This is a genomic window from Nocardioides humi (assembly GCF_006494775.1).
Lineage (GTDB): Bacteria > Actinomycetota > Actinomycetes > Propionibacteriales > Nocardioidaceae > Nocardioides > Nocardioides humi.
The window spans coordinates 1,344,610-1,400,218 of record NZ_CP041146.1 but is presented as its reverse complement, the minus strand read 5'-3'; the positions used below and the strand labels follow the sequence as shown (position 1 = coordinate 1,400,218).

The following is a 55,609-nucleotide window of genomic DNA, read 5'->3' as shown; positions in this document are numbered from 1 at the left end:
GAGCACCCCGGCTCCACCCTCACCATCGAGCAGCAGGAGTGGGAGGGCCTCGTCGAGCGGCTGACCACCGCGCTGACCTCCGCCGACCAGACGCCCGACGTGGTCGAGGTCGGCAACACCCAGGCGGCGACCTTCACCACCGTCGGCGCGTTCAGCGACCTCACCGGCGACCTCGCCGACCTCGGCGGGGACGACCTGCTGCAGGGCTTCGTCGAGGCGGGCACGGCCGACGGCAAGACCTATGCCGTGCCGTACTACGCCGGCTCGACGTACGTCTTCTACCGCAAGGACCTGTTCGAGAAGGCCGGCATCACCGAGGTCCCCGCCACCATGGCCGACTTCGTCACGGCGGCCAAGAAGCTCAAGCAGGACAGCGGGCAGGGCGACTTCTCCGGCTACTGGCTGCCCGGCAAGGACTGGCGCGACGGCGCGGCCTTCCTGTGGGACGCCGGCGGCGACTTCGCCGAGCCCGACGGCGACGGCTGGAAGGCGACCCTGTCCACGCCGGACTCGATCAAGGGCCTCGAGGCCTTCCAGGACCTCTACACCTCCGCGTCCGGCGCGCCCGCCGACGCCAACGAGTCCGACCCGGTGACGCCGTTCTGCGCCGGCAAGATCGGCATGATGTCCCGCCCCGGCTGGGTCTACGGCATGCTCACCGACCCCGAGAGCGGCTGCCCCGACCTGGCCGAGCAGGTCGGCGTCTTCGCCCTCCCGGGCAGCGACGGCGAGCCCGCCCCGGTGCTCCTCGGCGGCTCGAACATCGCCGTGTCGGCCAAGTCGCCCAACCAGGATCTCGCGCACGACGTGGTCGCGCTGATGCTGAGCGAGGACTACCAGACCATCCTCGCCGAGAACGGCCTCACCCCGGCCCGGCAGTCGTACGCCGGCAAGCTCGGCGACGACGAGTTCGCCCAGGCGACCATCGAGGCCGCCTCGAACGCCAAGCTCACCCCGGCCGCGGCCAGCTGGGCCACCGTCGAGGGCAAGTTCGTGCTGGAGGACCTGTTCAGCCGGATCGCCCAGGGTGGCGATGTCACCAAGCTCGCGGCCGAGGCCGACCAGCAGATCGACTCCGAGTTGAACTGAGGGCGATGATCGACGGCGTCCGGCCGGACCTCCAGCCGGCCGGACGCCGTTCCCTGCCCGCCTGCCCCGATCCCCGGCCCGAGAGGAGGAGCCCGATGACCCGCCGCGCCGCCGTACGCCGCCAGGGCCTGCCGCTCGGCCTGGTGCTGCCCGCGGCTGCGCTGCTGGCGCTGGCCCTGGGCTATCCGCTCGTCCGGCAGGTGGTGCTGTCGCTGCAGGAGTTCGGGCTCGCCCAGCAGTTCGGGCAGCCGCCGGAGTGGATCGGGCTCGGCAACTACCGCGACCTGCTCACCGACAGCGGGCTGTGGGTCGTGGTGCTGCGGACCATCGCGTTCTGCTTCGTCAACGCCGGGCTGACCTTCGGGATCGGGCTCGGACTGGCGCTGCTGATGGCCCGGATGAGCCGCCCGGTGCGGATCCTCGCGCAGTGCGGGCTGCTGCTCGCGTGGGCGATGCCGGTGGTGGCGGCGATGACGGTGTGGCAGTTCCTCTTCGACACCGAGTACGGCGTCGTGAACTGGCTGCTGACCCAGGCCGGCGGCGACTTCCAGGGGCACGGCTGGCTGCTCGACCCGTGGTCGTTCTTCCTGGTGGCCACCATCGTCGTGGTCTGGATGAGCGTTCCGTTCGTGGTGTTCACCCTGTACGCCGCGCTCACCCAGGTCCCCGAGGACGTGCTGGAGGCGGCCGAGATCGACGGGGCGGGGCGGTGGCAGCGGTTCGTGCACGTCGTACTGCCGGCGATCCGGCCGGTGCTGCTCGTGGTGGTGCTGCTCCAGGTGATCTGGGACCTGCGGGTGTTCACGCAGATCTACACGCTCCAGAAGGCCGGCGGCGTCAGCAAGGACACCAACCTGCTCGGCACCTACATCTACACGCTCGGGATCAAGGGCGGCGACTTCGGCACGGCGGCCGCCGCCGCGATGTTCATGCTGGCGCTCACGGTGGTCCTCACCGCGCCGTACATCCGGCTGATGATCAAGCAGGAGGAGGACTGATGGCCCGTCGCACTCCCACTCCGGTGCGGATCGGCGCCGACCTGATCGGCATCGTGGTCCTGCTCGCCTGCGTGTTCCCGGTCTACTGGATGGTCAGCCGGTCCTTCCTGCCGCGCAACCGGATCAAGGGCGAGGAGCCGGTGCTGTTCCCGTGGCACGGCACCCTCGACAACTACCGCAAGATCCTCGGCAACGGCGGCTTCGGCGACGCGATGGTCACCAGCCTCAGCGTCACCCTGCTCACGGTGGTCGTGGCGCTCCTGTTCGCCTTCCTGGCGGCGGTGGCGGTGAGCCGGTTCCGGTCCCGCGGTCGGCGTACCTTCATCCTGACCCTGCTGCTCATCCAGATGATCCCGGCGGAGGCGCTGTTCATCAGCCAGTACAAGATGCTCGACGGGATGGGCCTGCTCAACTCGGTCATCGGCCTGACCCTCGTGTACGTCGCCGGCGTGCTGCCGTTCACCGTGTGGACCCTGCGCGGGTTCGTCGACGGGGTCCCGCGCGAGCTCGAGGAGGCGGCGATGATGGACGGCTGCTCGCGAACGGGGGCATTCTTCCGGGTCACCCTGCCGCTGCTCGCGCCGGGCCTGGTCGCCACCGGGGTCTTCGGATTCATCCAGGCGTGGAACGAGTTCACGCTCGCGGTGGTCGTGATGACCGACCCGGCCAGCAAGACGCTGCCGGTGTGGCTGGTGGCGTTCACCGACGCGCGCAGCCGAGGTGTCGACTGGGGCGCGATCATGGCGTCGTCGACGCTGATCACCATCCCGGTGATCGTGTTCTTCCTCCTCGTCCAGCGCCGGATGGTGACCGGCCTGACCGCGGGTGCGGTGAAGGGATGAGCCGGGACGCCGCAGCGCTGGCCCTGCAGGTGCAGCTCGCGTCCTTCGCGGGCCCGTCGCTGCCGCCTGCGTGGGCGGATCTGCTGGCGGAGGGACTGGGCGGGATCTGCCTGTTCGGCTCCAACCTGACCGGCTCGCTCGCCGACGCGGCGGCGCTCGTGGGGGAGATCCGGGCGGCCCGGCCGGACGCGCTGGTCGCCGCCGACGAGGAGGGCGGCGACGTCACGCGGCTCCATGCCTGGGAGGCCAGCCCGGTCCTGGGAGCCGGGGTGCTCGGCGCGGTGGACTCCGTGTCCCTGACCCGCCGGGTCGGTGCGGCGGTCGGGCGCGAGCTCGCCGCGGTCGGGATCGACCTCGACCTCGGCCCGGTCGCCGACGTCAACAGCGACCCGGACAACCCGGTGATCGGCACCCGCAGCTTCGGCTCCGACCCGGCGCTGGTGGCCCGGCACGTGGCCGCGTGGGTGGCCGGGCTGCAGTCGACGGGAGTGGCGGCCTGCGTGAAGCACTTCCCCGGCCACGGCGACACCGACCAGGACAGCCACCTGACCCTCCCCGTCGTGGGGGCGTCGATCGACGTGCTGCGGGCCCGTGAGCTGGTGCCCTTCGCGGCCGCGGTGGACGCCGGCGCGGCCGCGGTGATGACCTCGCACCTGATGGTCCCCTCCGTGGACCCCGCGCTCCCCGCCACGCTGTCGGCGCCGGTGCTGGCGCTGCTGCGCGACGAGCTGGGCTACGACGGCGCGGTCGTCAGCGACGCCCTCGACATGGCCGGCGCCTCCGCCGCGCGCGGCATCCCCGAGGCCGCCGTGCTCGCCCTCGCCGCCGGCTGCGACCTCCTCTGCACCGGCCCCGACAAGGACGCCGGCCTGGTCCGCCAGATCCAGACGGCGATCGTGGCCGCGGTGGACTCCGGCCGCCTCCCCCTCTCCCGCCTCACCACCGCCGCCGCCCGGGCCACCCTCCTCCACCAAGGTGTGGGAAAGGGGGGCGCGAGGTGTGAGGAATGGTCCCTCGAGGTGTCGGAGATGGTCGCGGCCGCGCGGCGGGCCTGCGTCGTCGAGGGGCCGCTGCCGGACCTGACGGGCGCCCGCGTCGTCAGCGTGGAGACCGAGGCGAATATCGCCGTCGGCCCGGGGCGCTGGGGATTGGTCGCCGATCTCACCGTGGGCGGTGGGGATCCGCTGCCGACCGGCTCGCTCGTCGTACAGGTCCGGGATGCGCACCGGCGCGCGGAGGTGACCGCGGCGATCGCCGCGCACCCCGGCCCGCTGGTCGTCGTCGAGTGGGGCTGGCCCGGCCCCGGACCGGGTGGGAGCGGGCGCCGCACGCGCGGATCTGCACGCGCGGCAATGGGCAGCCGTCGATCGCGGCGGTGACGGAGATCCTCGGAGAGGCGGGCTGGAGCAGGTGAGCGGCGTGCTCATGGGACTGGACATCGGGGCGACCAAGATCCTCGGCGTCGTCGCGTCGGCGGACGGCGAGGTGCTGGCGTCGCTGCGGGTGGCGAGCCCGACCGGTGGCGACCAGGTGGTCGCCGTGGCCGCCGAGGTGGTCGAGAAGCTGCGGGCGTCCGCGGGCGCGGAGGGCGGGGTGATCGGGGTCGGGATCCCGGGCCTGGTGGACGTCGTGCACGGGACGGTCCGGCACGCGGTGAACCTCGGCGTGGCCGACGGGTACCCGTTCAGCGACCGGCTCGCCGCCGCGACCGGCGCCCGGGTGGTGCTCGACAACGACGCCAACGCCGCCGCACTCGGGGCGGCGGCGGCGCTGGGGGTGGACGACCTCGGGTACCTCAGCCTCGGCACCGGCCTCGCCGCCGCGCTCGTCCTCGACGGCCGGCTGCGGCGCGGGTCCCGCAACGCCGCGGGGGAGATCGGGCACATCCCGGTCGACCCGGGCGGACCACGCTGCGAGTGCGGGCAGGTCGGCTGCCTGGAGACGGTGGCGTCGGGGTCCGCGGTCGCGGCGCTCTGGCCCGGCGACGGGCGGCCGGCGGCGCAGGCCCTCTTCGACGCGGCGGCCGCGGGCTCGGCCGAGGCGGTGGCAGTGCGGGACCGCTTCGCGGCGCGGGTCGCGGACGCCGTCCGGCTGGTGGCGCTGACCGTCGACCCGGCCGTCGTGGTCCTCGGCGGCGGGGTCGCGCAGGTGGGGGAGCGGCTGCGGGGCGCGGTCGCGCACGCGCTGGCCGAGCAGGCCGCGGCATCGCCCTTCCTCCGCTCGCTGGACCTGCCCGGCCGGCTGCGGCTGGCGCCGCTCGACGTACCGGTGGCGGCGCTGGGCGCGGCCCTGTTGGGGAGGGCGTCGTCGTGACCTCGCTGCGGGTGGTCGGGGGATCGGTGGACGTGGCGATCGCGGACGGTGTCGTGGTGGCCGGCGGCGCCGGGGACGCACCGGTGTACGACGCCAGCGGGCTGCACGTGCTGCCCGGACTCGTCGACCTGCAGGTCAACGGCGCGGCCGGCATCGACCTGACCCTCGAGCCGGAGCGGCTGTGGGAGGTGGCGGCGGCGCTGCCGGAGTACGGCGTGACGGCGTTCCTGCCGACGATCATCACCTCCGCGCCCGCGGCGCGGGTCTCGGCGCTGGCTGTGTTGGCGGCGGGCCCGCCGCCGGGCTGGGCGGGCGCCTGGCCGCTCGGCCTGCACTTCGAGGGGCCGATGATCGCGACCACGCGCAAGGGGGCGCACCCTGCCGACCGGCTGGTCCCGCCTTCCGGGGACCTGGTGGCGGGGTGGTCACGGGAGGCCGGCGTCGCGATGGTGACCATCGCGCCCGAGCTGCCGGGGGCGCTGGACGTCGTGTCGGCCCTGGTCGCCCGGGGCGTGGTCGTCGCGCTGGGTCACACCGAGGCGAGCGCCGAGCAGATGGCCGCCGCGGTCGACCGTGGCGCCCGGTCAGTGACGCACCTGGGCAATGCCATGCCCGCGCCGGCCGGCCGCGCCCCCGGGCCCGTGGCCGCCGCGCTGGCCGACCCCCGGCTGGTGGCCGGCGTGATCGCGGACGGCCACCACCTGCACCCCACGACGCTCGCGGCCTACGCCCGCGCACTCGGCCCCGACCGGCTGCTCGCGGTGACCGACTGCACCGCCGCACTCGGCATGCCGGACGGCCCGGCGCGGCTGGGGGACCAGCGCGTCGTCGTACGGGAGGGGACGGTGCGACTCGAGGACGGCACCCTCGCCGGCTCAGCGGCGTCCCTGCCGCAGTGCCTGCGGGTGCTGCGGTCCGCGACCGGCTGGTCGCTCGCCGAGGTGGTCGGCTGCGGTACGTCGGTCGCCGCCGATCTCGTCGGCGACTCCTCCCGCGGGCGGCTGGTCCTCGGCGCGCGCGGCGACCTGACCCTCGTGGACGACGGCCTGAACGTGGTCGCGACCGTCGTCGGCGGCCGGGTGCTCCACCAGTCGCAGGGAGGTGGGCGCTGATGGAGGTCGTGCCGCTCGACTCGGTCGAGGAGGTGGCAGCGCTGGGGGCGGACGTGATCGAGGCGGCCGTCCGCGCGCGGGCGGGTGCTGCCGTGCTCGGGTTGGCGACGGGGTCGACCCCGCTGCCGGCGTACCGGGAGCTGATCCGGCGTCATGCGGCGGGCTCGGGGCCTTCGTATGCCGGGGTGCGGTGCTTCACCCTCGACGAGTACGTCGGCCTGTCGCCCGGTCACCCCGAGAGCTACCGCGCCACCATCGCCCGCGAGCTCACCGATCCGCTCGGCATTCCCGCCGACCGCGTGCACGGCCCCGACCCCTCGCCGACCGGTCTGGCGACGGCGGGGGAGCGCTACGAGGAGGCGCTCGTCGCGGCTGGCGGGGTCGACGTCCAGGTGCTCGGGATCGGCTCCGACGGCCACCTCGCGTTCAACGAGCCCGGCTCCTCCCTCGCCTCGCTGACCCGGATCAAGACGCTCACCGAGGAGACCCGGCGCGACAACGCCCGGTTCTTCGGATCGGTCGACGAGGTGCCGCGGCACGTGCTCACCCAGGGCCTCGGCACCATCCTCCGCGCCCGGCACCTGCTGCTGCTCGCCACCGGTGCCGGCAAGGCCGCCGCGCTGGCCGCCGCCGTCGAGGGGCCGCTCACCGCCTCCTGCCCGGCGTCGGTCCTGCAGCTGCACCCGCACGTCACGGTCCTGTGCGACCCGGCCGCCGCCGACGGGCTGGCGCGGCGGGACCACTACCGGGAGGTGTACGACGCCAAGCCGGCCTGGCAGGGACTGTGAGCCGCGGCTCGGGCCGCGAGGTCGGCGGTTGTGTCGTGGCCCGCTGGCAGACTCCGCACCATGGAAGACGCACCGGAACTGAACCGCGAGTTGACCCGGCTGCTGTGCGAGGCGGGGGAGCTCTTCGGCTTCGGCGTGCAGCGGGAGTATGCCGTGCCGGGTGGCCGCATCGACGTCGTCTGGGTCGTCGACGTGCCGATCTGGTCACAGCCTTTGCCGGTTATCGGCTTCGAGGTCGAGTCATCGTGGCGCACTCGCAAGCACGTTAAGGGCGACCTGCTCAACCTGACCGATGCCGGGGTCAGCCTGGGAGTGATCGTGTTGGCCGGCGAGAGCGAGAAGGATGTCGGCCTCCGGAAGTTCGCCCAGACGCTCGTGGATCGCCCAGGTCCGCCGGTCGTGATCTGGACCCGTGAGGACGTCTATGCGCTTGCGGCGCGCAGCAGCTCGCCTGCACTCCCCGCCGGCGCCTTGTCGTGGGCGGGAGATCCGGACGGCGGCCGGGTGCCGTCGGCGTCCGGTGCAGGGCCGACTGTCATGCATGCCGGCAAGTACGCGCCCCTCTGGCGGTGGCTGAAGAGGCAGGACGCGGGCGAGGTCTTTGCGACCTTCGCCGAGGTCGAGGCCGTGCTCGGCTTCGCCTTGCCGAACTCGTCGATGGTGCACGTCGCCCATTGGCACAGCTACGAGGGAAGCGCCGTGGCGAGGGCGATCATCGATGCCGGCTGGAAGGCATCGCAGGTCGATCTCACTGGCAGGACGGTCGTCTTCCATCGTGCCTGAGTGACTGCGCCGCCGCGTCAGTCCGCCAGGTCGACGACCACCGGCGCGTGATCCGACGGCGCACCGCTGAACACCGACGGGTCGCGCTCCTCGCGGTCGATGAACGCGCCGGTGACCCGCTCGGCGAAGGACGCGGACCCGAGGACGAAGTCGATCTTCAGCCCGCGGTCGCGCTCGAACCGCTGGCGGTAGTAGTCCCAGTAGGTGTACGACGGCGCGTGCGTGCGCGTCACCTCGGTCCAGCCGCCGTCGAGGAACGCCTGGAAGGCGGCGCGCTCGGCGGGGGTGACGTGGGTGGAGTTCTTGAACTGGGCGATGTCGAAGACGTCGTCGTCGGTGGGGCAGATGTTCCAGTCGCCGACGAGGGCGGTGGGGACGTCCAGCCAGGACTCCGCGGCCGAGCGCAGGCGGGAGAGCCAGTCGAGCTTGTAGACGTAGTGGGGGTCGTCGGGCTTGCGGCCGTTGGGGACGTACAGGCTCCACACCCGCACCCCTCCGCAGGTGGCGCCGAGGGCGCGGGCCTCGACCTCGGCGGCGTCGCCGAAGCCGGGCTGGCCGGGGAAGCCGGCGGTGACGTCCTCGAGTCCCACCCGGCTGATCAGGGCGACGCCGTTCCACTGGTTGAGGCCGTGGGCGGCGACGTCGTACCCGCGTGCCTGCAGCCCCATCAGCGGCAGTTGGTCCTCGCGGGCCTTGGTCTCCTGGACGGCGAGCACGTCGATGTCGTGCCGGTCGAGGAAGGCTTCGACGCGGTCGATCCGCGTGCGGAGGGAGTTGACGTTCCAGGTGGCCAGTCGCACGCCGCAAGCCTAGGCTCAGGCGATGGACCGCGTACGGCGGGTTGCCGGACCGGCAGTCGTCGTCGCCGTGATCCTCGGCGCCCTGGCAGTCGGCGCGGCCGCCGGCGGGTTCCCCGACCTCCACGTCTACCGGTACGGCGGCGACGCGGTGCTCCACCAAGAGCGGCTCTACGCGACCGACGACCCGGTGACCGGCTATCCCTTCACGTTCCCGTGGTGTCCCGACCACCGCGCGGAGCTGGTGGAGAGCCGGGCGATCGGCGACGTCGCGCTGCTGCGGTACGCGTTGTCGGAGCGGTTCGAGGGCTGATCTGCTCGGCTTGCAGCTCCCTCGGCCGGGGTCTTCTTTACCGCTGACGTGATGGGGCGCCGCAGTGGTCGGCTGGGATCCGCTGCTGGCGCCCGCCGACCCGGCGCATCAGTGCGTGCTCGCTGGCGCTCGCCGCCCGGATCCGCCGGGTCGGCTACGGCGCCTCGCTGCGCGGGCGCTCAGGGGGTGCTGTGCTGCATGGGTCGGTGGACGGGCTTGGTCTGATGGGGTGGGTGCCGCGGTGGTCGACGCGGAACCGGAACCCGTTCGGGCTGGTCCACTCGTAGGTCGCCAGTGCGGTGATGTCGTAGCGCCACCGGGAGTGCGTCTTGGCACGATGATGCCGTCGACATAGGGCGACCTCGTTGCAGGGGCAGGTCGGTCCGCCCTCGCCGTGGGGCCGGGCATGATCGATGTCGCACTTCGCAGCGGGTCTCGTGCAGTGGGGGAAGCGGCAGGTGTGGTCGCGCAGGATCACGCGTGCCCGATGTCTGTCGGGGATCTCGTAGGAGTCGACCGGCACGTGGTCGGCGAGGTCGATCACCGGCCGCACGATGATCGTGGACGCCGATTTGAGCCAGTCGCGGATCTGCTCACTCGCGACCGGGCACCGGCCCTCCTCCCACCTGCCGACCGGATTCGCGAATGGTCCTGCTCCGGTGAGGGTGGTGTCGGTGATGTGGACGTTGAGCACTGCCTTGCGTCCGGGCGAGCCCTCCAGGTCGAGGGTGAGATCGGCCCGGGCGATCTCGCCGAGGGCGATCGAGCGGCGCACGTCCAGCGACTGCTCGTTGCCGAGGTCGCCCAGCAGGGACGCGCGGCGGGCGATCGCCTGATCGAGGTCGTGTCCGTCGGCGGCGTCCATCACGCCGGAGAGGTGGACCATGCCGTTGGTGTCGGGGTCCCCGACCTCCACATACCGCTGATCGCTCGCGACCTGTCGCTCGGTCTCGGCCTTCTCGGGGTCGTGTCGGACGATGGCCTCGGCGATGAGCCGGTCGAGCTGGGCCCAGCCGACGCCGGAGGCGTTGAAGAGTTGCCGGTCCACGAACGCGGCGGCGTCGGCGTTGAGGCTGTGGGTGAGGTCTGCGATCTTCTCGGCCCGCCACGGGGTCAGCCGCCCGGCGACCACGGCTGCGTAGACCTGCGGGAGTCGCCAGGCGCACTCGATGATCCGCCCGACATACGCCCGTCCGCCGTCGGGGGAGCGGCCGAGCACGGCGACGAGCTCCATGAGCGCGAACTCCGACACCAGCGGCGCACTCGCGCCGGCGATCGGGACGCCGGTGTCGAGGTATCCGTCGGTGATGGTCGCAGCGCCTTCCGGTGAGGTCACGATGTTGGCGCTGGCCCACGCGACGATCGCCTCCCACTCCCGGATCTGGGAGGCCTGACGGCCCTCGACCTCGGCACGGATCGCGGACAGCACGCCAGCCGTGGTGGCTGTCGAGCGGGGCGTGGTTCCGAGATCCATGACTGGATTCTCTCACCCGGCTCCGACACAACGAAACGAGGAACCCCGCCTGTGGACAGGCGAAAATCAATCGACGAAGTGGGCGAGACGACGGCTCGAGGCGCCGTCCCGACGGAAGTAGCGAGGCTAGTCCTCGACCGGCCGGGTGGCGCTGAGCAGCCCTTCCAGCGCGCCGACCAGGCGCTCGCGGTCGTACTTCTCCGGCTGGTCGAGCACGAGCCGGCCGAAGTGCTCGGCGGTGATCATCACCAGGTGGGCGAGGACGTCGACGTCGACGTACGGTCCGCCGCGCCGCTCGATGCCGACCTGCAGCGCGTCGGCGATGTAGCCGCGGATCAGCTCGCGGGTCGACTCGATCCGGTCCCGCACGATGGCCGGGGCGTTCCGGGTCATGCCGAGGACCGGACGCCACACCTCCGGCTCCTTCTGTACGACGTCGATGAGCCCGCCGGCCGCCTGGATGATCCACTCGTCGACGTCCCCCTCGAGGCCGCCGTCCGGCATCAGGCGCAGCGCGGAGGCCAGCGCCCGGCGCTGGGTCCGGTCGAGGAGTGCGTGGAGGAGGGGCTCGAGGCCGTCGTACGCGTTGTAGACGACCGGTCGGGTCACGCCGGCCTCGCGCGCGATCGCCTCGATGGAGACCTTCTCGTAGCCGTCGCGGACCAGGACGCGCAGTGCGGCGTCGAGGAGGTGCTCGCGGCGCTGCTCGACCGGCAGCCGCTTCGCGTAGCGCCGCTTCGGAGGAGCAGTGACCTCTTTCACCCGCTTGACAATATTCCACTGGTGTAAAGTTCGTGAACCTACGCATGTGTAGCAATCAGATGAGGAGAGCCCGATGTTGGGTGTGCAGAGCCGCAGGAAGATGCTCGCCAGCTACGAGCCGATGGCCGACTACGGCTTCCTCGGACCGGACTCGGTCTCGTGGAGGGTGTGGTCGCACCCGACGTCGTACGTCCTCGGGTTCGCGCGAGCCGTCACGATCGAGCACTTCGACCCGAACCTCGCCGCCGCGGTCGTGCAGTCCGGCGGCGTGAAGTACCGGCCGTCGACCCGCTACGGCCGTACCCTGCGCTACTTCGCCATGCAGCTCTTCGGCGGTGCCGAGCAGACGGCCAGGGCCGCCGACGTGCTGGTCAAGGTGCACTCGAAGGCGGTCGGCCACGACCCCGTCACCGGCAGCACGTACGACGCCAACAGCTCCTCGTCGCAGCTGTGGATCCACGTGACCGCGTGGCACTCGATCCTCAAGTGCTACGAGATGTTCGGCCCCGGCAAGCTCACCGAGGACGAGGAGAGCCGGTTCTGGACCGAGTGCGCCGAGATCGCGAAGCTGCAGACGATCGACCCGGCCGAGGTGCCGACGAGTCGCGCCGAGGTGCACCGGTACTTCGAGGAGTGGCGCCCGCGCCTGGCCGCCTCCGAGGCCGCGCAGGACATGATCCACTTCATCATGCCGCTCAGCGTGGCGCTGCCGCCGAGCATGCCGGGCTGGCAGAGGAGACTGCTCGGGCCGGCGATGTGGATCATGAGCAAGGGCGTCGTCTCGACGTACCCGAAGTACATGCGGGACATGGCGAACCTCCGCCAGAGCCGAGCGATCGACCTCGTCGCGCTGGTCGGCAACAAGGCGCTGCACGCGTTCTTCGAGCGCTCGATGAACGCTCGCCTGGCCCTCTTCAACCTGCTCGCGCCGCAGGCCGTGGAGATCGCCGCGCCGGCGATCCTCGGCATTCCGCCGAAGAGCGACCGGGTCTGGGGCGTGCGCGAGGCGCAGGCGCACTTCGGCTTCGACGTCCCGGCCGAGGCGCACCACGACGTCCGCGAGAAGCAGCGCGACCGGGTCTTCAACCAGGGCGTGGAGCCCTCGGACGAGGGGCTGGAGGAGTCGCAGCAGCACATCGGGTCGATGGACCCGCACCGCGCGGCCATGCCGGCCTGAGCGGCTCTACCGAGACCTTCCGCAGGGTCCGTGGTTCACCTTCGTGCAACCGCGGGCCTTGCTCCTTTCTGAGCCGCAGGATCTCTTGTCGCAGGCGGGGTGGCGGCGTTTCGATGAGCGCGAACCATCCCTTCCATCGAAAGGTTCTTGCATGTTCTCCTCTCGGGTCCACAAGATCTCCGCCGGGGTCGCGTGCCTCGTCGCCGCCCTCGCGGGCGCGGCGGTGTCGACGTCCGCGGGTGCCGACAGCACCGCGGACGTGCCGACGTTCAGCCAGTTCGAGGCCGCGACGTACGTCGACGTCGACGGCGCCTATGTCGTCAACGGCGACGAGGTGATCAGCACCAGGGCCGAGCTGCGGGCGTTCTACGACCGCATGGTCGGCAAGCGCGGCAAGGCCGGCAAGGACACCAGCCTCGTCGTCAACACCACCGACGGCCGCGACGACAAGTGGAGCGCCGCGCAGGCGCTCAGCCTCACCTACTGCGTCAGCACGCGGTTCGGCTCGCGGCACGCCGACGTCGTCGCCGCGATGAGCGCCGGCGCCGGCCTGTGGGAGAGCGCCAGCTCGCGGATCGACTTCGTCTACGTGCCCGCCCAGGACGGCGCGTGCACCACGGCCAACAGCAGCGTGCTGTTCTCCGTCGAGCCGGTCGTGACGTCGCAGTACATCGCGCGCGCCTTCTTCCCCAGCACCCCCGAGAGCCAGCGCAACGTGCTCGTCGCCGACTCCATCTGGAGCTCCGGCAGCTGGGAGCCCGGCGACATCCTCGGCCACGAGCTCGGTCACGCGCTCGGGTTCCGCCACGAGCACACCCGCCCGGAGGCGGGCACCTGCTTCGAGGACAGCAGCTGGCGACCCCTGACGCCGTACGACGCGGCGTCGATCATGCACTACCCCCAGTGCAACGGCAGCTCGGCCGACCTGGAGTTCCAGGCCTCCGACGCGGCCGGCGTACGGGCCCTGTACGGCTCCTGAGCCGTCGCTGGTGAGCGCTCGGTGAGCGGCGAGGGGGCCCGGCGGTGATTCGGGCCCCTTCGTCGTACCGCCCTAGACTCAGCGCCCGTGGCACTCACCATCGGCATCGTCGGTCTCCCCAACGCGGGCAAGTCGACGCTCTTCAACGCGCTGACCAAGAACGACGTCCTCGCGGCGAACTACCCGTTCGCCACCATCGAGCCCAATGTCGGCGTCGTGGGCGTGCCCGACCCGCGCCTCGCGAGGCTCGCCGAGATCTTCGGCTCCGAGCGCCAGCTGCCCGCGACCGTGGAGTTCGTCGACATCGCCGGCATCGTTCGCGGCGCCTCGCAGGGCGAGGGCCTCGGCAACAAGTTCCTCGCCCACATCCGCGAGTCCGCCGCCATCTGCCAGGTGACCCGCGTCTTCCGCGACGAGGACGTCACCCACGTCGACGGCGAGGTCAACCCGGGCTCGGACATCGCGACCATCCAGACCGAGCTGATCCTCGCGGACCTGGAGACGGTCGAGAAGGCCGTCGTACGGCTGGAGAAGGAGGCGCGCAAGGTCAAGGACCTCGCCGCCAACCTGGAGGCCGCGCGTGCGGCGAAGGAGGCGCTGGAGGCGGGTACGCCGATCATCGCCACCTCCATCGACCGCGCCCTGCTGCGCGAGCTGTCGCTGCTCACCGCCAAGCCGTTCATCTACGTCTTCAACTGCGACGCCGACGAGCTCCAGGACGAGTCCTTGAAGGACAGGATGCGCGAGCTCGTGGCTCCCGCCGAGGCGATCTTCCTCGACGCCAAGTTCGAGGCCGAGCTGATCGAGCTCGACGACGAGGAGGCCGCGGAGTTCCTGGCGGAGGCCGGCGTGACCGAGCCCGGCCTCGAGGTCCTCGCCCGGGTCGGCTTCGACACCCTCGGTCTCCAGACCTATCTCACCGCCGGCCCCAAGGAGTCCCGCGCCTGGACCATCCCCAAGGGCGCCACCGCCCCGAGGCCGCCGGCGTCATCCACACCGACTTCCAGAAGGGCTTCATCAAGGCCGAGGTCGTCTCGTTCGACGATCTCGTCGCCGCGGGGTCCATGGCCAAGGCCAAGGAGGCCGGCCGGGTGCGGATGGAGGGCAAGGACTACGTCATGGCCGACGGGGACGTCGTGGAGTTCCGTCACAATAAGACATCTTGATCGTCTCGGCCCGACGCTCCTGAGTCGCCATTGCCAGCGGACAGAGCCCCGCGGGGTGGTGGGCTTTGAGGTGATCCTCGGTGCCTACGAGTCGCTGCCCTCGATGGCGGCGACGGGGTCAGTATCGCTGGTCTCGTAGAGCTTCGCCATCGAGCCTTCAGACAGGTAGCGGCGATCGGCGGCGATCCACTCGTCGTGCATGTCGATCAGCACGGCTCCGACCAGCCTGATGACCGCAGCGGGGTTGGGGAAGATCCCCACGACGCGGGAGCGGCGCTTGATCTCCTTGTTGACCCGCTCGAGCGGGTTGGTCGACCAGATCTTGCGCCAGTGCTCGCGCGGGAACGCGGTGAAGGCGAGGACCTCGGTCTTCGCGTCGTCCATGTAGGGACCGATCTTGGGCCACCTGAGGGCGAACTCCTCACGGGTGCGGTCCCAGGCCGCGTCGATGTCGGCTGGCTTGGCTTGGGCGAAGATCATCCGGAACGCTGCGGCGACGTAGTCGGCCTGACCCTTGGGGACGTGGGCGAGGAGGTTGCGGGCGAAGTGGACACGACACCGTTGGTGCGCGACGCCCTGGAACGCTCGGGACAGGGCTGCGACTAGCCCGGAGTGCTGGTCGCTGATCACCAGTTGTACCCCGCCCAGACCTCGCTGCTTGAGGCTGAGCAGGAACGCTCGCCAGAACGTCTCGTCCTCGCTGTCGCCGACGTCCAGTCCGAGGATCTCCCTGTCCCCACGGGCGGTAACGCCGGTCGCGACGACCACGGCCATGGACACGACTTGGCCACCCTTGCCGGGCTTGTTGCGGACGTGGAGGTAGGTCGCGTCGAGGTAGATGTAGGGGAACTCGACGTGGTCCAGGGTGCGGGTGCGGAACGCGCCGACGGTCTCGTCGAGGTTGGCGCAGATCCTGGAGACCTCGGACTTGGAGATCCCGGAGCCGCCCATCGCTTCGACCAGGTCGTCGACGCTGCGCGTGGAGATGCCGTGGACGTAGCACTCCATCACCACCGCGTAGAGCGCCTGGTCGATGCGGCGGCGGGGTTCGAGGATGATCGGGAAGAACGATCCCTTGCGGAGCTTGGGGATCCGCAGCTCGACGTCGCCGGCCTTGGTGGTCAACGGCCGCGTCCGGTGGCCGTTGCGCTCGTTGGTGCGGTCCTCGGTGCGCTCGTAGGGCGCGGCGCCGATCCGTTCGGTCGCTTCGAGTTCGATCAGCTCCTGGAGCGCGACACGGACCGATTCACGGATCAGGTCGACACCATCACCGGCACGAAACGCGTCGAGGATCTCGGACAGGGCAGACTGGGGCAAGGCCATCGGAGGGACTCCTTCTTCAGTGTGTTCTTGGTCGTTCACACCGAAGATCCCGCCGATGGCCGCCTACGTGCTGACGCCTCGCCGCTGGTCCCTCAAACCCCACCACTCCCGGGGACTCTTACTTGCCAGCGCCTGCGGTACCCGAGGTGGCCGCTTGGCAGCCCGTCCCCACTCGCACCGTCAAGTCTGCGCGCCAGCACCTAACGAACGCCTCGTCTCTCCACTGCCGGAATCGCGAACGACATGCTGGGACACAGCATGTTGCTTCCTTTGCTCAGTGACGTCTACACATGCATAGGGCGACTCAGTTGCACCTATCCTTCAGCGCATGCGAGTCGGCGTATACGTGGATGGCTACAACCTCTACTACGGAGGTCGGTCCCAGTGTGGACGCGGCACAGCAGGGTGGCGGTGGATCGACGTGCGATCGCTCGTGGCTGACGTCATCGCGAGGCAAGGTCAGTGGCCCAACGCATCGATCGAGCGGATCGTCTACTGCACGGCACGTGTGGATGCAGTTACCAACCCATCCGCGCATCAGGATCAGGACGTCTACCTGAAGGCACTCCTGGCAACGAACTCCGTGGACCACATCGAGTACGGCAACTACGTCGCCAGGGTTAAGAACGGCCTGCTTGCCACCCAAGATCCGGCGACTCGTCGGCCAGTGCTGACTACCTCGAACTGGCCGGTGATGGTCCGAGACGCGAGCGGACGGAAAGTGCCCGACGCTGAGTTCATGGTCAGCTACTTGCACCTTGAGGAGAAGGGCAGTGATGTCAACGTTGCTTCGCACCTGATCTTCGATGTGACATCCGGAGTCGTTGACGCGGCGGTGGTCGTGTCGAACGACAGCGACTTGGCGTTCCCGATTAAGGAAGTACGCAACCGTGTCCCTGTTGGTCTGATCAACCCCCGTGATGGCTACACCGCAGGTGACCTCACTGGAAAAAAGTCCGACGGAGTCGGCAACCACTGGTGGTGGAAGCTGAAGCCGCCCACCTACCTGTCGAACCAGTTGCCAGACCCGGCCGGAACGTACACGAAGCCACGGGGTTGGTGACGTAGCAGACACGCACAGATGTGGGTGTACTTGGACGCGTGTGCGTAGGCGCGCTACTCTTCACTCAGTTACTCACCCGGCCCCTCGTGGGCCGGGTCTTTTTTTGGGCTTGCGCCACCGGGTAGGCTCATCCGGCGGTACGCAAGCCGGACATGGTCCGGCCGCCGGATGAGCCTACCCGGTGGCGCAGACCCGGCCCACGAGGTCGGGAAGAGTCGGACCCTGAGTTCCTTCTTCCCGAAGTGTCGGAGCTTGTCGGTGCTCGCTGCGAGAATCGTAGACGTGGATACCGAGTGGGCAATCGAGCAGTGCCGGGAGTGGCTTCGGCTACAGGAGCGCGTGCCGATTCCCGACGATGAGCGCGAACCGCACGGGCCGAAGACACGTGCCCGAGGCACGAAGGAAGAGCGCAACCGCGTTGGGAACCGGGTCCGCCTTGTTGCCGACACTGTCTGGGAGAAGTGGAACAACGGCTACCGCTGGACCCTGGAAGCCGGAGACGTGCGCTCGCTCATCTTCGAGCTAGAGGAAGGCTACGAGGTCCGAGAGCGTCTGGGCTTGTTGTCGCCCGGCCCGGCCCTGGCGGCTGACACGCTCCATCCGTGGGTCTGGGACGCTGCCCGACCGCACTGGGAGAGCGACAACCATGACGCCGCTGTCTGGGCTGCCGCGATCAACGTCAACACCCAGTTGAAAGCGAAGGCTGAGCGTCCTGACCTCGGAGAGACGAAGTTGGTGCAGGAGGTGTTCGGCACATCACCCCCCGAGCCCGGGAAGGTGCGTCTGCGTCTGTGCGACGAGTCGAACCCGGACTTGTTCAAGGACCGGCACATCGGAGCGATCATGCTCGGGCAGGGTCTGTTTTCTGGTGTTCGGAACCCACTGAACCACGTAGGTGCGGACGACCTGACCGAACAAGAGGCGTTGGAGACGCTGGCGGCATGGAGCCTGTTCGCGCGATGGGTGACACAGGCCGAAGTGGTGAGAGGCGAAGAGCCTTCGTAGGCCGGTGAAGGTCAAGGGCAGTGCGCCATCTGCACGACACATCGAGTAGCCCCGACCTTCGAGACTGCCGACGCGAACATCGTGGAGTTCCGCTTCAACGTGTGACCGCGTGCTAGCGTGAACGGCGTGGCGATCAGACGCGCCACCTACTGCGCTTCCAGGCGAGTGATCGCCTGAATCATTGCGGAGAGACCTGAGCAGATCAGGACATGTCCGAGTGGGGTGCTGCGCCTTCCGGCGCGCCGGTCTCACTGACGAAAGGACATGATCGTGGCCACCAAGGACGACAGGAACCTCCAGCAGGTCCTCGACAAGATCGCGGGCATGGACGAGCCGGCACGGGCCGTCATGCAGCGCATGCACGACGTGATCGTCGCCGCGGCGCCCGAGCTCAAGCCGCGCATCTGGTACGGGATGCCCGGCTATGCCACGTCGGCGAGCAGCCCGGTCCTCGTGTTCTTCCGCAACGACGAGCGGATGAGCCTCGGCGTGAGCGAGAAGGCCAGGCTCGAGCCGGCCGGGGGCAGGGACGGGCTGCTGATCCCCGCGGCGTGGTACGTCGAGGAGCTGGACGAGGTCACCGAGCAGCGGGTCGCGGAGATCGTCCGCGGCGCGATCGAGGCGCGATCGAGTAGTCGGGCGTGATCGAATCGAGCCCGGGGCGGTGACCGCGCGCGTGGTCGTCATCGATCTCGACGGCGTGCTCCGGTACTGGGATCCCGAGATCGTCGCCGGTGCGGAGCGTCGTCACGGCCTTCCGGCGGGAAGCCTGGCGGCGGTCGCCTTCCGGGACGCCGATCTGCTGCGCGAGGCGGTCACCGGACGGGTGGCCGACGAGCAGTGGCGCGCCGAGATCGGTCGGCGACTGGCTGCCCGCCACGGATCGGCCGCGGAGCTGGTGGTCCGCGACTGGTCGGAGCCGGCCGGCGCGGTGGTGCCGGAGGTCCTCGAGATCGTGAGGGAGCTGAGGAGCCGAGGCGCCACGGTCGCCCTGCTGACCAACGCCACCACCCGCCTGGCCGCCGACCTCCGACGCCTGCGACTGGAGGAGGAGCTGGACGTCGTCGTCGGTACGGCGGCCCTGGGCGTCGCGAAGCCGGACCCGGCAGCGTTCCTCGCCGCCTGCCGGGCGGCGGGCGCGCAGCCGCGCGAGTGCGTGTTCGTCGACGACACGCCCAGCAACGTCGATGCGGCCGCCGCGCTGGGCATGCGCTCCCACCGGTTCGTCGACGCGGACACGCTGCGCGCATTCCTGGCCGGCGGGGCGGGGGATCAGTCGACCCGCTGGAGGTCGACCGCGCGCACGGTCGGGAGCAGCATGAGGGGCTCCACGAATTGGAGCAGGTCCTCCTGCTGGGGACTCGCCCGCCGGGTGAAGACCACCTCGACCACGTCGTCCGGGTGCCCTGCCTCGTGCGTGATGCCGCGGCGTACCTCCTCGACCTCCCCGGTGAGAGTCATCAGCTCGGACCAGAAGGGCTGCGGGACCAGCTGCCCGTGGGCGGTGACGGACAGCCGCATGCGCACGGTGCGCGCCCGCGTACGCCGATCGTTGAGCGCGGTGAGTGCGGTCAGCGCGACGATCACGATGGCCTCGGCGGCCAGGGTCTCCACGATGAGTCCGGCGCCGATGCACACCCCCAGTGCGCCGCTGATCCACAGCGTCGCGGCGGTCGTCAGGCCGCGCGTGGAGGTGCCGTCCTGCAAGATCGCGCCGGCGCCGATGAACCCGATGCCGGAGGCGACCTGGGCCGCGATGCGCGCCGGGTCCCAAGGGGTCACGCGGTCGATGTCGAGGAATCCGTAGGCACCGCCCAGCGTGAAGAGGCAGGCACCCACCGCGACGAGCAGATGGGTGCGCGCCCCGGCGGGATGCGCCCCGCGCTGTCGCTCGAGGCCCAGCGCGAGTCCGGCGGCCGCCGCGACCCCCAGGCGCATGACCATCTCCCACGACTCCACCTGCGACCACCTTCCGCGTACTGCGTGTGAACGATGAGGAAACTTGCCGCCCGCCTCTTGACGCGGGCGCTCCTTCAAGCAACTCTTCTTGCCTAAGAGTGCATCAAAGGCAAGATTCCTTGCAAGAGTGGAGACGGTATGACGGCGAGCGAGGCAGTCGGCGAGAACCTCCCGGACGACGCGGCATCCGCGGCAGCGGAGGCGACCGCGGTGGAGCGGATCCGTGGCGTCCTGGCGACCCTGCGGCGCAGTGATGCGCGGGTGGCGACGGTCCTGCTGGAGCGCGGCGAGAGGGTCGGGGTGCTGAGCGTCAGCGATGTGGCCGAGCTCGCGGGCACCTCGGAGTCCACGGTCGTGCGAGCGTGTCAGCGCATGGGCTTCCGCGGCTACCACGACGCGAAGCGCCAGCTCGTCGCGACGGCTGCCGCACCGGGGTCGCCCGACGACTTCGACCAGGTCGTGCCGGCGGACGAGAGCGGCGACGTGCTGGAGAAGGTCGTCAGCTCCAGCGCCGGCGTCCTGCGCGGCAGCCTCTCCACCCTCGACCGAGCCGCCTTCGCCGCAACCAGCCGCGCGCTGCGTCAGGCACGTCGGATCCTTCTGATCGGCGTCGGACCGTCCAGCCCGATCGCCCAGGACGCCGCCTACCGGCTGCGGTTGCTCGGTCTCACCGTCGACGCACCCGTCGACAGCCTCACCCAGCACCTGTCGGCCGGCCTGTTGTCCGCCGGTGACGTCGCGCTGGTGATCAGCCACACCGGTGCGACGCGCGAGACGCTCGCCAGTGCCCAGACCGCCGCCGACCGCGGTGCCGACGTCGTCGCGATCACCAGCTTCGCCCGCTCCCCCCTGACCCAGCTCGCCACCCACGCGCTCGTCACCGGTGGCGAGGGGACCGGGGTCCGCGTCGAGGCGATGGCGAGCCGGCTCGCCCACCTGGCCATCGTCGACGCCCTCTTCGTCGACCTGTCCGTCCATGCGGACCCGGCCACCCTCGCGCACATCGAGCGCGGCCACGACATCGCCACCGAGCATCAGCTCTGACGGTCCACCGACCACGAACCACCCACCCGTCTCGGATCCAGCTACCCGAGGGAGCAACCACATGTCCATCAGCATCCACCTGCGCGCACGGTCGGCTCGACGAGCCCCGGCCGCGGCAGCGGCCGCCCTCGTGGGCGTCGCCGCCCTCGCCGCCTGCGGCGACCCCGACAGCGCGTCCGGCGGTGACTGCGGCTACGCGTTCGTGTTCGAGCAGCCGACCGCCAGCAACACCGCGCAGCAGACGATCCAGCGCGGTCTCGAACTGGCCGAGAAGGACGAGGGCGTCGACATCGACATCGTCGACGGCACCGGCCTGGCCCAGGTCGCCGACAATCTCCGGGCCGCCGCCGACAAGGGTTGCTACGAGGCGATCGGTACGGCGTTCTTCGCCGTCGGCGAGATCGTCACCGAGGTCGCTCGCGACTATCCGGACCAGAAGTTCTTCATCCTCAGCGGCGCGGCCGAGGGCGACAACGTCTACAACTACAGCCCGGCCAACGAGCAGGGCACCTACGTCGCCGGCGCCATGTCCGCGGCGATGAGCGAGTCGGGCGTCCTCGGCGTGGTCCTGGGCGACGACTCGCCGCCCCTCAAGCGGTTCAGCGCCGGCTTCAAGGCAGGCGCCCAGTCGGTCGATCCCTCGGTCGAGGTCCTCGAGAACGCGGTGGGCAGCTTCTCCGACGCGGCGAAGGCCGCTGCCGTCGCCCGCTCCCAGACCACCCGGGGCGCCGACGTCATCTACTCGGCCGCCGGGTCGAACCTCGAGGTGTACTTCCAGGCCGACGACAAGGGCTATCAGGTCGTGGCCAGCGACCTGTCCGACTATGCGGCGGCCAAGGACCGTGATCCCGCCGTGGCGTTCATCGCCGCGGAGGCGGCCGACGAGGAGGCCCGGTTCGCCATCGCGCAGTTCGTCGAAGGTACGGCGACGGCCGGGTCCAACGAGCTCGGCCTCGCCGACGGCGTCTTCTCGATCCCGTACATCACCGACGACGGCACCGACGACTACCAGCTGCCCGCCCATGTCGTCGAGGCGGGCAAGAAGGCCTACGACGACGTCGTCAGCGGCAAGGTCGACGTCCCGAGCGCATGACATCGCAGCGCCACACCACGCAGCGGCCCGGCTCGACCGTGGTCCGGTGCCGGGCCGTCGCCCGACGGTTCGGCAGCGTCCCTGCCCTGACCCGTGCCGACCTCGCCGTCGACGAGGGCGAGATCCTCGCCCTCGTCGGTGAGAACGGCGCCGGGAAGAGCACGCTCATGCGCATCATCGCGGGGGAGATCGCCGCCGACGCCGGGGAGGTGAGCGTCGACACCGCCGTCGGCCTGGTCAGACAGCAGCTCTCGACCGTGCCGGGCCTGACCGTCATCGAGCAGATCGCTCTCGCTGCTCCGGCGGGAGGTCGGGTCGACTGGCGGCGACTCAGGCGTGAGGTCACCGAGCTCATGGACTCCACCGGCCTGGAGGTGCCGCTGGACACGCAGGCCGACCGGCTGCCGGTCTCCCTCCAGCAGCGCGTGGAGATCCTCTCGGTCATCCACCGCGGCGCCCGCTGCCTGCTGCTCGACGAGCCGACGACGTACCTGACACCGCATGAGGTCGACGGCCTCTTCGAGATGATCCGGGGGCTGACCCCCACCGGCGTGAGCGCGGTGTTCATCAGCCACAAGCTGCGTGAGGTCGCTGCCTTCTGCGATCGGGTCAGCGTCCTGGCACGCGGCGAGACGGTTGCGACCTTCGACGAGCCCCCGTTCGACCTCGCCGAGCTCGGCCGCGCCATGACCTCCAAGACCGCCGCGGTCGACCCGGGGCGAGGGCGGTCGCACCGCGGGGATCGCGGCCGGGCACGCGGCGATCACGACGGCACCCGCCACAACCGGATGAGGCTGCGCGCCGGCTCCGCACTCGCCGTCGCCGAGGGTGAGATCGTCGGCATCGCGGGGGTCGCCGGCAACGGGCAGGACGAGCTCGTCGCCACGCTCACCGGGCTGCGACGCCACGGCGCGTTCGCGCCGGTGCTGCTCGACGGGCGTGACGTCACCTCCCTCTCGCCGTGGCGCCGCCGCCGGAAGGGCGTGCGTCTGGTCCCGAGCAACGTGAAGCAGGCCGCGGTCGCAGCCGAGGCCACGCTGGCCGACAACCTGCTCACGGCCCGGGTCGACCCTCGCTACACCCGTCGCGGTGGCTGGCTCGAACGATCCGAGGTCGATGAGCGCACCGACGACTGTCTGAGGGACTACGGCGTCGTCGCGACCGGGCACGACCAGTTGGCCGGGGAGCTCAGCGGTGGCAACCTCCAGAAGTTCGTCGTGGCCCGCGAGCTCGCCCACGACGCGAGCGTGCTGATCGCCCATGAGCCGACGCGGGGCGTCGACTTCGCGGCGGCGGCCCAGATCCGGCGCCGTCTCGACCGGTTCGCGGAAGGGGGAGGCGGCGTGGTGCTGCTCACCAGCGACCTCGACGAGCTCCTCGAGCTCAGCGACCGCGTCCACGTGCTCTACAACGGCGACCTGAGCCAGTCCTTTCCCGCAGAAGAGCTCAGCGTGGGCAGATTGGGCGAGCTGCTGGGCGGCATCGATCGAGGAGCGACAGCCTGATGTCTCCGCTGAACTTCGCCCGCGCCATCACCTCGGTCACCCTCTCGGGCCTGGTGCTGGTCGGCCTGCTGGTCGTCCTCCTGCAAGGCCCTGCGGCGGTCGTGCCGGCGCTCGACGCGTTCCTCACCGGCGTCGTCGGAGGACCGACCGCGATCGGCGCCACCGTCGGGAAGCTGACGCCCATCCTGTTCATCGCCGTCGCCGCGACCGTTGCCTTCAGGGCGGGGCTGTTCGACGTCGGCCAGATCGGTCAGTACGTCTTCGGGGCGGCGGCTGCGGGCATCGTCGCCCCGGCCTGTCCCGGGCCCGGCCTGCTGGTCATCGTCGTGACGATGGCGGCAGGCGTCGCGGCAGGCGCCGCATGGTCGGTGGTCACGCATGCCCTGACCCGGCTCACCGGGCTCGACCTGATCGTGCTGAGCCTGGTCGCCAACTACCTCGCTGACGGGCTCGCCCGTCTGCTGGTCCGCACGACCTTCCAGGACCCCGACGCCTTCAGCGTCATCGCCACGCGTCAGGTCCCCGAACATGCGTGGCTGCCGCTCGTCCTGCAGCGCACCAGCTTCCACGTCGGCATCTTCGTCGCGCTCGCGGCGTTCATCGTCGTGGCGGTCGTTTACCGCCGCCACCAGTGGGGTCACCGCACGCGGATGTTCGGGCTGAACCCGGTCGCCGCCGAGCTCAACGGGGTCAGCCCGACCGTCTTCGAGCGACAGGTGCTCTCGGTCTCGGGCGGCATCTGCGGTCTCGCCGGCGCGGTCCAGGTCCTCGGCGTCTTCCACCGCTACCAGGACGGCGCCTTCGGTGGTTCGGCCTCGATCGCCTGGAGCGGCCTCACCGCGGCCATCCTCGTCACCTCCGGCGTCGTCGCCGTGCTGCCGATGGCCACGATGCTGGCGGTCCTCTCCACCGGCTTCGTCGGCATCCAGCGGGACCTCGGTGTCAGCGCCGGTCTCGGCTCCCTGCTGCAGGGCGTCGTCATCATCGCCGCCGCGGTCGCGCTCCGAGCGCGCTCGGAGCCGACCCGTCCCCGTCGTCGTCCCCAGGAGACCTCTCGTGACTGACCTGCTGCTCGGCGCCGATCTGTGGACCTCCACCCTGCGTGGGGGAGCAGCCCTCCTCTTCGTCGCCCTCGGCGTCTACCTGCCGTACCGGGCGGGAGCGCTGAACCTCGGCGCCGAAGGCATCATGCTCGCCGGCTGCTACGGAGCGATCCTGGTCGCCGCCAAGACCGGCGGCAGCCCGTGGGTCGGCGTGCTGGCGGGCATGGCCACCGGAGCGGCTCTCGCCGGTCTCCTGGCCCTCCTGGCGCTCGGCCTTCGCGCGAACCTCTACGTCATCGGCATCGCGCTCAACTTCGCGGTCAGCGGGGGCACGGCCGTCCTCACCGGCATCCTGTACGGAACGGCCGGCACCATCACGACTCCCTCGCTCAGCCCCCTGCCCCACGTCGGCGCACACTGGGACCAGGGACTGCCGTGGCTGGGTCAGCTCCTCGGCTCCCAGACCGTGCTGGTCTATGTGGCCATCGGGGCCGCCGTGGCGACGACGTGGTGGATCAACAACTGGCGGTCCGGCGTCGTCCTGAGAGCGACCGGCACTCGCCCGGATGTCGTCCAGGCGCAGGGGTTCGACGTGCGCCGTACCCAAGCGATCGCACTGATCGTCGGAGGCGCTCTCATCGGTCTCGGCGGTGCGCAGCTCGCGTTGTCCGGCACTGCGCAGTTCACCCCGGACATGACCTCGGGCCGCGGCTTCGTCGCTCTGACGCTCATCTTCGTGGCCGGCAGCCGCTGCGGTCTGCTCATCCCGCTCGCGTTCGCCTTCGCCGCCTTCGACGCGGTCGGCGTCAATCTCCAGGCGCTCCACCTGCCCACGGAGCTGTCGGCCGTCGTCCCGTACGCCGCCGTGATCGTCCTCCTCGTCCTCGTGGCTCGCGGCCAGGAGCTCCTCCGACGCCGCCGGCCGGCGGCGACCCCGACGGCAGGAGGTCCCGACGAGCCGCCCCAGCCGCCCCAGCCGTCGCTGACCGCGGACCTGTCGATCTCCTCCCAGGAGGCGGATCGCCTGTGACCCGATCGACCGCCCGGCAGTCCGTCCCGACGTCGCTGCCCGTCCGTCGCCCCGGGACCGCCCTGCGGATCCTGGCGACCAACGACCTCCTCGCGACGTTCGAGCCGTTGGCGACCACCTACGGCCGCACCGGCTGCATCCCGTACCTCGAGCAGCTGCTCGACCGGGAACGCCTGGACGGTCCGGTGCTGTGGCTCGACGGCGGGGACCTCAGCGGGGGAGCGGCGCGTGGCCTGCTCCGCGACGACTGGCCGCCGGCGTTCGCGGACGTGCCCATCGCCGCCGCCGCGGCCGGCAACCACGAGTTCGACGACCCCGGCCTCCTTCCCGATCTCGGCCGGGTGCTCGCGTTCCCCGTGCTCTGCGCCGACCGAGGCACCGAGCTCCCCCGAGCACCTTGCTCAGCACCCCCGCCGGCGGTGTCGGCGTCATCGGGATCAGCCACCCTTCCTCCGAGCTGCTCGGCCACGCACCTGAACGTCGCTCCGACTGGATGCAGGCCGTTGCGCTCGAGGCGACGTCACTGAGGCGCGCCGGCGCCCGTTGGGTCGTCGCCCTCTGGCACAACGGCGTCACCTGGACCGCGACCGGCACGCGCACCGGCCGGTGGGAGACGGAGACCTCGGCGGTCGCAGCCTCGTTCGACCTGATCCTCGGCGGCCACACCCTCACCGGCTGGAGCGGAGTCCTGCACGGCGTACCGGCAGGTCACGGACATGGCTTCGCCGGCTCGGTGCTGGTCGTCGATCTGCCCGCCGACGGCGCCGCTCGGGTCCATGCGCCGCACGTGCTGCGGACGCCGGCCGCCGGCTCGGACCCGACGCCCGGGACCGGCCCTCGGGCCCTGCTCCAGGAACAGCTGCGGCGCTGGCAGGGCACCACGATCGGTCACCTCCGCGAGACGTTGACGATGCGACCGGGCGAGGCCAACGACCTGGGCGACTTCATCGCCCGGGCATGGCTGGACCGGGTCGCGGACGCCGACGCGGCGATCGTGCCCGCCTGCGAGCTGTGGACCCAGCCGCCGATCGACGGGACGGTCGCCGCCCTCCTCGCCGGTGACATCTCCGAGCTCGATCTGCGGCGCCTCTTCCCGTTCGACGACACGCTCGTACTGATCGAGCTCGGCGCCGGTCGGTGGGAGAGGCTCCTGGCCGCGCACGACCGCATGACCGACTTCGCGAACACGGAAGGCGATGCGGTGTGGTGGAACTGGGCCCGGGGGCGTGCCGGCATCGCTCAGGAAAGCGACTCACCGCGCCGACTGGTGACCTCGCGCTTCGCGGCGAGGCTCCTCGACGGAGCAGGGGCAGAGCTCCGCACCCACCCGTCCGACGTGCATGCCAGCGCCCCTGTCGCGGAGGTGCTGCAGAGGTGACGCAGCCCGTCCCGATGCCTCCACCCGGACCGGGCACCGTCCGCATCGCCGTGCTCAGCGACGCGCACCTCGGCGGCCGCGGCGAAGCCGTGTGGCACAACCGGCTCCGCTACGACGAGGCCCCCGCCATTCTCGCGTCCGCCGTCCGGGCTGCGACCGCCCAGCGGGCCGTCCTGCTGCTCGCTCTCGGGGACCTGGCCGATCTGGGAGACCAGGCTTCGCTGCGCGACGTCCGCGCTGCGCTGTCGGTCTTCCCCGGACCGGTCCGCGTGGTGCCGGGCAATCACGACCGGGCCCGGGACAACGAGTCGTTCGAAGCGGAGGTCGCCGATCCCGCTGCGGACCTGTCTCTCGCGGGCTCGACCCTCGAGAGACACGCCGGCTTCGGCCTGTGCGGCCTCACGGTGTGGAGCGACGACGGCGGCCGCACCTGCGTCGGCGTCCTCCCCGACCCCTCGAGCTGGCCGGCCGGGCTCGTCGTCCTCGCGAGTCACTACCCGGTCCTCGACGTCACGGAGCGGCTCGCGGGCGCCGGCGTTCGCGACGCCGGCACCCTCCGCAACCACGACGCGGTGCCTCCGGACCTGACGGACCGCCCGGCGCCGACGCTCGTGCTCAACGGGCACCTGCACGCCCGCGTCGAGCACGCGGTCGGCTCCGCTCTCCAGCTCTCGGTCGGCGCGCTCGTCGAGGTGCCGCACGAGGTGACCTTCGTCGACCTGACGCCGAGCAGCGACGGGGAGTCGACCGACGTCGTCGTACGCCGGCTGTCGCTGCCGCCGTCGGGCGAGAGCGAGGCGAGCACCTCCCCAGTCCTGGCCCCGAGCGTCAGCCGCTGGGAGTGGAGCGATGCGGGATGGACCCGCCTTCCCCCGGCAGCCGGCGGTCGCCCGGTCCTGTGCCTCGACTGGAACGGCACGGTCGTCGATGACGACGAGCGCGCCCGCGAGGTCAGCGTCTCCGTCCTCGCCGAGCTCGGCGTCGACGTCGACCGGCTCAGGACCGTCCAGGACTTCCGCCGGGACTTCACGCTGCCCCTGTCATCGTTCTTCAGCCGTCAGGGCGTCCGGGATCACGCTCTCGCCCGGGCGGTCGCCCGGTGGAACGAGGGGATGCTCGCCGCGGCACCGCCGCGACTCGGCCCCGGGGCCCGCGACCTGCTGACCTGGGCGATGCGGAACGACGTGAGCATCCACATCGTGTCGGGAGCCGACCCACGGGTGGTCACCGCGGACCTGGCCGCGCTGCTGCCCGAGGTCCGGGTCACGTCCGTCGTCGGCCATGCCCACCCGAAGAGCGCCGTCCTCGAGCGACTGTCGGCGAGTGGTCCGGTGGTGTTCGTCGGCGACACCGCGTACGACGTCGTCGAAGGCCGCCGGGCAGGCGGCTTCGCCGTCGGCTTCGCCGCCGATGCCGCCAAGGCCGATCGCCTCGCCGCCGCGGGCGCCGACGCGGTCGTCACCGACCTCGCTCAGGTCGCCGAGCTCATCTCCGCCCGCCATCTCGCCCACTTCGCCTAGGAGCACCGATGTCCCCAGCACATGACGCCGTCGAGGTGATCCTGACCAAGCGTGACCGCGGCAGTTTGTCGACGAGTCAGATCGACTGGATGGTGGATGCCTATACGCGGGGCGTGGTCGCGGATGAGCAGATGTCGTCGTTGTTGATGGCGATCTTGTTGAACGGGATGGATCGTCGGGAGATCGGGGACTGGACGGGGGCGATGATCGCTTCGGGGGTGCGGATGGATTTCTCGGCGTTGTCGCGGCCGACGGCGGACAAGCACTCCACGGGGGGTGTGGGGGACAAGATCACGTTGCCGTTGGCTCCGTTGGTCGCGGCGTGTGGGGTGGCGGTGCCGCAGTTGTCGGGGCGGGGTCTGGGCCACACGGGTGGGACGTTGGACAAGCTGGAGTCGATCTCGGGGTGGCGGGCGTTGTTGTCGAACGAGGAGATGTTGGCGCAGTTGGAGTCGGTGGGTGCGGTGGTCTGTGCGGCGGGCGAGGGGCTGGCGCCGGCGGACAGGAAGTTGTACGCCCTGCGGGATGTGACCGGGACGGTGGAGGCGATCCCGTTGATCGCCTCGTCGATCATGAGCAAGAAGATCGCGGAGGGTACGGGTGCGTTGGTGCTGGATGTGAAGGTCGGCAGTGGCGCGTTCATGAAGGACGTGGACCGGGCGCGGGAGTTGGCTGAGGTGATGGTCGCGCTGGGTGTGGATGCGGGGGTGCGTACGGTCGCGTTGTTGACCGACATGGAGACCCCGTTGGGGTTCACGGCTGGGAATGCGGTCGAGGTTGCGGAGTCGGTGGAGGTGCTCGCGGGTGGTGGTCCGGCGGATGTGGTGGAGCTGACGGTGGCGTTGGCGCGGGAGATGCTGGCGGGTGCGGGCCGGGAGGATGTGGACCCGGCGGAGAGGTTGGCGGACGGGTCGGCGATGGATGTCTGGCGGGCGATGATCTCGGCGCAGGGTGGTGATCCGGATGCGGCGTTGCCGGTCGCGCGGGAGCAGCATGTCGTCACTGCCGAGGCTGATGGGGTGCTGACCCGGCTGGACGCGTTGTCGGTCGGTATCGCCGCGTGGCGGCTGGGCGCTGGGCGCGAGCGCAAGGAGGATCCGGTGCAGGCGGGTGCGGGCGTGGTGTGGCACGTCCGCCCCGGTGACCGGGTTCGTGCGGGGGAGCCGTTGTTCACGTTGCACACCGATACTCCGGAGCGCTTCGAGCGGGCGTTGGCTGTGTTGGAGGGTGGCTACGAGGTGGCGGCGCCCGGGACGTCGTACACCTCCCAGCCCCTGGTCATCGACCGCGTCGGCTGACGCTCCCGTTCCGGGCCGCGGACGGTCGAGGTGCGATGACGCCGGCGTCCGACAATCCCGCTGCGCCGCCGACGCGGACGCGGCGATCGCCAGGGCCGAGGTGGAGGCCGCTGAGTACGCCGACGTGCTCGGCTGCGAGCCGACGCCGCTGTTCCAGTCGTTCTGGCTGACCGACGAGCCCGCGGACGGTGCCGAGGTCTTCTCGCTGATGCGGACCAGCGACCTCGGGCCGGATGCCTATCTCGATCACTTCTTCGACAACGGCGACGAGCATCAGCGTGTGGTCGAGTGACCGGCGGGTCGGCGCTAGGGTCCGTCCGTGGCCGTGACCATCGCCGAGCTCGTCGTCGCCGACCCGCCGGAGGCCTGGCGGGAGGCCGGATTCGCCGTGGACGCCGACGGCACCTGCCGGGTGGGGAGCGTGCGGATCCGGCTGGTCGGGCGTGAGCAGGGGAAGGGCATCGTGGGGTGGTCCCTACGCGGGCTCCCCGATGCCGTGCGGTCCGGCGAGGTGGACGGCGTGCCGACCACGCGGTCCACGGCAGAGCCGACCGGGCAGACAGAACCGCACCCCAACGGCGTCACCCACATCGACCACGTGGTGCTGCTCTCGCCCGACCTCGACCGGACGAGGAGGGCGCTGGAGGCTCTCGGCCTCGACGTACGACGGGAGCGGGCCGGCGAGCTGGGCGGGATGCCGATGCGGCAGCTGTTCCTCCGCCTCGGCGAGGTGATCCTCGAGGTCGTGGGGGCACCGGACACGGCCGGCCAGGGACCGTCCAGCCTGTGGGGACTCACCCACACGGTGGCGGACGTCGATGCGGCGGCCGCGCTGCTGGGGGAGCGGACGTCGCGGGTGAAGGACGCCGTCCAGCCCGGCCGGCGGATCACCACGCTGCGGCACCGCGACCTCGGGATGTCGGTCCGGACCGCGCTGATCTCCCCGCACGTGCGGCGTGACCCTGCCTGACCGGGTCAGGATCGGCGCTGCAGCACCACCCAGCCGAGCGCGACGCCGAAGCCGGCGAAGATCGGCCCGATGATCGCGAAGGTCTCGGACCTCTCGTCACCGATGACGCCCCACGACAGCAGCGTCCAGTAGCCGCCGAGCACCACCAGGAGCGCGGCCGGGGGCAGGCCGAGGAGCAGCCTCTGCCAGCGCGGGCGCGCGCCGTAGCGGTCCTGGTCCACGCCCCGGAGACTACTCGGCGGCTACTCGTTCACGAGGACGGGTACGCCGACGGCCGCGGTGACCGCGGTGCCCCGCAGCTTGCGCGGTACGGCGATCGTGAAGGTCTCGTGCTCCGACGGCGGCCCCTCCTCGTGGTGGGCGCCCTCGTCGAGGTGGTGCGTGAACCGGCCGCGGCCGATCAGGGTGCCGGAGGCGTCGTAGAAGCCGGCCAGCACCTGGAGCTCGAGCAGGTCGGAGACGTCGCTGGTGATCTCGATCGAGCCGACGACGTGCTCGCCGTCGAAGGTCACCTCGCCCAGCCGGAACCGGTCGTCGAAGGGCCCGGGGATGCGGCCGACCGCTCCGGGGGCTCCGGGGGCGGCGGTCGCGATGCCGGGCAGGTCGGGCTCGCCGGTGGGCGCGGGCAGGTCGGGGAAGCTGGTGACCATCACAGGGGAGGGGGTGCTGGTCACCGGCGTGGCGGAGGGGCCGCCGTCCCCGGCGCCGCCGCAGCTCGTGAGCACGAGCGCGGCGACGACCGAGGCGGCGGCAGCGGTGATGGGCCTCATGGGGAGCGGGTCAGCGGACCTTGACCTTGACGACCGGCGACGTCGAGGGGTCGTACGACGTGTCGCCGGCGTACTCCGCCCGCAGCTTGTGCTTGCCCTTCTTCAGCTTGACCTTGACCTTCACCTTGCTGCCGGTGACGGCGACGGTCTTGAGGACCTTGCCCTTGTCGAGGATCCTCACCGAGCCGGTCGCGGCGGCCGGGCTGACGGTGACCTTCACCGTGACCTTGGCCGGCTTGGTGCCCTTGCCCTTGGCCTTCTTCGGCGCCTTGATCGCGGTGGTCGACGCCTTCTTGGCCTGCTCCGCCGGCGGCGCGGAGCCGTCGAGGTTCAGTGCCGTGCGGACGATGCCGAACAGGTCGGTGTTGTCGATCTCGGCGGCGATGGCGGCCGAGCCGGGGCCGTAGGCGAAGACCGGGACGTCCGCGCCGGTGTGGTTGCCGGAGAGGTAGGTGAGCCACAGGCTCGCCTCGGGGCTGCCGTCCACGACATCGGCCGGGTCGTCCTCGGTGCGGAAGGTCTCGGGCGCGAACTCGGTGCGCCCCGCGTCCTTGGCCTGGTTCGCGCTGCGCGAGGGCGTCGAGTTGTTGGCGGGGTTGCCGCCGTCGACGTTGACCGGCAGGTGGTCGGCCTCGGCGTTGGTGAAGGTGCCCTTCTCGATGATGTTGAAGCCCGCGCACTCGTGGTCGGCGGTGACGATCACGAGCGTGTTGCCGTCGGTCTTGGCGAAGTCGAGGGCGACCTTGACGGCGTCGTCGAACGCCTTGATCTCCTCCAGCGTCTGGGCGGCGTCGTTGGCGTGCGAGCGCTTGTCGATGAGGGCGCCCTCGACCTGCAGGTAGAAGCCCTTGCCGCCGTTCGCGTCGCTCTTCGCCTCGAGCAGGCTGATCGCCTTCGTCGTCATCTCGGCGACGGTCGGCTCCTGCGCCTCGGGCGAGGACGGGTTGTCCTGCTTGGCCTTCTCGATGGTCAGGTTGCCCTTGTTGAACAGGCCGAAGACCTTCTGGCCGCTCGCCGCGTCGAGGTCGCTCTCGGTCGCGACGGTCTGCGAGGCGGGCGAGCCGAGGACGGTGTAGCCGTTGGCCTTCAGCGCGTCCTCGTCGTCCCCGTCGAACCGGGCGAGGCCGCCGCCGAGGATGACGTCGGCGGTCTGGTTGCGCGCGATCTGGTCGGCGATCGGCGTGACCCGGACGTCGCTGGTGTCGAGCTCCTCGCCGGTGATGGCGGTGTCCTGGCAGCTGGCGACGGAGTACGTCGGCCCCTGGCAGCCGCGGGCCAGCGCGTGCGACATCTGGCCGGCGGGGGTGGCGTCGGTGATCTCGGCGGTCGACACATTGCCGGTCGCGAGGCCGGCGGCGTGCGCCTGCTCCATCACGGTCGGCACGAGGTTGCCCTTGGCGTCGACGCCGAGGGCGGCGTTGTAGGTCTTCACGCCGGACGACCAGGCGGTCGCGGCGGACGCGGAGTCCGTCACGTAGTTGGGGCGGAAGTCGGCCTGGCCGGGCTGGCCGGAGTTCTTCTCGATGGCGTACGTCGACACCTGGCCGATCACCGGCATCGTCTCCATGTTCAGCTTGCCGGCGGCGCCGTAGAACCGCTCGCGGCCCGCGGTGACGTGGGTGCGGCCCATGCCGTCGCCCAGCAGGTAGATGACGTTCTTCGCCTTGCCCGCGGCCGGCTCGGCCGCGGCGGCCTGGCCGGCCAGGCTCGCGCCGACGCCGGCCGAGCCGGCCAGCAGCACGACCGCCAGGGCGGTGCTCTTGATCCGAGATCGCATGCTTGGGATGTCCCTTCCTCCGCGCGCCGGCGGTCGGCGCGCCGCCCGGGACGCTAGGAAGCGCGCGACAACCGGCCGCCAGCAGCAGTTGGCCGGCAGGTGTGCGCGAGGTGAACGGCTCGTGCGCGACACCGCTCAGTCCGGGCTAGCCGAGGGCGAGCCGTGCGGCGATCAGCACCATGGTCGCGGCGATGCACAGCTCCAGGACCTGCCACGCGCGCGCTCGCGCCAGCAGCGGACCGAGCAGGCGCGCACCGAAGCCGAGTCCGCAGAACCACAGCACGCTCGCCAAGGCAGCGCCCACGCCGAACCACCACCGGCCGGCCGGCTCGCCGCCGTCGTGCGCGGTCGCGACCGAGCCGATGAGGAGCAGCGTGTCGAGGTAGACATGCGGGTTGAGCCAGGTGAGCAGCACCGTCCGGGTGACCACGCTGCGCCGGGTCTCGGTGACGGTGCCGCCGGCGCCGCCGTTGCCGTTGGCCGCCGCCAGCGCCTCGGGCCGGTTCGCGCGCCGGAGCGACCCGGCGGCGTACCAGAGCAGGAAGGCGACGCCCAGCCACCGCACGACCTCGAGCGCCCACCCGGTCCGGTCCACGACCGCGCCGACGCCGGCGATGCCCGCGGCGATGAGGACGGCGTCGGAGGCCGCGCAGATGAGCACCACGACGCCGACGTGCGACCGGAGCAGGCCCTGCCGGAGGACATAGGCGTTCTGCGCGCCGATCGCGACGATGAGGGAGGCCGTGGTCAGCAGGCCGGCGACGGCAGGGGCGAGCACACGTCGAACCTAGGTGCGTGCAGTGATGAAGACCAGCGAATGTTCCTACAGGAACCTAAGCTGTGCTTCACTCGATCCATGCGCTTCGACCCGGCCCAGCTGGAGACGCTCGTCGCGATCACCGAGGAGTGGACCTTCGAGGCCGCGGCCCGGCGGCTCCACGTCACCGCCAGCGCCGTGAGCCAGCGCGTCCGGGCGTTGGAGCAGGCGGCGGGCCAGGTCCTCGTCCGTCGTACGACGCCCGCGACCGTCACCCCCGCCGGGGAGCCGCTCGTGCGACTCGGCCGGCAGCTGCGGCTGCTCGCCGCCGAGGCCGCGGCGAGCCTGGGCGGCGACGACGTGGTCGACCTCGCCGTCGCCGTCAACGCCGACAGCCTCGCGACCTGGTTCCGCCCGGTGCTCGCCGCCGTCGCGCGACGACCGGGCACCGCCCTGCGGCTGCATGTCGAGGACCAGGCCTACTCCCACGACCTGCTCCGTCGCGGCGAGGTGCTGGCCGCGGTGACCGGGGAGCCGCGCCCGGTCCAGAGCTGCGTCGTGGAGCGCCTCGGCGGGATCCGGTACACGCCGGCCGCCGTGCCCTGGCTGGTCGAGCGGCACCGCCGGGGCCGCGGCATCGACTGGTCCGCCATGCCGCTCATCGTCTACAACGAGAAGGACCATCTCCAGGACGACCTGCTCGCCGCCCACGGGGCCGGACGTCCGCCGGTCGTGCACCGGGTCCCGAGCAGCGCCGACTTCCACGAGGCGATCCGGGCCGGCCTCGGCTGGGGGATGCTGCTCGACCCGCAGCTCGCCGCCAGCCTCGCCGCCGGCGAGGTGGTCCGGCTGCCGGGCGCCCGGCCGGTCGTCGTCCCCTCTTCTGGCAGCGCTGGCGCCTCGACGGCCCCGCGCTCGCCGCGCTCACCGAGGACGTACGACGGGCCGCGCGGGCGCTCGCGGGCCGGGGCTCGAGCAGCGGGTCGGGCCGGGTGTCGGGGGCGGGCGGTAGGAAGGTGCCATGACCGCCCTATGGCCGTTCGTGCGCGCCGAGCGCCTCGCCCTCCTCGCCGACCTGGAGCCGCTCGCGGCCGACGCGTGGGAGCAGCCCTCGCTGTGCGCCGGGTGGACCGTGCACGACGTGCTGGCCCACCTCGTCGACGTCGCGCGGACGTCGGTGCCGCGGTTCGTGCTGACCATGGCGCGAGCCCGGTTCGACTTCGACCGCCAGAACCAGGACGGCGTCGACCGCGAGCGCGGCGCCACGCCCGCCGAGACGCTGGAGCGGTGGCGCGCGGTCGTCGACCTGCGCCGCTCGCCGCCGGCTCCCCGCGTGACCCGGCTGGTCGAGGAGATCGTGCACGGCGAGGACGTCCGCCGCCCGCTCGGCATCGCCCGCGCGTACGACCCGGGCGCCGTCGCCGATGCCTTCGGCTGGCAGGTGCGTACCTCCGAGGCCATGGGCGGCACCCGGCAGACGGTGTCCGGCCTGACCCTCGCCGCCACCGACGCCGACCTCGTGCACGGCGACGGGCCGCGCGTGGAGGGCCGCGCACTCGACCTGCTGCTCGTCTCCGCCGGCCGGACCGTCGTCCTGGACGACCTCGCCGGCCCGGGCGTGAGCACCCTGCGCGAGCGGTTCGCCGCGCGGGGGTAGCGGCGGCGCGCTACGCCTCCGCCGCGGCCTTGATCCCGGCCAGCGTCTGCCGCATGCCGTCCCGCAGGCTGCCGGTGAAGCTCTCCACGCCGCCGAGGTAGGCCTCGGTGAGCTCGCGGGAGACCTCGGAGATGCCGTCGGGGGTGGCGCGGCGCTGGGTGAGGAGGGTGCCGGCGCCGTCGGGCTCGAGGTGGAAGGACCACACGGCCCAGTTCTCCTCGACCCGGAACGCCAGCTCCCGCTCGGGCTCGAACCGGACGATCCGGGCGTGGGTGGTCCACTCCAGCTCGCCGTGCTGGTTGCGGTTGGTGAAGGCCGCGCCCTCGCCGAGCTGCGCGCCGTCCGCGAGCCGGGTCGAGGTGACCTGCGGGCTCCACTCGGCCATCCGTCGTACGTCGCTGACGAGCGCCCACACCGTGGCGGGCGGCGCGTCGATCCCGATCGAGTCCTCGAGCTGGTCCATGGGGGCACGCTAGGCCCGATCCCATGTATACGTCCAGTCGGTCGTATAAAATCCCGAGTATGGACGGACGACGGGCACGCGGCGACCGGACGCGGCGGCGGGCCGCCCGGTGCGCCGCCGACATCGCCACGACCCACGGCCTCGACTCGATCTCCGTCGGCGCGCTGGCCGCGGCCGCCGGGCTGAGCAAGAGCGGCATCCTGACCGTCTTCGGCACCCGGGAGGCGATCCAGGTCGCGGCGGTGGCCGAGGCCCGTCGGGTGTACGTCGCCACGGTGATCGCGCCGGTCTGGGACGCCGAGCCCGGCCGGGTGCGGCTGCGGGCCCTGCTGGACGCCTGGGTCGACTACCAGCGGGCGGGGGTGTTCCCCGGTGGCTGCTTCGTCGCCGCGACCTCGGCCGAGTACGGCCACCGCGACGGCCCGGTCGCCGAGGCGGTCCGGGCGCTCAAGCGGGAGTGGCTCGACCTCCTGGAGGCGGAGCTCGCGACGGCGGGCTCGGCGGACCCGGCCGAGGACGCGTTCCGGATCGACGCCTACCTCATCGCCGCCGACACCCGGCGCCAGCTGTTCGGCGACGCGACCGCGCTGGACCGCGCCCGCGCGCTCGCCGCCGCGGTCGTCGGCTGACCCGGGAAGGAGTCGAGGCTCAGGTCGGCGAGCTCACCGACATCCCCATCCGGGCCAGCACGACGTTCTCCAGCAGCTGGACCAGGTTGTAGAGGAGCAGCGTGATCGCGGTGATGATCGCGACCGAGGCCCACAGGTCGTCGAACCGCGCCGCGGCGCTGAACTTCTGGATCGACCCGCCGATGCCCTTGCCGGTCGAGAGCCACTCGGCCAGCAGGGCGCCGGTGACGGCGCCGGGGACCGAGACCCGGGCCGCGGCGAACAGCGACGGCAGCGCGCCCGGGATCGCGACCTTCCGCAGGGCCATCGCGTTGCCGCCGCCGTAGACGCGGACCAGGTCGAGGCTCTCGCGCCGGGCCTGCCCCAGCCCGAACAGGGCCGAGGCGAGGGCGGGGAAGAGCACGACGATGCTGCCGATCACGGCGACCGAGGCGGTGGTGCCGCGGCCGGTGATCAGGATGATCACGGGCGAGATCGACACCAGGGGCACGCTGCGCAGCAGCAGGGCCAGCGGCAGCACCCCGGCCTCGACGGTCTTCGACAGCGAGAACGCCACGGCGAGCAGCACCGCGATCGTCATGCCGACGGCGAAGCCCAGCCCGGCGTCCTGCAGGGTCTGCACGGTCAGCGGCCGCAGCGCGTCGCGGTGGTCGGCGGCGAGCCGCCCGGGGGCCGCGCCGGCCTTGTCGACGAACAGGAACCGGAAGACGTCCGCGGGCCCCTTCGCCACGTACGGCGACACGCCGGCGAAGCTGACCACCGCCTGCCACAGCCCGAGGACCACGACCAGCGTCATCGCCGCGTTGAGGAGGGAGCGGCCGATCGCGCGGCTCATGGGGTGCTCCGCCCCGACACCCACGGGGTCACCAGCCGGGCGAGCAGGCCGAACGCGGCGTACCCGATAAGGGCGACGAGGGCGCAGAGCAGGAACACCGCCCACACCCGCACCGAGTCGAGCTGGCCCTGCAGCCGGATCAGGGTGATGCCCACGCTGCGGTCGGTCGCGCCCATGTACTCGCCGAGGACCGCCCCAACAGCGAGGTGGGGACGGCGATCTGGAGCGCGTTGAGGATCGCGGGCAGGGCTGCGACCAGCCGGACCTTGAGCAGCTGCCGGACCCGGCCGCCGCCGTACACCCGGACCACGTCGAGGCTCGCCGGGTCGGCCGCCTTGAACCCGAGCAGCGCGCCGACCACGGTCGTGAAGAAGACCGAGAGCGCGGCGAGGAAGATCGCCGTCTTCGACGGGTCTCCGGGCTCCACCGCGCCGCCGAGGGCGACGATGGCGATGCCGCCGACGGCGACGAGCGGCAGGCAGTACGTCACCACCGCGACCTGCACGACGACCGGCTCCATCCGCGGCACCAGCAGCACGGTCGCGGCCAGCAGCAGGGCCAGGCCGTTGCCCCACAGGAACCCGACGGCCGCCTCGTGGACGGTCACGGAGAAGAAGTCCCAGTACGCCGAGAGGCCGTCGTCGAGGATCTGCCGGCCGACCGCCAGGGGCGAGGGGACGGGGTCGTACGTCGTGCCGGGGTCCGGCCGGAAGGCCAGCACCGAGAACAGCCACCAGCCGACGACCAGGCCGGCGATGCCGAGCACGGTCGCGGCCCAGGCCGGGATCCGGCGGCCCGGACTCACGACGCAGCGCTCACGACTCGGCGCTCGCGCGTCCGTCGGCGCCGAACAGCAGCTCCGAGGCGCGGTCGACCAGCGTGTGGAACTCCGGCGTGCGCATCATCTCCGGCGTCCGCGGGCGCGGCAGGTCGACGTCGATGACCGCCTTGATCCGGCCCGGCCGCGGCGACATCACCGCGACCTGGTCGGACAGGAAGATCGCCTCGGAGATGCCGTGCGTGACCAGCAGCGTGGTCGCGGGCTTCTCCGTCCAGATCCGCAGCAGCTCGAGGTTGAGGTTCTGCCGGGTCATGTCGTCCAGCGCGCCGAACGGCTCGTCGAGCAGCAGGACCGACGGCTTGAGCGCGAGCGCGCGGGCGATCGAGACCCGCTGCCGCATGCCGCCGGAGAGCTCGGCCGGCTTGGCGTCCTCGAAGCCACGCAGGCCGACGAGCGCGATCAGCTCGTCGACGTACCCCTTGTCGACGTCGCGGCCGGCGACCTCGAAGGGCAGCCGGATGTTCCGCGTGACGCTGCGCCACGGCAGCAGGGCGTGGTCCTGGAAGGCGATGCCCAACTCGCTGTCGCGGCGCAGCGCGGCGGGGGTGCGGCCGTCGACCAGCGTGGTGCCGGAGGAGGGGTGCTCCAGGTCGGCGAGGATCCGCAGGATGGTCGACTTGCCGCACCCCGACGGGCCGAGGAGGGCGAGGAAGGAGCCCTGCGTGCTGTGCAGGTCCGCGTCCTCCAGTGCGGTCACCGTCCGGCCGCGCCCGGCCCGGAAGGTCTTGGTCAGCCCGGTGATCCGGATGCCGGTGCTCATGGTCAGGGCAGGTAGTCCTTGAGCTCGGGATGGTCCTCGTAGATCCCGTCGATGATGCTCGTGTCGAAGAGGTCCTCGACGCCGACCTCCCAGCCGGCGGCCTTCAGCGAGGCGACCGTCTGCTCCTTCAGCTCGTCGGTGATCGTGAACAGGCCGTTGGCCTCGGTGTCCGGCGTGGAGATCAGCAGCTTCTCGGCCTCCAGGCCCATCCCGGTCTTCTCCGGATCGAGCGCGCCGAAGGTCGCCTCCAGTCCCTCGGCGTCGTCGGAGGCGGCCTTGTTGTAGAACTCGGTGATCAGCGCGACCGTGTCCTCCGTCGAGCTCTTGAAGACATCGGTCCAGCCCTTGATCTCGGCGATCAGGAAGTCCTCGAGGAGGTCCGCGTTCTCGGCGAGGTACTGGTCGGTGACGCTGAAGGTCTCGGCGACGTACGGCACGCCGTTGTCGGCGTACGGCAGGTTGGTGACCTTGTGGCCGGCGAGCTCGACGGTGATCGCCTCGTTGGTCAGGTAGGCCATGAAGCCGTCGACCTTGCCCTCCATCAGCGGCGTCGGGTCGAAGTCGACCGGGACGATCTCGACGTCGTCCTTGGCGATGCCGTTGGCGTTGAGGATGGCCTCGAAGACGCTGGCGTTGGAGTCCTGGACGCCGATCTTCTTGCCCTTGAGGTCGGCGGGCGTCTTGATGTCCGCGCCGTCCTCGAGCGAGAGGATGGTGAACGGGTTCTTCTGGAAGGTCGCGCCGATGATCTTCAGCGGGGCGTCCTCGTTGGCGATGGCGGCCCCGATCGACGCGGCGTCGCTGAGCGCGACCTGCACGGTGCCGCTCAGCAGCTTGGCCACGCCCGTGTCCGGGCCGGAGATGCCGTTGACTCGTGCGAAGCCCGCGTCGTCGTAGTAGCCCTTGTCGTAGGCGTAGAACTCGCCGGCGAACTCCTCGTTCTTGATCCAGGAGTACTGGACGCTGATGGTGCCGTGCCCTCCGCTGTCGCTGCCGCCGTCGTCGTCGCTGCCGCACGCGGCGAGGCCGAGGAGGCCGACGGTGGTGGCCGCGGCGGCCGCGACGAGGCGGAGCCGGCGGGATCGGACGGACGCGTGGGTCATCTGGTCTCCTGTGAGCGGACGTCGGTTCCTCCGAGACGCAACGGCGGTTGCTGACCGGCGACGCTATGAGACCGGCGTTTCAGCGGCGGGTCGGCCGGTTTCCCGCTCGTTAAACCTCGATCCACCGGTCCACGACTACCGAGCGACCCCAGCCAGGCACGCTGGCGGCGTTACGGGCGCTCAACGGTGCAACCAGACCGCCCTCGCGCCCAGGTCTGAACGAAGTGGCCTTTGCCATCGCACCCGTCTGGTGCCGCTCGCCACGCCGTGGACCGGTGGATCGAGGTTGAATCGCCCTACGCACGCCCGAGGCTCAGTACGCCGTGCGCCCCTCGTGCGCGAGCCAGGTGTCGAACGGCAGGGCGGCGGAGTCCAGCCGGACGTGGTCGACCGGCAGTGTCCACTCCGAGCGCGGCGTGTCGAACAGCTCGTAGAAGGCGCGATCGTCGAATCCGCCGCGGGCGGCGTCGTCGCGGTCGGCGGCGTACACCACTCGGTCGAGCCGGGCCCACAGCGCGGCCGACAGGCACAGCGGGCAGGGCTCGCACGAGGTGTAGAGCGTGCAGCCGGCGAGGCTGAAGTCGCCGACCTGCCCGCACGCGGCGCGGATCGCGACCACCTCGGCGTGCGCCGTGGGGTCGAGGTCGCGGGTGACCCGGTTCTGGCCGGAGGACACCAGGGCTCCCGCGCGGACGATCACGGCACCGAACGGCCCGCCGCCGTCGGCCACGTTCGCCGCCGCCAGATCCACGGCCCGCGCGAGCCACACGTCGTCGTTCACTCGACTTCTCCCAGTCGTTCGTAGGTCTCGGTGATGGAGCGCACCCGCGCCGATCCCTGCCGCCGGGCGGCGGTGAGGACCCCGTCGGCGAGCACGCTCACCAGCGCCATCGGGGCGGCGTAGCTGTCGAAGGCCAGCGCGTGCTGCAGCGGGCACTCCACCCACACCGTCGCACGGGACGCGTGGGCGACTGCGGTCGGGTCCGCGACGAGCACGACGGCTGCCCCGGTGGCGCCCGCGGCGTCCAGGAAGGCCGCCAGACGGGCCGCGCGGCGCCGGAAGGCGATCACGACGACGGCATCGCCGCGGCCGAGCCCGACCAGCTCCTCGCCGGTCGTCTGCCCGGGCGCCGGCGCGATCCGCACGTCGTCGCGCGCCTGCGCGAGCTGGCCGCGCAGGTGCAGCGCGACCGGGTAGCTGTTGCGCCAGCCGATCACCAGGACCCGCCGGGCCGTGGCGAGCAGGTGGACGACCTCCGACAGGCGGGGCTGCTCGAGGGCCCGCAGGATGGCCGCCTGCTCCGCGGCGACCAGGGTCGCGACGTCGGGCGCTCCGTCGACGCGCCGCGGCTCGCCCGCGCCGCGCAGCCGGCGGAGATGGTCACGGACCTCGTCGAAGTCCTCGAAGCCCAGGCTGCGGAACAGCCTGCTCATCGTCGCCCGGGAGACGCCCGCGAGCTCGGCCAGCTCGGCGGCGCGGTACGTCGCCAGGTCGTCCAGATGCTCGAGCAGCGCCGCCGCCGCGCGCTGCTCCTGCGGGCTCAGCTCGTCGTGGCGGGCGGCGATCCGCTCGTCGATCCTCATCCGACCTCCTCCCGGGCCTGAAACCAGATCATCCCCGTGCGGGCCGGTCGGAACAATCGTTTCAGTGCGCTCGGTTCGCGCCGGCCTCACGACACGAGGTCGAGGAGATCGTGGTCGCGCCCCGGTCCCGCGACCAGGCAGGCGCCGCAGGGCAGGTCGTCCGCGGTCCGGAGCGGCACGGTGACGGCGGGCAGGCCGCCGATGCTGGCGATGCAGGTCAGGGCCAGGGTCGGCGCTCGCGTGGCCGCGAGGCGCTCCGGCAGCCCGGCGCCCAGCGCCGGTGCGACGGTGGGCGTCGCCGGGAGCACGACGACCCGGTCGCCGACCAGCTCGCGGATCCGGGCGCGGGCCGCGTCGACGACGGCGTGGGCGGTTCCGGCCTCCTCGACGCTGACCGCGCGGGCGCGCTCGAACCGCTGCCGGACCTCGGGGCCGAGGGTGTCCAGGCGCGACTCCAGCCAGGTCCCGTGGACCTGCCACGCCTCCCAGGCCTGCAGCGTCACCAGCGCGTCCCGCCACCGGCCGAGCTCGTCCAGCGGCCAGGCGATCGTCCGCATCCGGCCCGGGCGCCAGGCGGCGACGGCCGCGGCGACGTCGGCGTCGGCGAGGTCGAGCAGGTCCGGGACGGTGGTCCACCGGCGCCCCGCCGCCGTGGTGCCGCCCGGGACGAGCACCCGCCCCACCCGTGCGAGCAGGCCCGGGGTGCGGGTCATCCAGCCGACGGCGTCGAAGGAGGGGGCGAGCGGCAGCATCCCTGCGCGGGTGACGGTGCCGTGCGTCGTACGGATCCCGAACAGGCCCTGGTACGACGCCGGCACCCGGATCGCCCCGGCGGTGTCGGTGCCGAGCCCGATCGACACCTCGCCGAGCGCGACGGCGGACGCCGAGCCGGAGGAGGAGCCGCCGCTGATCCGACCAGGAGCGGGCAGATTGGGCGGCGTGCCGTAGTGGGCGTTGGCGCCGGTCAGCGCGTAGCCGAACTCGTCGATCTGGGTGATCCCGGTCAGGGACGCGCCGGCGGCCAGGAGCGCCGCGACGACGGGCGCGTCGTCGTCGGCGGGCTTCGCGGCGGCCAGCCGGTCCGGGTTCCCGGCGCCCATCGCGAGCCCGGCCACGTCGTACACGTCCGGCACGGCGAGGGAGGAGCCGGTCAGCGGCCCACCGGCCAGGCCGGGCACGAGCGGGTCCGCGCGCAGCCGCCACACGCGCTCGTCCCACGAGGTCAGGGTCACCTGCCGCACCCCTAAGCCTGGGTCCGTGGATGGGCACCGTAGCGAGCGGCACTCCAGGGGTGTGATCGCAAGGCGCGGGGCGCGAAGGCAGTCTGGTTGACTGTTGAGCGTTCGCAACGCCGCGAGCGCGCCGCTGGAGTGTCGCGTAGCAGGTGGCCATCCACGGACCCAGGCTAAGAGCGCTATGAGTCGTCCGTGTTTCGTGAGGTGACCAGCCGGTCCATCACGCGCCGCAGCGCCTGCACGACCTGCTGCGCCGACCGGCGGCGCAGCGTCTCGGGGCGGGCGAGGACGTCGATGGTCCGGCTGGTGCTGAGCCCGTGCAGCGGCCGGAGCACGACGTCGTCGTACGGGTGGGTGGAGGTGTAGCGCGGCAGCAGGCCGATGCCCGAGCCCGCGGCGACGAGGGCGGCCACCGCGCCGTAGTCGTTGACCCGGTGGACGACGTCGGCATGGCGCCGGGTGAGCGCGGCGACCGCGGCGAGCACGTCGTCGGGGGAGTAGCCGGCCCGGCTGGTGACCCAGCGCTCGCCGACGACGTCGCGCGGGCGGAGCCGGGCGCGGGCGGCGAGCGGGTGACCGGCCGGGAGGGCGACGTCGAGGGGCTCGCGCGCGAGCGTGACGACGTGCAGGTCCGCAGCGGGCCAGGGCGGGCTGTGCTCCATCCGGTGCGCGAGGACGAGGTCGTACTGCGCGGTGAGCGCCGGGAAGTCGCTCTGGGCGACGTCCTCGTCGGTCAGCCGGAGGTCGGGGACGTCGGGATGGGCGCCGAGCTCGCCGAGCAGCGGGCCGAACAGCGCCTGTCCCGCGCTGTGGAAGCTGCTCAGCGTGACCGTCCCGCCGGGCCGGCTCTCGAACTGCTCGACCGCGCCGCGGGCGGCCGCCATCGCGTCGATCACGTCGGCGCCGGCGCGGGCGAGCACCCGGCCGGCGTCGGTGAGCACCAGGGTGCGGCCGTCGCGGCGGGTCAGGGGAGTGCCGAACTGCCGCTGCAGGGCGGCGAGGTGCTGCGAGACCGCGGAGGGCGAGACGTGCAGCGCCTCGGCCACCGCGGTCACGCTGCCGAGCGCTCCGAGCTCACGCAGGATCGTCAGCTGGTGGATCTCCACGAGGGTCAGCCTACGATGAAGCGTTCGCTTAACAGATGCTGCAGGAAGTGGCCGTTGCTCTGCACGGTCGCCCGGCGCTCCAATGGGACCATGAAGGCGCTGTTCAAGGCCGAGGCCGGCCCGGGCCTGGCTCTCGTCGACCGGCCGGACCCGGTGTGCGACCCGGCCGACGTGGTCATCCGGGTGCACCGCACCGGGATCTGCGGCACCGACCTGCACCTCCTGCGCTGGGACACGTGGGCCGCGGGCGCCGTCCGCGCGCCGCTGGTGCCGGGGCACGAGTTCTACGGCGAGGTGGTCGAGGTCGGCCCGCTCGTCGACGACGTCGCGGTCGGCGACCGGGTCTCCGGCGAGGGCCACATCGTGTGCGGCACCTGCCGCAACTGCCGCGCCGGACGGCGTCAGATGTGCATCCGCACCGTGGGCCTCGGCGTGCAGCGCGACGGCGCCTTCGCGGAGTACCTCAGCCTCCCCGCCGGCAACGTGTGGGTCCACCACGGCGACGTCGACCCCGACCTCGGCGCGATCTTCGACCCGCTCGGCAACGCCGTGCACACCGCGCTCGCCTTCCCGGTCGTCGGGGAGGACGTCCTCGTCACCGGCTGCGGCCCGATCGGGCTGATGGCGATCGCGATCGCCCGGCACGTCGGCGCCCGGTACGTCGTCGGCACCGACGTCAGCCCGGCCCGGCTCGACCTGGCGCAGCGGATGGGCGCCGACGCGGTCGTCGACGTCGCGGCCGGGACCGTGGCCGACGTGCAGCACGCGCTCGGCATGCGCGAGGGCTTCGACGTCGGCTTCGAGATGAGCGGCGCCCCCGCGGCTCTGCCGCAGATGATCGACAACATGAACCACGGCGGCCGGATCGCCGTCCTCGGCCTGCCGAGCGCGCCGTTCGCGGTCGACTGGGGCAAGGTGGTCACGCACATGCTGACCCTCAAGGGGATCTACGGGCGCGAGATGTTCGAGACCTGGAACGCGATGGGCGCGATGCTGCAGACCAGCGCGCCGCTGCGCGAGGCGATCGCGTCGGTCATCTCCGACCGCCTGCCCGCCCGCGACTGGGAGCGCGGCTTCGCGATCGCGGCGTCGGCCGGGGTCGGCAAGGTTGTCCTCGATTGGACGGAGCTGTGATGTACGGAGGATTCAGGGACCACCTCGCCGCCGAGCTCGACGGGATCGAGCAGGCCGGCCTCACCAAGCGCGAGCGCGGCATCCGCGGCCCGCAGCAGGCCGAGATCGTCGCCGACGGCGCCGAGGTGCTCAACTTCTGCGCCAACAACTACCTCGGCCTCGCCGACGACCCGCGGCTGCTCGAGGCGGCGCGCGACGCGCTCGACACGTGGGGCTACGGCCTCGCCAGCGTGCGGTTCATCTGCGGCACCCAGGAGCAGCACCTCGCGCTCGAGCGCCGCCTCTCCGACTTCCTCGGCACCGAGGACACGATCCTGTACTCGTCGTGCTTCGACGCCAACGGCGGCGTCTTCGAGACCCTCTTCGGCCCGAGGACGCGATCATCTCCGACGCCCTCAACCACGCCTCGATCATCGACGGCATCCGGCTCTCCAAGGCCCGCCGGCTGCGGTACGCCAACCGGGACCTGGCCGACCTCGAGGAGCAGCTGAAGGCCGCCGCCGACGCGCGGTTCCGGGTCGTCGTCACCGACGGCGTCTTCTCGATGGACGGCTATCTCGCGCCCCTGCGGGAGATCTGCGACCTCGCCGACCGATACGACGCGCTCGTGCTCGTCGACGACTCCCACGCCGTCGGGTTCATCGGTGCCGGCGGCCGCGGGACGCCCCAACTGTGCGGCGTCGCCGACCGGGTCGACATCTACACCGGCACCTTCGGCAAGGCCCTCGGCGGCGCCTCGGGCGGCTACGTCTCCTCGCACCGCGAGGTCGTCGCCCTGCTGCGCCAGCGCTCGCGCCCGTACCTCTTCTCCAACACCCTCGCTCCCGCCATCGTCGCCGGCACGCTGCGCGCCCTCGACCTGGTCGAGGGCTCGGGCGAGCTGCGCGAGCGGCTGCGCGCCAATGCCGCCCTCTTCCGCTCGCTCATGACGGCCGCGGGCTTCGACCTGCTCCCCGGCGAGCACCCGATCGTGCCGGTGATGTTCGGCGACGCCGCGCTGACCGCGCGGATCGCGGACGCCATGCAGGCGCACGGCGTCTACGTGACCGCGTTCAGCTTCCCCGTCGTGCCCCGGGGCGAGGCGCGGATCCGGGTCCAGCTCTCCGCCGCCCACACCGAGGAGCAGGTACGCCGCTGCGTGGCCGCCTTCGTCGCGGCGCGGGACACCGCGGAGGGCTAGGGCTGGGCCGGGAGGTCGTCGCGGCGCACGGCGAAGATCCAGCGACGCCGCGGGTGCTCGCTCACCGACCACAGGCAGCCGGTCTCGGGCCACCAGACCAGGTCCTCGGGGCCCGGCGGGATCGCCCACCGGTACTCGCGGAACGCGCCCGGCCGGCCGACGTACACCGATCCCGGTCGCTGGGGTCCGCGGGACCGGGTGAGGTAGTAGGTGCCGTCGACGGCGGCGATGCCCTGGACGCGTGCGACGCCGTGGTCGCCGACCTCGGGGACGGCGCGGCCGTCGTCCGCCAGGACGGGCAGCCCGGTCTCGGGGTCGAGGGGGTACCGGGCCATCCGGTGCGTCTGCCGGGCCGAGCCGTACTCCCCGACGACCAGGGCCTGGCGGTCGTCGCTGCGGTCGAGGGTGAGGAACGAGTAGCGCAGTCGCTCCACGCCCTCGTCCTGGCCGCTGACCTGCGAGAACCGGATGGGGAGGACGTACCGGTGCCCGAACGTCCGGTACGGCGACCCGGCGGGCACCCGGAGCACGTCGCCGACGTGGGCGCTGTGGAAGCCCACCCCGGTCGCCGCGACGTGCAGGTGGTCGCCGCGCCACAGGATGCCGCCGGCGTGCACCTTCAGCGGGCGGAACCCCGGCCGGCCGTCGTCGAGGGTGGGGTAGACCAGCAGCACGTGGCCGTAGCGGCGACGGGCGAGGTCGACCATGCTGATCCGCGAGCCGCCCGCCTTCCGGGCGTACCACGACGTGACCAGGACGTCGTGCCCGTGCCGCTCCCGGAAGCCGGTCAGGGCCGAGGTGGTGATGCCCTGCGGGTACCAGTTCGGGTCGCGCCGGTCGGCGGCCTCCCACGTCCACGCCTGCGCGACCTTCAGCCCCAGCAGCCGCGGGTGCGGGGCGAGCGTGCGCCGCAGCCGACCCGGCAGGTCCGGCGCCATCCCGGCCATCCCCACCCGTCCGCCGCCGTCGGCCGCCAGGGCGGCGGCCAGCGCCTCGATCTCGTCGCTGTTCTCCGCGGTGCGGGTGAGGTGCAGTCCGGACACGGCCGCCACCGTAGCCGAGGCCCGGTTCCCGCCGATGCGCGATGATGGCGCCATGCGGGGCATCTTCTTCGACGAGGACGACGCGCGGGCGGCCGCGCTGGTGCTGGTCCGCGGCGGCTTCGCGGCCGAGGTCGTCCGCGAGCGCCTCGCCGGCGAGGACGACGACGAGGACCACCCGTGGGCGGTCGTCACCGACGCCCCCGAGATCCAGCTGGAGATGCTCGTCGAGACGTACGACGGCTGGCTGGACCACGACGACGAGGACCCCGACGCCTCCACGGGGCCGCCCACCAAGGCGGGCTTCGCGCTGCCGCTGCCGGACCAGCCGAAGCGGATCAAGCGTCCGGAGTGAGGCTCGGCGGTCCCTGCGCCGGGTTCATCCAGTGAAGGCCCTTGAAGCGGGCGAAGTCACTGTCGAACGAGCAGATCCCGGTTCCGTGCTCGATGGCGAGCGCCGCGAGGTGGGCGTCGGTGACGAGGTTCCCGCGCAGGTCACCGTCGACGAGAAGCTGACCGAGGATGACGTGGTGGCGGTCGCCGGGCACAGGCACCCATGCCTGGTCAGCGTCCAGCCAGTCGGTGATGTGACTCCACGCATCAGCCGGCGCGAGCGGGTTCGCCGTGGCCCGGGGATGGGTGACGATGCGCTGGAACGCCATCAGCGACACCCACGGGAACCCGACGCGTTCGACGCCGTTCATGGCTGAGTCGAGCCAGGTCCGTGCCGTCGTGTGGAAGTGCGACTGATCATCGACGGCGTAGAGCAGGACGTTGGCGTCGACGATCAACCGGCGTCCTCGGCGTCGTAGTAGTCGAGCAGCTCGAGGGCGTCGGCGACGTCGGTGACGTCGATCTTCAGCCCAATGCTCGCCGTCCGCTGCTGGAAGCGTGCGGTCCTCTCACCGCGTGCGAGGCCCGCACGGGCGAGCTCGTTGACGGCCTCGCCGAGGCCGATGTGTCGTTCCCTGCGCAGCCGTTCGGCTGCCGCCGCCACTTCGGGGTCGAGCCGTACCGTCGTCCTCATGGCATCAGAGTAGCACCACAGATGCGATCGACTCAGCATCGATGATGCAGAGCATATCCGGCTCGAGGGCCGCCTGAACCACATCACTACGCTCGTCGACATGACCGCCACCGCCGCCCACCGGCTGCTCCTCGTGCACGCCCACCCCGACGACGAGTCGATCGGCCAGGGCGCCACCATGGCGAAGTACGTCGCGGAGGGCCGCGGCGTCACGCTGGTCACCTGCACGGCGGGGGAGATGGGCGAGATCCTGGTGCCCGAGCTGGAGCACCTCGCGGCCGACGAGGAGGACCGGCTGGGGGAGCACCGCCGCGGCGAGCTCGAGGCGGCCATGAAGGCGCTCGGCGTCACCGACCACCGCTTCCTCGGCGGCTTCGGCACCTACCGCGACTCCGGCATGAAGTGGCACGAGGACGGCCACGCCGTCGCCGCCGACACCATCCACGAGAACGCCTTCTGGCACGCCGACCTCACCGAGGCCGCCAACCACCTCGTCGCCGTCGTCCGGGAGGTGCGGCCGCAGGTGCTGGTCACCTACGACGAGTTCGGCGGCTACGGCCACCCCGACCACATCCAGGCCCACCGGGTCGCGATGTACGCTGCGCAGCTGGCCGCCGCGCCGTCGTACCGGCGGGACCTGGGGGAGGCGTGGGACATCGCCAAGATCTACTGGGGTGCGATCTCCGAGAGCCGGATCCGCGAGGGCCTGCGCCGGATCCGCGAGGCGGGGGACACGACGACCTTCGAGGGGATGGACCCCGACGGCGAGCTGCCGCCGATGTTCCGCCCCGACGAGGACATCTCGTGCGAGGTGGACGCCAGCGGTCACGTCGAGCAGAAGCTCGACGCGCTGCGCGCGCACGCCACCCAGATCACCACCGACGGCCCGTTCTTCGCGCTGTCCAACAACCAGGGAGCGGAGGCGTTCGGGCGCGAGCAGTTCCGGCTGGTCAAGGGCGCCGCCGGACCGCTCGACCCGGGGACGGGCTGGGAGAGCGACCTCTTCGCCGGCATCCCGGACTGACCCGGAGCGGGCCGTGGTCGTGCTGCGTGCGCTGAGTGCGCTCGGCTCCCTGGTGCTCGGCGCCGGCGTCGGGCTGGCCACGGTCGGGCTGCACCGCTACGGCTGGGGACTGGGACTCGGCGCCGCCGCGACGGCCGCCACCCTGGTCGCCCTGCCGGGGGGCTGGTGGGCGCGGCTGCCGTTCGCGCTGGGGTGGGTCGCGCTGCTCGGCGTGGCGAGCGTCCAGCGTCCGGAGGGGACTACGTGGTGGCCGGCGACGTGTCGGGGTACCTGCTGCTGGCGGTCGGCGCCGTCGTACTCGGCGCGGGGTGCGTGGGGCTGCTGCGGCGTCCCGGCGCACGCGGGAATGCGGGCGGGTGAGCAACCCCTCCTTAGGATGACGCGCGTGACGTTCTGGGAGTCCGAGACGGACGGCAAGGCCGAGCGACCTGGCGGCAAGGTGGTCGTCGTCGTCATCGCGCTGCTCGTCCTGCTCGCCGGCGGCGGGTACGTCGCGGCGCACGCCGTGGCGGGCGACAAGGTCCCCACCGGCACCAGCATCTCCGGCGTCGACGTCGGCGGACTCACCCGGGCCGCCGCGATCGAGAAGCTCGAGACGACCTTCGGCCCGCGTGCGGACACCCCGATCAAGGTCAGCGTCGGCCACCAGGGCGCCACCGGGAAGGCCAACGACGCGAAGGTCGCGCCCGGCGACATCGGCCTGGCGATCGACTACGCCGCGTCCGTCGACGCCGCCGGCGCCGGCGACTCGTGGAGCCCGCGCCGCCAGTGGGACTACTTCACCGGCGGGGACGACGTCGACGCGGTCGTCGACGTCGACGAGGACCTGCTCGACGCCAAGCTCACCGAGCTCTCCGAGGGCCTCGGCACGCCGCCGGTCGACGGCACGGTCACCTTCGCCGACGGGACCGTCCAGACCACGCAGCCGCAGGCCGGGCAGGCCGTCGACCGCGACCAGGCCCGTACCGCGATCACCGACGCCTTTCTCGCCGGCGAGGACTCCGTGGAGCTCGAGGTCGCCCCCGCCCAGCCGGACATCGACGCCGCCGACGTCGCCGAGGCGCTCGACGCCTTCGCCAACCCGGCCATGGCGAACGCCGTGACGCTCCAGTTCGGCGAGAACGACGTCAAGCTGTCGCCGCGCAAGTTCGCGCCCGTGCTGTCGATGAAGCCCGAGAACGGCAAGCTCGTCCCCGTCGTCGACGAGGCCGCCCTGGCCGAGCTGGTCAAGGGCGCCACCGCCAGCGGCCAGCCGGTCGACGCGACCGTGAAGCTGAACAAGAAGGGCAAGCCGAAGGTCGTCCCGGCCAAGCCCGGCGTGACCTTCGACCCCGGCGAGGCCGCCCAGGTCTTCCTCGGCCTGCTCACCGCCCCCGAGGGCTCCCGCAGCGCCCCGGTCACCGCGCAGGTCGTCGACGCCGAGTTCACCACCCAGGACGCCGAGAACCTCAAGATCGTCGAGAAGGTGTCGGAGTTCTCGACGTACTACCCGCACGCCGAGTACCGCAACGTCAACATCGGCCGCGCCGCCGAGCTGATCGACGGCACCGTCCTCAAGCCCGGCGACGAGTTCTCCCTCAACGGCACCGTCGGCGAGCGCACCGTCGCGAACGGCTTCACCGAGGGCTACGTCATCAGCAACGGCATCCTGAAGAAGGACCTCGGCGGCGGCGTCTCGCAGATGGCGACGACGACGTTCAACGCGATGTTCTTCGCCGGCCTCAAGGACATCCAGCACAAGCCGCACTCGTTCTACATCGACCGCTACCCGGTCGGCCGCGAGGCCACCGTGGCCTGGCCGTCGCTCGACCTGCGGTTCCAGAACGACACCGAGTACGGCGTACTCGTCCACGCCTGGGTGGTGCCGAGCACCTGGTCGCGCCAGGGCAAGGTGACCGTCCAGATGTGGTCCACCAAGGTGTGGGACATCGACTCGAAGACGTCGAACCGCTACGCGCAGGTCCCGCCCGCCACCCGCACCCTGACCACGCCCGACTGCGAGCCGCACACCGGCTGGTCCGGCTTCCAGGTCGACGTGACCCGGATCTTCCGCAAGCACGGCGAGTCCGCGGTCGACCACACCGAGAAGTTCCACACGGTCTACACGCCCTCCGACACGGTCCGGTGCGAGAAGCCGGGGCCGCCGGCGGGCGGGAATCCCGACCCGGGCGACTGATCTCGCATGCTACCAAGCATTTGCTTGGTAGCATGCGGACATGACCGCTCCGAGCCAGACCGTCACCCCCGTCGTCGAGGGCTGGTTCACCACGGGCGAGGAGCCTCGGCTGCTCGCGTCCCGGTGCACCCGGTGCCGCAACGTGGTGTTCCCGCCGGTGTCCGCCGAGGCGGGCGCCGCTTCGTTCTTCTGCCGCAACCCCGCCTGCGACGGCGTGGAGTGCGAGGCGGTGGAGCTCTCCCGGCGCGGCACCGTGTGGTCCTACACCGACGCGCAGTACCAGCCGCCGGCGCCGTACGTCCCGATGAGCGATCCGTTCGTGCCGTTCGCGCTGGCCGCGGTGGAGCTGCCCGAGGGGCTGGTGGTGCTGGGGCAGGTCGCCGCGGGCTATGGCGTCGCGGACCTGCGTGTGGGGGCCGAGGTCGAGCTGGTCGTGGAGACCCTGAACGTCGACGAGACCGGGGAGCGCACCATCTACCGCTGGAAGCCGGTGGCGGCATGAGCGTCGTGATCGCGGGTGCGGGCATGCATCCCTGGGGCAAGTGGGGGCGCAACTTCGTCGAGTACGGCGTGCACGCCGCCCGTGCGGCGCTCGCGGACGCCGGCGTGGCGTGGGGTGACGTCGACCTCGTGGTGGGCGGCGAGACGGTCCGCAACGGGTACGCCGGCTACGTCGCCGGCTCGACGTTCGCGCAGGCGCTGGGCTGGAACGGTGCGCGGATCGCGACGTCGTACGCCGCGTGCGCGACGGGCGCGCAGGCGATCGACACCGCGCGGGCGCGGATCCTGGCCGGGCTCAGCGAGGTCGCGCTGGTGGTGGGCGCGGACACGACGCCGAAGGGGTTCCTGGCGCCGAACGCGGGGGAGCGGTGGTCGGACCCGGACTGGCTGCGGTTCCGGCTGCTGGGCATGACGAACCCGGCGTACTTCGCGCTCTACGCGCGACGCCGGATGGACCTGTACGGCGCCACGTCGGAGGACTTCGCGCAGGTGAAGGTCAAGAACGCCCGGCACGGCCTGGCCAACCCCAACGCCCGCTTCCGCAAGGAGGTGGACGTGGCGGAGGTGCTGGCCTCGCCGGTGGTGTCCGACCCGCTGCATCTGCTGGACATCTGCGCGACCTCCGACGGCGCCGCGGCGGTCGTGCTGACCAGCGCGGAGTACGCGAGGAGGCACGGCATCGCCACGCCGGTCACCGTCGCCGCCGTCTCGACCGTGACGCCGACCTTCCCGAACACCGTCATCGACATGCCGCTGCTGGCCACCGACTCCACGGCGGCCACAGGCGCGCCGGAGCGGACGTTCAAGGAGGCGATCGGCGCGGCGGCGTACGACGAGGCGGGCGTCGACCCCTCCGACGTCGACGTCGCCGAGGTCTACGACCTCTCCACCGCGCTGGAGCTGGACTGGATCGAGGACCTGGGCCTGTGCAAGCCCGGCGAGGCCGAGGCCCTGCTCCGCGCCGGCGACACCGCCATCGGCGGCCGGATCCCGGTCAATCCCTCCGGCGGGCTGGCGTGCTTCGGCGAGGCGGTGCCCGCCCAGGCCATCGCCCAGGTCTGCGAGCTCACCTGGCAGCTCCAGGGCCGCGTCGACGGACGGCAGGTCGAGGGCGCCCGGGTCGGGATCACCGCCAACCAGGGCCTCTTCGGCCACGGCTCCTCGGTCCTCCTCACCCGCTGATCCCACCTCGTCAGGCGGGCGGGTGGATCTCCCAGACGACGTGCTCGCCGGCGAGCCCCTTGAGCTCGACCGCGTCCCGCTCCACGAGCGTGAGCGCGGCGTCGTCGTCGAGCGCCTCGCGGACGGCGTCGCTGGCGAGGATCTCCCCGCCGTGGGCGAGGTTCGCGACCCGGGCGGCCATGGCGACATTGCGGCCGAAGTAGTCGCCGTCGCGGGCGACCACCTGGCCGGTGTGGATGCCGATCCGGACCAGGATCGGGCCGTAGCGGCGCAGGGTCACCTCACGTGGCAGGTCGCGCTGGATGCCGAGCGCGGCGCGGCAGGCGGCCTCGGCGTCGCGGAAGGCGACCATGAAGCCGTCGCCGGCGGTCTTGACGACCTGCCCGCGGTACCTCTCGATCTGCGTGCGGAGCACCCGGTCGTGCGCGGCGAGCACCCTCACCCAGGTGGCGTCGCCCAGCCGGTCGTTGAGCGGCGTCGAGTCCTCGATGTCGGAGAAGAAGAGGGTGACCGTGCCGTCGGAGGCGGCCATGTTGAGGATGTCGGCGCGCTCGTCGTCGCTGGCCCAGCTCTGCAGGTCCTCGACCGTGCTCTGGATCAGCCCGGCGATGCCGTGGGAGCGCACCTTCGAGGCGGTCCGGATCACCCGTCGTACGGCGCGCTCGGCCGAGTTGGTCGGCGGCGGGGGACGCAGGGCGGCGTCGAGGTCCGACTCGAGCTGTGCGATCCGAGCACGCGCATCGCCCAACTGCGCCACGAGCCCGGCGCGGCTGTGGAGGAGCACGCCGATGATGCCCGCCGCGACGACGCAGAGGATCGCGCCCGCGATGCCCACTACCAGCAGCATGCACGAAGCCTAGTGATCGTTGGGCCCGATGACCGATTCCGGCCACGATGGGGCGCGGGACCTGTCGGTCCCGCACCCCATCCGACTCACCGGACGGTGATCCGGCGGGCCTTGGCCGTTGCCTTGGCGATGGTGTCGGAGCCGAGATAGGTCGCTTTCACCTTGTAGGCGCCCCGGGCGGAGAGCGGCTTCGACCTCACGACCACCTTGCCGTTGACGAGCTTGCCGGTGACCGTGACGGTCTTGCCGGTGCGCTTGTGCTTCCAGGTGACCTTGACCCTGCCGGTGGGCACGAGCCCAGGAGAGGTGACCGTCACCCGGACCTTGGCCCTCGAGCGGGGCTTGAGGGACTTGGCGGGAAGTGCCGCCTTGACCTTGGCCGGCGCCTTCGCGACGCTGGCGATCGCCGTCGTCGAGCCTGCCTCCAGGTTGGCGTCGCCGGAGTAGGAGACGGCCAGCGATCGACTCCCTGGGCTGAGCACGCCCTGGTCGATGACAACGCTGGCGCTCCCTGCCTCCAGCGGGACCGTGGCGAGCACGTCGTCACCCTCCGCCACGGTGACAGTGCCCGTGGCGGCGGGCACTCCAGGCGGCGCCGCGACCGTCACCCCGACCGTGGTCGGGTCACCGTAGCTGCCGATCGTCGCGGTCGCGGTGACCGACGGCCTGGCCTTGACGACGCTCAGGGTGGCGGGCTCGGACTCCAGAGGGCCGGCGGGGCTCGACACGACCACGCGATACGAGGTGCCGTTCTGCGCCGTCGTGGCCGTCGGGACCGACAGGGTACGGGTGTCCGCGTCGGCCACCTCGGTCCAGGTGCTGCCGTCGGTGGACGACTGCCACTGGTAGTCGAGATAGGAGCCGGTCGCGCGCACGGTGAACCTCGCGGTCTCGCCTGCCGCCACGGTCGTGTCCTCGGGCTGCTGGGTGATCGACGCGGTGTCGTGGACCACGATCAGTCGCGCGGGCTGCGAGGCGACCTCGCCGCCGTCGTTGGTGACGACGACCCGGAACAGAGCACCGTTGTCGGCCGATGCCGCGGTGACGTCGAGCGTCGCGGAGGTGGCGTCCTGGAGGTCGGCCCAGGTGGCTCCTTCGTCATTGCTGCGCTGCCACTGGTAGGTCTCCGGCGAGTCCGACGCGACCTCGACACCGAA

General features: G+C 71.8%; 57 protein-coding genes and 4 pseudogenes (2 of these 61 running past the window's edge). 37 read left to right on the top strand and 24 right to left on the bottom strand.

The annotated features are described in order from the left end of the window. The 8 genes from FIV44_RS06885 to FIV44_RS06850 form a co-directional block, all read left to right on the top strand. On the top strand, window positions 1–1,089 hold the 3' portion of the coding sequence (locus tag FIV44_RS06885) for an extracellular solute-binding protein (RefSeq protein WP_219996328.1). Its footprint begins 213 nt before the window's first position; the window shows 1,089 of its 1,302 coding nt (coding positions 214–1,302); the start codon falls outside the window, past its left edge; the stop codon is at window positions 1,087–1,089. 95 nt (window positions 1,090–1,184) lie between these two features. Next, the gene (locus tag FIV44_RS06880) at window positions 1,185–2,087 is read left to right on the top strand and encodes a carbohydrate ABC transporter permease (RefSeq protein WP_141003803.1); all 903 of its coding nucleotides are present in this window, start codon (window positions 1,185–1,187) and stop codon (window positions 2,085–2,087) included. Further along, on the top strand, window positions 2,087–2,929 hold the full coding sequence (locus FIV44_RS06875; protein ID WP_141003802.1) for a carbohydrate ABC transporter permease: 843 nt from the start codon (window positions 2,087–2,089) through the stop codon (window positions 2,927–2,929). The genes FIV44_RS06880 and FIV44_RS06875 overlap by 1 nt, the downstream gene beginning before the upstream one ends. Then, window positions 2,926–4,308, top strand: a complete 1,383-nt coding sequence (locus tag FIV44_RS06870) for a glycoside hydrolase family 3 protein (RefSeq protein WP_141003801.1) — start codon at window positions 2,926–2,928, stop codon at window positions 4,306–4,308. Before FIV44_RS06875 ends, FIV44_RS06870 begins: the two co-directional genes overlap by 4 nt. 31 nt (window positions 4,309–4,339) lie before the next feature. Then, entirely contained in the window at window positions 4,340–5,242 is a 903-nt protein-coding gene (locus FIV44_RS06865; protein WP_246086850.1) for an ROK family protein, read from the top strand. Beyond that, the gene (locus FIV44_RS06860; RefSeq protein ID WP_246086849.1) at window positions 5,239–6,354 is read left to right on the top strand and encodes an N-acetylglucosamine-6-phosphate deacetylase; all 1,116 of its coding nucleotides are present in this window, start codon (window positions 5,239–5,241) and stop codon (window positions 6,352–6,354) included. Before FIV44_RS06865 ends, FIV44_RS06860 begins: the two co-directional genes overlap by 4 nt. After that, window positions 6,354–7,142, top strand: coding sequence for a glucosamine-6-phosphate deaminase (locus FIV44_RS06855; RefSeq protein ID WP_141003800.1), 789 nt, complete (start codon window positions 6,354–6,356; stop codon window positions 7,140–7,142). The genes FIV44_RS06860 and FIV44_RS06855 overlap by 1 nt, the downstream gene beginning before the upstream one ends. Window positions 7,143–7,202: 60 nt before the next feature. Next, the gene (locus FIV44_RS06850; RefSeq protein ID WP_141003799.1) at window positions 7,203–7,925 is read left to right on the top strand and encodes a DUF7662 domain-containing protein; all 723 of its coding nucleotides are present in this window, start codon (window positions 7,203–7,205) and stop codon (window positions 7,923–7,925) included. Window positions 7,926–7,942: 17 nt separating this feature from the next. Here FIV44_RS06850 and FIV44_RS06845 read toward each other — a convergent pair whose 3' ends face one another. Then, a complete protein-coding gene (locus FIV44_RS06845) occupies window positions 7,943–8,725 on the bottom strand; it encodes an exodeoxyribonuclease III (RefSeq protein WP_141003798.1) in 783 nt (260 codons plus the stop codon). Window positions 8,726–8,747: 22 nt separating this feature from the next. Here FIV44_RS06845 and FIV44_RS31165 point away from each other — a divergent pair, with 22 nt between their 5' ends. Continuing rightward, entirely contained in the window at window positions 8,748–9,035 is a 288-nt protein-coding gene (locus FIV44_RS31165) for a hypothetical protein (RefSeq protein ID WP_219996327.1), read from the top strand. 154 nt (window positions 9,036–9,189) lie between these two features. Here the strand turns inward: FIV44_RS31165 and FIV44_RS06835 are convergent, their stop codons facing one another. Together FIV44_RS06835 and FIV44_RS06830 are read right to left on the bottom strand one after the other, a co-directional pair. After that, window positions 9,190–10,509: an HNH endonuclease signature motif containing protein gene (locus tag FIV44_RS06835; protein ID WP_141003797.1), complete on the bottom strand. Its 1,320-nt coding sequence runs from the start codon at window positions 10,507–10,509 to the stop codon at window positions 9,190–9,192. 126 nt (window positions 10,510–10,635) lie between these two features. After that, complete coding sequence (locus FIV44_RS06830) at window positions 10,636–11,271, bottom strand: TetR/AcrR family transcriptional regulator (RefSeq protein ID WP_141003796.1); 636 nt, start codon at window positions 11,269–11,271, stop codon at window positions 10,636–10,638. Window positions 11,272–11,344: 73 nt separating this feature from the next. Here FIV44_RS06830 and FIV44_RS06825 point away from each other — a divergent pair, with 73 nt between their 5' ends. From FIV44_RS06825 to ychF, 3 genes and pseudogenes are all read left to right on the top strand, one after another. Beyond that, on the top strand, window positions 11,345–12,448 hold the full coding sequence (locus tag FIV44_RS06825; protein ID WP_141003795.1) for an oxygenase MpaB family protein: 1,104 nt from the start codon (window positions 11,345–11,347) through the stop codon (window positions 12,446–12,448). A 151-nt stretch (window positions 12,449–12,599) separates the two neighbouring features. Next, complete coding sequence (locus FIV44_RS06820; RefSeq protein ID WP_141003794.1) at window positions 12,600–13,427, top strand: M57 family metalloprotease; 828 nt, start codon at window positions 12,600–12,602, stop codon at window positions 13,425–13,427. Between the two features lie 87 nt (window positions 13,428–13,514). Further along, window positions 13,515–14,593, top strand: a pseudogene (gene ychF, locus FIV44_RS06815) (redox-regulated ATPase YchF). Between the two features lie 84 nt (window positions 14,594–14,677). Here ychF and FIV44_RS06810 read toward each other — a convergent pair. Then, the gene (locus FIV44_RS06810) at window positions 14,678–15,916 is read right to left on the bottom strand and encodes an IS256 family transposase (protein WP_141003212.1); all 1,239 of its coding nucleotides are present in this window, start codon (window positions 15,914–15,916) and stop codon (window positions 14,678–14,680) included. Window positions 15,917–16,349: 433 nt separating this feature from the next. Here FIV44_RS06810 and FIV44_RS06805 point away from each other — a divergent pair, with 433 nt between their 5' ends. From FIV44_RS06805 to FIV44_RS33915, 4 genes and pseudogenes are all read left to right on the top strand, one after another. Beyond that, complete coding sequence (locus FIV44_RS06805; protein ID WP_219996326.1) at window positions 16,350–16,979, top strand: PIN domain-containing protein; 630 nt, start codon at window positions 16,350–16,352, stop codon at window positions 16,977–16,979. 282 nt (window positions 16,980–17,261) lie between these two features. Further along, window positions 17,262–17,984 (top strand): TIGR02391 family protein, encoded by a 723-nt coding sequence (locus FIV44_RS06800; protein WP_181411031.1) that lies wholly within the window; start codon window positions 17,262–17,264, stop codon window positions 17,982–17,984. A gap of 270 nt (window positions 17,985–18,254) precedes the next feature. Beyond that, on the top strand, window positions 18,255–18,629 hold the full coding sequence (locus FIV44_RS06795) for a DUF1801 domain-containing protein (protein ID WP_219996325.1): 375 nt from the start codon (window positions 18,255–18,257) through the stop codon (window positions 18,627–18,629). Between the two features lie 19 nt (window positions 18,630–18,648). Further along, window positions 18,649–19,188, top strand: a pseudogene (locus FIV44_RS33915) (HAD-IA family hydrolase); the annotation flags it as partial. Window positions 19,189–19,256: 68 nt separating this feature from the next. Here FIV44_RS33915 and FIV44_RS06785 read toward each other — a convergent pair. Next, entirely contained in the window at window positions 19,257–19,943 is a 687-nt protein-coding gene (locus tag FIV44_RS06785; RefSeq protein ID WP_141003790.1) for an MgtC/SapB family protein, read from the bottom strand. A gap of 138 nt (window positions 19,944–20,081) precedes the next feature. Here FIV44_RS06785 and FIV44_RS06780 point away from each other — a divergent pair, with 138 nt between their 5' ends. The 11 genes from FIV44_RS06780 to FIV44_RS06730 all read left to right on the top strand — a co-directional run bounded on the left by FIV44_RS06780 (window position 20,082) and on the right by FIV44_RS06730 (window position 30,824). Next, window positions 20,082–20,987, top strand: coding sequence for a MurR/RpiR family transcriptional regulator (locus FIV44_RS06780; RefSeq protein WP_141003789.1), 906 nt, complete (start codon window positions 20,082–20,084; stop codon window positions 20,985–20,987). A 61-nt stretch (window positions 20,988–21,048) separates the two neighbouring features. After that, a complete protein-coding gene (locus tag FIV44_RS06775) occupies window positions 21,049–22,080 on the top strand; it encodes a BMP family lipoprotein (protein WP_181411030.1) in 1,032 nt (343 codons plus the stop codon). After that, window positions 22,077–23,585, top strand: coding sequence for an ABC transporter ATP-binding protein (locus tag FIV44_RS06770; RefSeq protein WP_141003787.1), 1,509 nt, complete (start codon window positions 22,077–22,079; stop codon window positions 23,583–23,585). The genes FIV44_RS06775 and FIV44_RS06770 overlap by 4 nt, the downstream gene beginning before the upstream one ends. After that, window positions 23,585–24,649, top strand: coding sequence for an ABC transporter permease (locus FIV44_RS06765; protein ID WP_141003786.1), 1,065 nt, complete (start codon window positions 23,585–23,587; stop codon window positions 24,647–24,649). The genes FIV44_RS06770 and FIV44_RS06765 overlap by 1 nt, the downstream gene beginning before the upstream one ends. After that, entirely contained in the window at window positions 24,642–25,658 is a 1,017-nt protein-coding gene (locus FIV44_RS06760) for an ABC transporter permease (protein ID WP_181411029.1), read from the top strand. Before FIV44_RS06765 ends, FIV44_RS06760 begins: the two co-directional genes overlap by 8 nt. Continuing rightward, window positions 25,655–26,185 carry a metallophosphoesterase gene (locus FIV44_RS06755; protein WP_141003784.1) on the top strand — a complete coding sequence of 177 codons (531 nt, stop codon included), beginning with the start codon at window positions 25,655–25,657 and terminating at the stop codon, window positions 26,183–26,185. The genes FIV44_RS06760 and FIV44_RS06755 overlap by 4 nt, the downstream gene beginning before the upstream one ends. Beyond that, entirely contained in the window at window positions 26,152–27,036 is an 885-nt protein-coding gene (locus FIV44_RS06750; RefSeq protein WP_141003783.1) for a bifunctional UDP-sugar hydrolase/5'-nucleotidase, read from the top strand. Before FIV44_RS06755 ends, FIV44_RS06750 begins: the two co-directional genes overlap by 34 nt. Next, window positions 27,033–28,556, top strand: coding sequence for a metallophosphoesterase (locus tag FIV44_RS06745; RefSeq protein ID WP_141003782.1), 1,524 nt, complete (start codon window positions 27,033–27,035; stop codon window positions 28,554–28,556). Before FIV44_RS06750 ends, FIV44_RS06745 begins: the two co-directional genes overlap by 4 nt. An 8-nt stretch (window positions 28,557–28,564) precedes the next feature. Beyond that, complete coding sequence (locus FIV44_RS06740; RefSeq protein WP_141003781.1) at window positions 28,565–29,854, top strand: thymidine phosphorylase; 1,290 nt, start codon at window positions 28,565–28,567, stop codon at window positions 29,852–29,854. Between the two features lie 100 nt (window positions 29,855–29,954). Next, a complete protein-coding gene (locus FIV44_RS06735) occupies window positions 29,955–30,146 on the top strand; it encodes a hypothetical protein (protein ID WP_141003780.1) in 192 nt (63 codons plus the stop codon). 27 nt (window positions 30,147–30,173) lie between these two features. After that, window positions 30,174–30,824, top strand: a complete 651-nt coding sequence (locus tag FIV44_RS06730) for a VOC family protein (protein WP_141003779.1) — start codon at window positions 30,174–30,176, stop codon at window positions 30,822–30,824. A 5-nt stretch (window positions 30,825–30,829) separates the two neighbouring features. On the opposite strand, the gene FIV44_RS06725 is transcribed toward FIV44_RS06730, so the two are convergent. The 4 genes from FIV44_RS06725 to FIV44_RS06710 all read right to left on the bottom strand — a co-directional run bounded on the left by FIV44_RS06725 (window position 30,830) and on the right by FIV44_RS06710 (window position 34,149). Next, a complete protein-coding gene (locus FIV44_RS06725; protein ID WP_141003778.1) occupies window positions 30,830–31,045 on the bottom strand; it encodes a hypothetical protein in 216 nt (71 codons plus the stop codon). 21 nt (window positions 31,046–31,066) lie between these two features. Further along, window positions 31,067–31,594: a hypothetical protein gene (locus FIV44_RS06720; RefSeq protein WP_141003777.1), complete on the bottom strand. Its 528-nt coding sequence runs from the start codon at window positions 31,592–31,594 to the stop codon at window positions 31,067–31,069. Between the two features lie 10 nt (window positions 31,595–31,604). Continuing rightward, window positions 31,605–33,371 (bottom strand): alkaline phosphatase, encoded by a 1,767-nt coding sequence (locus FIV44_RS06715; protein WP_181411028.1) that lies wholly within the window; start codon window positions 33,369–33,371, stop codon window positions 31,605–31,607. 145 nt (window positions 33,372–33,516) lie between these two features. Next, window positions 33,517–34,149: a LysE/ArgO family amino acid transporter gene (locus tag FIV44_RS06710; protein ID WP_141003776.1), complete on the bottom strand. Its 633-nt coding sequence runs from the start codon at window positions 34,147–34,149 to the stop codon at window positions 33,517–33,519. A gap of 39 nt (window positions 34,150–34,188) precedes the next feature. Between FIV44_RS06710 and FIV44_RS06705 the strand changes: the two are divergent. Then, window positions 34,189–35,001, top strand: a pseudogene (locus FIV44_RS06705) (ArgP/LysG family DNA-binding transcriptional regulator); the annotation flags it as partial. Between the two features lie 148 nt (window positions 35,002–35,149). Next, window positions 35,150–35,785, top strand: a complete 636-nt coding sequence (locus tag FIV44_RS06700) for a maleylpyruvate isomerase family mycothiol-dependent enzyme (RefSeq protein WP_141003775.1) — start codon at window positions 35,150–35,152, stop codon at window positions 35,783–35,785. Between the two features lie 10 nt (window positions 35,786–35,795). Here FIV44_RS06700 and FIV44_RS06695 read toward each other — a convergent pair whose 3' ends face one another. Then, entirely contained in the window at window positions 35,796–36,248 is a 453-nt protein-coding gene (locus tag FIV44_RS06695) for an SRPBCC family protein (protein WP_141003774.1), read from the bottom strand. A gap of 59 nt (window positions 36,249–36,307) precedes the next feature. Here FIV44_RS06695 and FIV44_RS06690 point away from each other — a divergent pair, with 59 nt between their 5' ends. Next, the gene (locus FIV44_RS06690) at window positions 36,308–36,877 is read left to right on the top strand and encodes a TetR family transcriptional regulator C-terminal domain-containing protein (RefSeq protein WP_219996324.1); all 570 of its coding nucleotides are present in this window, start codon (window positions 36,308–36,310) and stop codon (window positions 36,875–36,877) included. A 19-nt stretch (window positions 36,878–36,896) separates the two neighbouring features. On the opposite strand, the gene FIV44_RS06685 is transcribed toward FIV44_RS06690, so the two are convergent. From FIV44_RS06685 to FIV44_RS06650, 9 genes are all read right to left on the bottom strand, one after another. Then, window positions 36,897–37,712 carry an ABC transporter permease gene (locus tag FIV44_RS06685; protein WP_141003772.1) on the bottom strand — a complete coding sequence of 272 codons (816 nt, stop codon included), beginning with the start codon at window positions 37,710–37,712 and terminating at the stop codon, window positions 36,897–36,899. Beyond that, window positions 37,709–37,867 (bottom strand): hypothetical protein, encoded by a 159-nt coding sequence (locus FIV44_RS31160; RefSeq protein ID WP_219996322.1) that lies wholly within the window; start codon window positions 37,865–37,867, stop codon window positions 37,709–37,711. The genes FIV44_RS06685 and FIV44_RS31160 overlap by 4 nt, the downstream gene beginning before the upstream one ends. Next, on the bottom strand, window positions 37,852–38,517 hold the full coding sequence (locus FIV44_RS06680) for an ABC transporter permease (RefSeq protein ID WP_219996321.1): 666 nt from the start codon (window positions 38,515–38,517) through the stop codon (window positions 37,852–37,854). Before FIV44_RS06680 ends, FIV44_RS31160 begins: the two co-directional genes overlap by 16 nt. A gap of 10 nt (window positions 38,518–38,527) precedes the next feature. Continuing rightward, window positions 38,528–39,313 carry an ABC transporter ATP-binding protein gene (locus tag FIV44_RS06675; RefSeq protein ID WP_141003771.1) on the bottom strand — a complete coding sequence of 262 codons (786 nt, stop codon included), beginning with the start codon at window positions 39,311–39,313 and terminating at the stop codon, window positions 38,528–38,530. Between the two features lie 2 nt (window positions 39,314–39,315). After that, a complete protein-coding gene (locus tag FIV44_RS06670; protein ID WP_141003770.1) occupies window positions 39,316–40,416 on the bottom strand; it encodes an ABC transporter substrate-binding protein in 1,101 nt (366 codons plus the stop codon). A 313-nt stretch (window positions 40,417–40,729) separates the two neighbouring features. Further along, window positions 40,730–41,197 (bottom strand): nucleoside deaminase, encoded by a 468-nt coding sequence (locus tag FIV44_RS06665; protein WP_141003769.1) that lies wholly within the window; start codon window positions 41,195–41,197, stop codon window positions 40,730–40,732. Beyond that, a complete protein-coding gene (locus tag FIV44_RS06660) occupies window positions 41,194–42,000 on the bottom strand; it encodes a MurR/RpiR family transcriptional regulator (protein ID WP_141003768.1) in 807 nt (268 codons plus the stop codon). Before FIV44_RS06660 ends, FIV44_RS06665 begins: the two co-directional genes overlap by 4 nt. Window positions 42,001–42,086: 86 nt before the next feature. After that, window positions 42,087–43,232 carry an amidase family protein gene (locus FIV44_RS06655; RefSeq protein WP_219996320.1) on the bottom strand — a complete coding sequence of 382 codons (1,146 nt, stop codon included), beginning with the start codon at window positions 43,230–43,232 and terminating at the stop codon, window positions 42,087–42,089. A 182-nt stretch (window positions 43,233–43,414) separates the two neighbouring features. After that, window positions 43,415–44,341 (bottom strand): LysR family transcriptional regulator, encoded by a 927-nt coding sequence (locus FIV44_RS06650; protein ID WP_141003767.1) that lies wholly within the window; start codon window positions 44,339–44,341, stop codon window positions 43,415–43,417. 90 nt (window positions 44,342–44,431) lie between these two features. Between FIV44_RS06650 and tdh the strand changes: the two genes are divergently transcribed. Next, window positions 44,432–45,475 (top strand): L-threonine 3-dehydrogenase, encoded by a 1,044-nt coding sequence (gene tdh, locus FIV44_RS06645; RefSeq protein ID WP_141003766.1) that lies wholly within the window; start codon window positions 44,432–44,434, stop codon window positions 45,473–45,475. Then, a pseudogene (locus FIV44_RS06640) lies at window positions 45,475–46,655 on the top strand (glycine C-acetyltransferase). Before tdh ends, FIV44_RS06640 begins: the two are co-directional and overlap by 1 nt. On the opposite strand, the gene FIV44_RS06635 reads toward FIV44_RS06640, so the two are convergent. Then, window positions 46,652–47,698, bottom strand: coding sequence for a hypothetical protein (locus tag FIV44_RS06635; RefSeq protein ID WP_141003765.1), 1,047 nt, complete (start codon window positions 47,696–47,698; stop codon window positions 46,652–46,654). The pseudogene FIV44_RS06640 and the gene FIV44_RS06635 overlap by 4 nt on opposite strands. A gap of 52 nt (window positions 47,699–47,750) precedes the next feature. Here FIV44_RS06635 and FIV44_RS06630 point away from each other — a divergent pair, with 52 nt between their 5' ends. Beyond that, window positions 47,751–48,050: a hypothetical protein gene (locus tag FIV44_RS06630; protein ID WP_141003764.1), complete on the top strand. Its 300-nt coding sequence runs from the start codon at window positions 47,751–47,753 to the stop codon at window positions 48,048–48,050. Here the strand turns inward: FIV44_RS06630 and FIV44_RS06625 are convergent. Further along, complete coding sequence (locus tag FIV44_RS06625; RefSeq protein ID WP_141003763.1) at window positions 48,034–48,486, bottom strand: TA system VapC family ribonuclease toxin; 453 nt, start codon at window positions 48,484–48,486, stop codon at window positions 48,034–48,036. The two genes, FIV44_RS06630 and FIV44_RS06625, sit on opposite strands and share 17 nt — an antisense overlap. Beyond that, the gene (locus FIV44_RS06620) at window positions 48,483–48,722 is read right to left on the bottom strand and encodes a CopG family transcriptional regulator (RefSeq protein WP_141003762.1); all 240 of its coding nucleotides are present in this window, start codon (window positions 48,720–48,722) and stop codon (window positions 48,483–48,485) included. Before FIV44_RS06620 ends, FIV44_RS06625 begins: the two co-directional genes overlap by 4 nt. Before the next feature lie 100 nt (window positions 48,723–48,822). Between FIV44_RS06620 and mshB the strand changes: the two genes are divergently transcribed. From mshB to FIV44_RS06600, 4 genes are read left to right on the top strand one after another with little or no spacing between them, the layout of a single operon-like run. Beyond that, entirely contained in the window at window positions 48,823–49,746 is a 924-nt protein-coding gene (gene mshB, locus FIV44_RS06615) for an N-acetyl-1-D-myo-inositol-2-amino-2-deoxy-alpha-D-glucopyranoside deacetylase (protein WP_141003761.1), read from the top strand. A 13-nt stretch (window positions 49,747–49,759) separates the two neighbouring features. Then, window positions 49,760–51,922, top strand: a complete 2,163-nt coding sequence (locus FIV44_RS06610; RefSeq protein WP_141003760.1) for a VanW family protein — start codon at window positions 49,760–49,762, stop codon at window positions 51,920–51,922. Between the two features lie 40 nt (window positions 51,923–51,962). Next, window positions 51,963–52,424 carry a Zn-ribbon domain-containing OB-fold protein gene (locus tag FIV44_RS06605; protein ID WP_141003759.1) on the top strand — a complete coding sequence of 154 codons (462 nt, stop codon included), beginning with the start codon at window positions 51,963–51,965 and terminating at the stop codon, window positions 52,422–52,424. Beyond that, entirely contained in the window at window positions 52,421–53,605 is a 1,185-nt protein-coding gene (locus FIV44_RS06600; RefSeq protein WP_141003758.1) for a lipid-transfer protein, read from the top strand. The genes FIV44_RS06605 and FIV44_RS06600 overlap by 4 nt, the downstream gene beginning before the upstream one ends. Before the next feature lie 10 nt (window positions 53,606–53,615). Here the strand turns inward: FIV44_RS06600 and FIV44_RS06595 are convergent, their stop codons facing one another. Together FIV44_RS06595 and FIV44_RS06590 are read right to left on the bottom strand one after the other, a co-directional pair. After that, window positions 53,616–54,452 (bottom strand): adenylate/guanylate cyclase domain-containing protein, encoded by an 837-nt coding sequence (locus FIV44_RS06595; RefSeq protein ID WP_141003757.1) that lies wholly within the window; start codon window positions 54,450–54,452, stop codon window positions 53,616–53,618. A gap of 86 nt (window positions 54,453–54,538) precedes the next feature. After that, a protein-coding gene (locus FIV44_RS06590; RefSeq protein ID WP_141003756.1) for an immunoglobulin domain-containing protein crosses the window boundary here: on the bottom strand, window positions 54,539–55,609 show its end. Its footprint extends 3,027 nt past the window's final position; the window shows 1,071 of its 4,098 coding nt (coding positions 3,028–4,098); the start codon falls outside the window, past its right edge; it ends in the stop codon at window positions 54,539–54,541.

Excerpts from the sequence above, each read along its gene's own strand:
- FIV44_RS06880 (WP_141003803.1), top strand. The coding sequence starts at position 1,185 with ATGACCCGCCGCGCCGCCGTACGCCGCCAGGGCCTGCCGCTCGGCCTG.
- FIV44_RS06875 (WP_141003802.1), top strand. The coding sequence starts at position 2,087 with ATGGCCCGTCGCACTCCCACTCCGGTGCGGATCGGCGCCGACCTGATC.
- FIV44_RS06870 (WP_141003801.1), top strand. The coding sequence starts at position 2,926 with ATGAGCCGGGACGCCGCAGCGCTGGCCCTGCAGGTGCAGCTCGCGTCC.
- FIV44_RS06855 (WP_141003800.1), top strand. The coding sequence starts at position 6,354 with ATGGAGGTCGTGCCGCTCGACTCGGTCGAGGAGGTGGCAGCGCTGGGG.
- FIV44_RS06850 (WP_141003799.1), top strand. The coding sequence starts at position 7,203 with ATGGAAGACGCACCGGAACTGAACCGCGAGTTGACCCGGCTGCTGTGC.
- FIV44_RS31165 (WP_219996327.1), top strand. The coding sequence starts at position 8,748 with ATGGACCGCGTACGGCGGGTTGCCGGACCGGCAGTCGTCGTCGCCGTG.
- FIV44_RS06835 (WP_141003797.1), bottom strand. The coding sequence starts at position 10,509 with ATGGATCTCGGAACCACGCCCCGCTCGACAGCCACCACGGCTGGCGTG.
- FIV44_RS06825 (WP_141003795.1), top strand. The coding sequence starts at position 11,345 with ATGTTGGGTGTGCAGAGCCGCAGGAAGATGCTCGCCAGCTACGAGCCG.
- FIV44_RS06820 (WP_141003794.1), top strand. The coding sequence starts at position 12,600 with ATGTTCTCCTCTCGGGTCCACAAGATCTCCGCCGGGGTCGCGTGCCTC.
- FIV44_RS06810 (WP_141003212.1), bottom strand. The coding sequence starts at position 15,916 with ATGGCCTTGCCCCAGTCTGCCCTGTCCGAGATCCTCGACGCGTTTCGT.
- FIV44_RS06780 (WP_141003789.1), top strand. The coding sequence starts at position 20,082 with ATGACGGCGAGCGAGGCAGTCGGCGAGAACCTCCCGGACGACGCGGCA.
- FIV44_RS06775 (WP_181411030.1), top strand. The coding sequence starts at position 21,049 with ATGTCCATCAGCATCCACCTGCGCGCACGGTCGGCTCGACGAGCCCCG.
- FIV44_RS06770 (WP_141003787.1), top strand. The coding sequence starts at position 22,077 with ATGACATCGCAGCGCCACACCACGCAGCGGCCCGGCTCGACCGTGGTC.
- FIV44_RS06765 (WP_141003786.1), top strand. The coding sequence starts at position 23,585 with ATGTCTCCGCTGAACTTCGCCCGCGCCATCACCTCGGTCACCCTCTCG.
- FIV44_RS06750 (WP_141003783.1), top strand. The coding sequence starts at position 26,152 with ATGCAGGCCGTTGCGCTCGAGGCGACGTCACTGAGGCGCGCCGGCGCC.
- FIV44_RS06740 (WP_141003781.1), top strand. The coding sequence starts at position 28,565 with ATGTCCCCAGCACATGACGCCGTCGAGGTGATCCTGACCAAGCGTGAC.
- FIV44_RS06720 (WP_141003777.1), bottom strand. The coding sequence starts at position 31,594 with ATGAGGCCCATCACCGCTGCCGCCGCCTCGGTCGTCGCCGCGCTCGTG.
- FIV44_RS06715 (WP_181411028.1), bottom strand. The coding sequence starts at position 33,371 with ATGCGATCTCGGATCAAGAGCACCGCCCTGGCGGTCGTGCTGCTGGCC.
- FIV44_RS06700 (WP_141003775.1), top strand. The coding sequence starts at position 35,150 with ATGACCGCCCTATGGCCGTTCGTGCGCGCCGAGCGCCTCGCCCTCCTC.
- FIV44_RS06695 (WP_141003774.1), bottom strand. The coding sequence starts at position 36,248 with ATGGACCAGCTCGAGGACTCGATCGGGATCGACGCGCCGCCCGCCACG.
- FIV44_RS06690 (WP_219996324.1), top strand. The coding sequence starts at position 36,308 with ATGGACGGACGACGGGCACGCGGCGACCGGACGCGGCGGCGGGCCGCC.
- FIV44_RS06685 (WP_141003772.1), bottom strand. The coding sequence starts at position 37,712 with ATGAGCCGCGCGATCGGCCGCTCCCTCCTCAACGCGGCGATGACGCTG.
- FIV44_RS06675 (WP_141003771.1), bottom strand. The coding sequence starts at position 39,313 with ATGAGCACCGGCATCCGGATCACCGGGCTGACCAAGACCTTCCGGGCC.
- FIV44_RS06670 (WP_141003770.1), bottom strand. The coding sequence starts at position 40,416 with ATGACCCACGCGTCCGTCCGATCCCGCCGGCTCCGCCTCGTCGCGGCC.
- FIV44_RS06660 (WP_141003768.1), bottom strand. The coding sequence starts at position 42,000 with ATGAGGATCGACGAGCGGATCGCCGCCCGCCACGACGAGCTGAGCCCG.
- tdh (WP_141003766.1), top strand. The coding sequence starts at position 44,432 with ATGAAGGCGCTGTTCAAGGCCGAGGCCGGCCCGGGCCTGGCTCTCGTC.
- FIV44_RS06630 (WP_141003764.1), top strand. The coding sequence starts at position 47,751 with ATGCGGGGCATCTTCTTCGACGAGGACGACGCGCGGGCGGCCGCGCTG.
- FIV44_RS06620 (WP_141003762.1), bottom strand. The coding sequence starts at position 48,722 with ATGAGGACGACGGTACGGCTCGACCCCGAAGTGGCGGCGGCAGCCGAA.
- mshB (WP_141003761.1), top strand. The coding sequence starts at position 48,823 with ATGACCGCCACCGCCGCCCACCGGCTGCTCCTCGTGCACGCCCACCCC.
- FIV44_RS06605 (WP_141003759.1), top strand. The coding sequence starts at position 51,963 with ATGACCGCTCCGAGCCAGACCGTCACCCCCGTCGTCGAGGGCTGGTTC.
- FIV44_RS06600 (WP_141003758.1), top strand. The coding sequence starts at position 52,421 with ATGAGCGTCGTGATCGCGGGTGCGGGCATGCATCCCTGGGGCAAGTGG.
- FIV44_RS06595 (WP_141003757.1), bottom strand. The coding sequence starts at position 54,452 with ATGCTGCTGGTAGTGGGCATCGCGGGCGCGATCCTCTGCGTCGTCGCG.